Origin of the sequence: Nocardia sp. NPDC004568 (genome assembly GCF_040609955.1) — a bacterium.
In the GTDB taxonomy this organism is placed as follows: domain Bacteria; phylum Actinomycetota; class Actinomycetes; order Mycobacteriales; family Mycobacteriaceae; genus Nocardia.
The window spans coordinates 1-57,671 of the sequence record NZ_JBEXLL010000015.1 but is presented as its reverse complement, the minus strand read 5'-3'; the positions used below and the strand labels follow the sequence as shown (position 1 = coordinate 57,671).

Annotated in this window: 49 protein-coding genes and 1 pseudogene (1 of these 50 running past the window's edge); 27 read left to right on the top strand and 23 right to left on the bottom strand. The window is 70.1% G+C overall.

All coding sequences use genetic code 11. The features are described 5' to 3' along the window. From ABZV91_RS10260 to ABZV91_RS10240, 5 genes are all read left to right on the top strand, one after another. Positions 1 to 514, top strand: the 3' portion of a protein-coding gene (locus ABZV91_RS10260; RefSeq protein WP_355238386.1) for a hypothetical protein. 209 nt of this gene lie to the left of the window's left edge; only the last 514 of its 723 coding nucleotides appear in the window; its start codon lies beyond the left edge, outside the window; its stop codon occupies positions 512 to 514. 103 nt (positions 515 to 617) lie between these two features. After that, positions 618 to 1,301, top strand: a complete 684-nt coding sequence (locus tag ABZV91_RS10255) for an alpha/beta fold hydrolase (protein WP_355238383.1) — start codon at positions 618 to 620, stop codon at positions 1,299 to 1,301. A gap of 38 nt (positions 1,302 to 1,339) precedes the next feature. After that, the gene (locus ABZV91_RS10250) at positions 1,340 to 1,726 is read left to right on the top strand and encodes a hypothetical protein (protein WP_355238381.1); all 387 of its coding nucleotides are present in this window, start codon (positions 1,340 to 1,342) and stop codon (positions 1,724 to 1,726) included. Continuing rightward, entirely contained in the window at positions 1,719 to 2,978 is a 1,260-nt protein-coding gene (locus ABZV91_RS10245; protein ID WP_355238378.1) for a hypothetical protein, read from the top strand. Before ABZV91_RS10250 ends, ABZV91_RS10245 begins: the two co-directional genes overlap by 8 nt. Further along, positions 2,975 to 3,721 carry an ESX secretion-associated protein EspG gene (locus ABZV91_RS10240; RefSeq protein ID WP_355238375.1) on the top strand — a complete coding sequence of 249 codons (747 nt, stop codon included), beginning with the start codon at positions 2,975 to 2,977 and terminating at the stop codon, positions 3,719 to 3,721. Before ABZV91_RS10245 ends, ABZV91_RS10240 begins: the two co-directional genes overlap by 4 nt. 853 nt (positions 3,722 to 4,574) lie before the next feature. On the opposite strand, the gene ABZV91_RS10235 is transcribed toward ABZV91_RS10240, so the two are convergent. After that, entirely contained in the window at positions 4,575 to 4,955 is a 381-nt protein-coding gene (locus tag ABZV91_RS10235; protein ID WP_355238372.1) for a hypothetical protein, read from the bottom strand. A 300-nt stretch (positions 4,956 to 5,255) separates the two neighbouring features. Between ABZV91_RS10235 and ABZV91_RS10230 the strand changes: the two genes are divergently transcribed. The 3 genes from ABZV91_RS10230 (at position 5,256) to ABZV91_RS10220 (ending at position 7,768) form a co-directional block, all read left to right on the top strand. Further along, positions 5,256 to 5,549 carry a hypothetical protein gene (locus tag ABZV91_RS10230; protein ID WP_355238369.1) on the top strand — a complete coding sequence of 98 codons (294 nt, stop codon included), beginning with the start codon at positions 5,256 to 5,258 and terminating at the stop codon, positions 5,547 to 5,549. A 522-nt stretch (positions 5,550 to 6,071) separates the two neighbouring features. Next, complete coding sequence (locus tag ABZV91_RS10225; RefSeq protein WP_355238366.1) at positions 6,072 to 7,157, top strand: S-(hydroxymethyl)mycothiol dehydrogenase; 1,086 nt, start codon at positions 6,072 to 6,074, stop codon at positions 7,155 to 7,157. Continuing rightward, entirely contained in the window at positions 7,154 to 7,768 is a 615-nt protein-coding gene (locus tag ABZV91_RS10220; RefSeq protein ID WP_355238363.1) for an MBL fold metallo-hydrolase, read from the top strand. Before ABZV91_RS10225 ends, ABZV91_RS10220 begins: the two co-directional genes overlap by 4 nt. Before the next feature lie 417 nt (positions 7,769 to 8,185). On the opposite strand, the gene ABZV91_RS10215 is transcribed toward ABZV91_RS10220, so the two are convergent. From ABZV91_RS10215 to ABZV91_RS10190, 6 genes are all read right to left on the bottom strand, one after another. Further along, entirely contained in the window at positions 8,186 to 8,608 is a 423-nt protein-coding gene (locus tag ABZV91_RS10215) for a nitroreductase family deazaflavin-dependent oxidoreductase (protein ID WP_355238494.1), read from the bottom strand. Between the two features lie 75 nt (positions 8,609 to 8,683). Next, a complete protein-coding gene (locus ABZV91_RS10210; protein ID WP_030523303.1) occupies positions 8,684 to 9,262 on the bottom strand; it encodes a TetR family transcriptional regulator in 579 nt (192 codons plus the stop codon). Positions 9,263 to 9,280: 18 nt separating this feature from the next. After that, positions 9,281 to 10,747: an FAD-dependent oxidoreductase gene (locus ABZV91_RS10205; protein ID WP_355238360.1), complete on the bottom strand. Its 1,467-nt coding sequence runs from the start codon at positions 10,745 to 10,747 to the stop codon at positions 9,281 to 9,283. Further along, positions 10,747 to 11,781 (bottom strand): NAD(P)-dependent oxidoreductase, encoded by a 1,035-nt coding sequence (locus ABZV91_RS10200; protein ID WP_355238357.1) that lies wholly within the window; start codon positions 11,779 to 11,781, stop codon positions 10,747 to 10,749. Before ABZV91_RS10200 ends, ABZV91_RS10205 begins: the two co-directional genes overlap by 1 nt. Next, on the bottom strand, positions 11,781 to 12,530 hold the full coding sequence (locus tag ABZV91_RS10195) for an SDR family oxidoreductase (RefSeq protein ID WP_355238354.1): 750 nt from the start codon (positions 12,528 to 12,530) through the stop codon (positions 11,781 to 11,783). Before ABZV91_RS10195 ends, ABZV91_RS10200 begins: the two co-directional genes overlap by 1 nt. A gap of 71 nt (positions 12,531 to 12,601) precedes the next feature. Further along, the gene (locus tag ABZV91_RS10190; protein ID WP_355238351.1) at positions 12,602 to 14,071 is read right to left on the bottom strand and encodes an aldehyde dehydrogenase; all 1,470 of its coding nucleotides are present in this window, start codon (positions 14,069 to 14,071) and stop codon (positions 12,602 to 12,604) included. Positions 14,072 to 14,382: 311 nt separating this feature from the next. Here ABZV91_RS10190 and ABZV91_RS10185 point away from each other — a divergent pair, with 311 nt between their 5' ends. From ABZV91_RS10185 to ABZV91_RS10165, 5 genes are all read left to right on the top strand, one after another. Continuing rightward, on the top strand, positions 14,383 to 15,588 hold the full coding sequence (locus ABZV91_RS10185) for a cytochrome P450 (RefSeq protein ID WP_355238348.1): 1,206 nt from the start codon (positions 14,383 to 14,385) through the stop codon (positions 15,586 to 15,588). Next, complete coding sequence (locus ABZV91_RS10180) at positions 15,589 to 16,389, top strand: SDR family oxidoreductase (RefSeq protein ID WP_355238345.1); 801 nt, start codon at positions 15,589 to 15,591, stop codon at positions 16,387 to 16,389. It begins immediately after the preceding gene. Beyond that, positions 16,386 to 17,612 carry a cytochrome P450 gene (locus ABZV91_RS10175; protein ID WP_355238491.1) on the top strand — a complete coding sequence of 409 codons (1,227 nt, stop codon included), beginning with the start codon at positions 16,386 to 16,388 and terminating at the stop codon, positions 17,610 to 17,612. The genes ABZV91_RS10180 and ABZV91_RS10175 overlap by 4 nt, the downstream gene beginning before the upstream one ends. Further along, complete coding sequence (locus tag ABZV91_RS10170) at positions 17,609 to 18,094, top strand: glutathione peroxidase (RefSeq protein ID WP_355238342.1); 486 nt, start codon at positions 17,609 to 17,611, stop codon at positions 18,092 to 18,094. The genes ABZV91_RS10175 and ABZV91_RS10170 overlap by 4 nt, the downstream gene beginning before the upstream one ends. 284 nt (positions 18,095 to 18,378) lie before the next feature. Next, positions 18,379 to 19,530: an MCE family protein gene (locus ABZV91_RS10165; RefSeq protein WP_355238339.1), complete on the top strand. Its 1,152-nt coding sequence runs from the start codon at positions 18,379 to 18,381 to the stop codon at positions 19,528 to 19,530. A gap of 419 nt (positions 19,531 to 19,949) precedes the next feature. Here ABZV91_RS10165 and ABZV91_RS10160 read toward each other — a convergent pair whose 3' ends face one another. After that, complete coding sequence (locus ABZV91_RS10160; RefSeq protein WP_355238336.1) at positions 19,950 to 20,885, bottom strand: TauD/TfdA family dioxygenase; 936 nt, start codon at positions 20,883 to 20,885, stop codon at positions 19,950 to 19,952. A gap of 172 nt (positions 20,886 to 21,057) precedes the next feature. Beyond that, positions 21,058 to 21,828 (bottom strand): deoxyribonuclease IV, encoded by a 771-nt coding sequence (locus tag ABZV91_RS10155; protein WP_355238333.1) that lies wholly within the window; start codon positions 21,826 to 21,828, stop codon positions 21,058 to 21,060. Positions 21,829 to 21,937: 109 nt separating this feature from the next. Here ABZV91_RS10155 and ABZV91_RS10150 point away from each other — a divergent pair, with 109 nt between their 5' ends. Further along, positions 21,938 to 23,296, top strand: a complete 1,359-nt coding sequence (locus ABZV91_RS10150; RefSeq protein ID WP_355238331.1) for a protein kinase — start codon at positions 21,938 to 21,940, stop codon at positions 23,294 to 23,296. A gap of 8 nt (positions 23,297 to 23,304) precedes the next feature. On the opposite strand, the pseudogene ABZV91_RS10145 reads toward ABZV91_RS10150, so the two are convergent. Next, a pseudogene (locus ABZV91_RS10145) lies at positions 23,305 to 23,401 on the bottom strand (integrase core domain-containing protein); the annotation flags it as partial. Between the two features lie 212 nt (positions 23,402 to 23,613). Here ABZV91_RS10145 and ABZV91_RS10140 point away from each other — a divergent pair. From ABZV91_RS10140 to ABZV91_RS10130, 3 genes are all read left to right on the top strand, one after another. Continuing rightward, the gene (locus ABZV91_RS10140; RefSeq protein ID WP_355238328.1) at positions 23,614 to 25,458 is read left to right on the top strand and encodes a protein kinase; all 1,845 of its coding nucleotides are present in this window, start codon (positions 23,614 to 23,616) and stop codon (positions 25,456 to 25,458) included. Between the two features lie 164 nt (positions 25,459 to 25,622). Continuing rightward, positions 25,623 to 26,399 (top strand): ABC transporter ATP-binding protein, encoded by a 777-nt coding sequence (locus ABZV91_RS10135; protein ID WP_355238325.1) that lies wholly within the window; start codon positions 25,623 to 25,625, stop codon positions 26,397 to 26,399. 64 nt (positions 26,400 to 26,463) lie between these two features. Then, on the top strand, positions 26,464 to 28,977 hold the full coding sequence (locus tag ABZV91_RS10130; RefSeq protein WP_355238488.1) for an ABC transporter permease: 2,514 nt from the start codon (positions 26,464 to 26,466) through the stop codon (positions 28,975 to 28,977). A gap of 51 nt (positions 28,978 to 29,028) precedes the next feature. On the opposite strand, the gene ABZV91_RS10125 is transcribed toward ABZV91_RS10130, so the two are convergent. From ABZV91_RS10125 to ABZV91_RS10110, 4 genes are read right to left on the bottom strand one after another with little or no spacing between them, the layout of a single operon-like run. Next, positions 29,029 to 30,204 (bottom strand): VWA domain-containing protein, encoded by a 1,176-nt coding sequence (locus tag ABZV91_RS10125; protein ID WP_355238322.1) that lies wholly within the window; start codon positions 30,202 to 30,204, stop codon positions 29,029 to 29,031. Then, on the bottom strand, positions 30,201 to 32,624 hold the full coding sequence (locus tag ABZV91_RS10120; RefSeq protein WP_355238319.1) for a DUF5682 family protein: 2,424 nt from the start codon (positions 32,622 to 32,624) through the stop codon (positions 30,201 to 30,203). The genes ABZV91_RS10125 and ABZV91_RS10120 overlap by 4 nt, the downstream gene beginning before the upstream one ends. After that, complete coding sequence (locus tag ABZV91_RS10115) at positions 32,621 to 33,721, bottom strand: AAA family ATPase (protein WP_355238316.1); 1,101 nt, start codon at positions 33,719 to 33,721, stop codon at positions 32,621 to 32,623. The genes ABZV91_RS10120 and ABZV91_RS10115 overlap by 4 nt, the downstream gene beginning before the upstream one ends. Then, entirely contained in the window at positions 33,718 to 36,582 is a 2,865-nt protein-coding gene (locus ABZV91_RS10110; RefSeq protein WP_355238314.1) for an SWIM zinc finger family protein, read from the bottom strand. Before ABZV91_RS10110 ends, ABZV91_RS10115 begins: the two co-directional genes overlap by 4 nt. Positions 36,583 to 37,088: 506 nt before the next feature. Between ABZV91_RS10110 and ABZV91_RS10105 the strand changes: the two genes are divergently transcribed. From ABZV91_RS10105 to ABZV91_RS10090, 4 genes are all read left to right on the top strand, one after another. Beyond that, complete coding sequence (locus tag ABZV91_RS10105) at positions 37,089 to 39,596, top strand: AAA family ATPase (RefSeq protein WP_355238312.1); 2,508 nt, start codon at positions 37,089 to 37,091, stop codon at positions 39,594 to 39,596. Positions 39,597 to 39,727: 131 nt separating this feature from the next. Next, entirely contained in the window at positions 39,728 to 40,066 is a 339-nt protein-coding gene (locus ABZV91_RS10100) for a hypothetical protein (protein WP_355238309.1), read from the top strand. Positions 40,067 to 40,113: 47 nt separating this feature from the next. Then, complete coding sequence (locus ABZV91_RS10095; RefSeq protein WP_355238306.1) at positions 40,114 to 40,503, top strand: YchJ family metal-binding protein; 390 nt, start codon at positions 40,114 to 40,116, stop codon at positions 40,501 to 40,503. A gap of 54 nt (positions 40,504 to 40,557) precedes the next feature. Continuing rightward, positions 40,558 to 40,860, top strand: a complete 303-nt coding sequence (locus ABZV91_RS10090; protein ID WP_355238303.1) for a SelT/SelW/SelH family protein — start codon at positions 40,558 to 40,560, stop codon at positions 40,858 to 40,860. A gap of 75 nt (positions 40,861 to 40,935) precedes the next feature. Here ABZV91_RS10090 and ABZV91_RS10085 read toward each other — a convergent pair whose 3' ends face one another. Further along, positions 40,936 to 41,157: a zinc ribbon domain-containing protein gene (locus ABZV91_RS10085; protein WP_355238300.1), complete on the bottom strand. Its 222-nt coding sequence runs from the start codon at positions 41,155 to 41,157 to the stop codon at positions 40,936 to 40,938. Between the two features lie 116 nt (positions 41,158 to 41,273). On the opposite strand from ABZV91_RS10085, the gene ABZV91_RS10080 reads away from it, so the two are divergent. Further along, on the top strand, positions 41,274 to 42,845 hold the full coding sequence (locus ABZV91_RS10080; RefSeq protein ID WP_355238297.1) for a carboxylesterase/lipase family protein: 1,572 nt from the start codon (positions 41,274 to 41,276) through the stop codon (positions 42,843 to 42,845). A 41-nt stretch (positions 42,846 to 42,886) separates the two neighbouring features. On the opposite strand, the gene ABZV91_RS10075 is transcribed toward ABZV91_RS10080, so the two are convergent. The 3 genes from ABZV91_RS10075 to rfbD are packed head-to-tail and all read right to left on the bottom strand — an operon-like array spanning position 42,887 to position 45,804. Then, on the bottom strand, positions 42,887 to 43,966 hold the full coding sequence (locus tag ABZV91_RS10075; RefSeq protein ID WP_355238295.1) for an NDP-sugar synthase: 1,080 nt from the start codon (positions 43,964 to 43,966) through the stop codon (positions 42,887 to 42,889). Between the two features lie 54 nt (positions 43,967 to 44,020). Then, entirely contained in the window at positions 44,021 to 44,923 is a 903-nt protein-coding gene (locus ABZV91_RS10070) for a glycosyltransferase family 2 protein (protein WP_355238292.1), read from the bottom strand. Between the two features lie 11 nt (positions 44,924 to 44,934). Next, the gene (gene rfbD / locus ABZV91_RS10065) at positions 44,935 to 45,804 is read right to left on the bottom strand and encodes a dTDP-4-dehydrorhamnose reductase (protein WP_355238290.1); all 870 of its coding nucleotides are present in this window, start codon (positions 45,802 to 45,804) and stop codon (positions 44,935 to 44,937) included. Positions 45,805 to 46,018: 214 nt separating this feature from the next. On the opposite strand from rfbD, the gene ABZV91_RS10060 reads away from it, so the two are divergent. The 5 genes from ABZV91_RS10060 (at position 46,019) to ABZV91_RS10040 (ending at position 51,703) form a co-directional block, all read left to right on the top strand. After that, complete coding sequence (locus tag ABZV91_RS10060) at positions 46,019 to 47,425, top strand: LCP family protein (protein ID WP_355238485.1); 1,407 nt, start codon at positions 46,019 to 46,021, stop codon at positions 47,423 to 47,425. A gap of 16 nt (positions 47,426 to 47,441) precedes the next feature. Further along, positions 47,442 to 48,161: a TIGR03089 family protein gene (locus ABZV91_RS10055; RefSeq protein ID WP_355238287.1), complete on the top strand. Its 720-nt coding sequence runs from the start codon at positions 47,442 to 47,444 to the stop codon at positions 48,159 to 48,161. Between the two features lie 208 nt (positions 48,162 to 48,369). Further along, positions 48,370 to 49,674, top strand: coding sequence for a cytochrome P450 (locus tag ABZV91_RS10050; protein WP_355238284.1), 1,305 nt, complete (start codon positions 48,370 to 48,372; stop codon positions 49,672 to 49,674). 80 nt (positions 49,675 to 49,754) lie between these two features. Further along, a complete protein-coding gene (locus tag ABZV91_RS10045) occupies positions 49,755 to 50,150 on the top strand; it encodes a Rid family hydrolase (RefSeq protein ID WP_355238281.1) in 396 nt (131 codons plus the stop codon). Positions 50,151 to 50,176: 26 nt separating this feature from the next. Then, positions 50,177 to 51,703, top strand: a complete 1,527-nt coding sequence (locus ABZV91_RS10040; protein WP_355238278.1) for an NAD(P)/FAD-dependent oxidoreductase — start codon at positions 50,177 to 50,179, stop codon at positions 51,701 to 51,703. Here ABZV91_RS10040 and ABZV91_RS10035 read toward each other — a convergent pair. The 5 genes from ABZV91_RS10035 to ABZV91_RS10015 all read right to left on the bottom strand — a co-directional run bounded on the left by ABZV91_RS10035 (position 51,654) and on the right by ABZV91_RS10015 (position 57,479). Then, positions 51,654 to 52,580, bottom strand: coding sequence for a cation diffusion facilitator family transporter (locus ABZV91_RS10035; RefSeq protein ID WP_355238275.1), 927 nt, complete (start codon positions 52,578 to 52,580; stop codon positions 51,654 to 51,656). The genes ABZV91_RS10040 and ABZV91_RS10035 overlap by 50 nt on opposite strands. 359 nt (positions 52,581 to 52,939) lie before the next feature. Beyond that, complete coding sequence (gene manA / locus ABZV91_RS10030) at positions 52,940 to 54,154, bottom strand: mannose-6-phosphate isomerase, class I (RefSeq protein ID WP_355238272.1); 1,215 nt, start codon at positions 54,152 to 54,154, stop codon at positions 52,940 to 52,942. After that, positions 54,154 to 55,350: a tobH protein gene (locus ABZV91_RS10025; RefSeq protein ID WP_355238269.1), complete on the bottom strand. Its 1,197-nt coding sequence runs from the start codon at positions 55,348 to 55,350 to the stop codon at positions 54,154 to 54,156. Before ABZV91_RS10025 ends, manA begins: the two co-directional genes overlap by 1 nt. 114 nt (positions 55,351 to 55,464) lie before the next feature. Further along, positions 55,465 to 56,841, bottom strand: coding sequence for a phosphomannomutase/phosphoglucomutase (locus ABZV91_RS10020; RefSeq protein ID WP_355238266.1), 1,377 nt, complete (start codon positions 56,839 to 56,841; stop codon positions 55,465 to 55,467). Positions 56,842 to 57,095: 254 nt separating this feature from the next. After that, positions 57,096 to 57,479, bottom strand: coding sequence for a DUF3499 domain-containing protein (locus ABZV91_RS10015; protein ID WP_355238482.1), 384 nt, complete (start codon positions 57,477 to 57,479; stop codon positions 57,096 to 57,098). Between the last annotated feature and the right edge of the window lie 192 nt (positions 57,480 to 57,671).

The following is a 57,671-nucleotide window of genomic DNA, read 5'->3' as shown; positions in this document are numbered from 1 at the left end:
CCACATCAGCACCATCGGCCTCTACACCCCCTTCGTCTACGCCGCGCCCACCTTCGGCTGTGGCAGCAACGGGCCGATCACCACCATCATCGCGGCCGGCACCGCCAACGGGCCCAGCGCGAACATCGGCGGTACCCCCGGCACCCTGACCTTCCACGCCACTCCCGGACATCCCGGAATCCCCCAGGCCTCGGGTCTGGTGGTCGCCTGGATCAATATCAACAACGGGCGCAGCGGTCTCGACATGCTCGACGATCTGACCGAGTTCGGCACCCCGTCACTGTCCCGGACCGTGGACAGCGGTCCGGGCACCGTCCTCGCCTCCATGTGGGGCACCATCGACTACCCGGGCGCGCTCTGTGTGATGACGCCCACGGTGGGCATGTTCCCGGTGCCCGAGGCGCCCGCGCCGGCGCCGCAGTCCGCGCCCGCCGCACCGCCCGCCGAACCCGGTGCTCCGGCCCCCGCACCTGCGCCTGCGCCCGCTCCGGCCCCCGCGCCCGCTCCGGCCTGATCCGCCGGCACGGGCGAGACGGTCCGCGGTAGGCCGGAGGAGCCGGTGGCGGCCGCCGATCGTGGCACCCCACCGCCCGGCCGTTCTTTGCCAGAATCCGGCCATGGGTTTCTTCGACGGCGTGCGCGGCCGTCTGCATTATCGGCACCGGCCGGTCGACCGGGCCGCGACGGGTCTGGTGCTGCTGCCGGGTACCGGTCAGCACAGCGGGCACTATCACGAGTTCGCCCGGCAGCTGAACGCGGCGGATATCGCCGTCTGGACGCTGGACCCGGCAGGGCAGGGACTCAGTGAAGGTGATCCCGGGCGGCGGCCGGCTCTGTCCGAACTCGTCGCCGACGCGGCCGCGCTCTTCGAGTTGGTGCGCGAACAGGCTCCCGGACTCCCACTCACACTGATGGGGCATTCGCTCGGGGCGATCACGGCGCTGGCCGCGCTGGGCGCCACCCCGTCGGCCCTGGACCCCGCCGTCGCGGCGCGTCCGGCGATACCGGCGGGCCTGCCGACCGGGCTGGTGTTGTGCGGGACGCCGTCCCGCGCCTTCGACGATCGGGCCGATGCCGCCGAGCCGCGCCTCCCACCGGTCCTGGCGGTCCACGGGGTGGACGACCGCCGGGCGCCGATCGACCCGGTCCGAGTGTGGGCGCGGCGGCGCGAGGCGGTGGAGCTGCGGGAATACGCCGATGCCGGACACGATCTACTGCACGAGCGCGTGCGCGCCCGGGTGACGACCGATATCGTGCAGTGGACGCAGGAGATCGTCGCGGGGCCGGTGCGACGACCGTGAAATCCGCTGTGTGACAGCGGAGCAGGAAGGGGGAGACGATGCAGCCGAATGCGATCACCACGCTCGATTCCGCCGTCGAGGACGGGCAGCTGTGGATCGACGGCGTCCTGGTGGCCGAGGGCGCGCCGGAACAGTGCGCACTGCGTTACGAACAACTCGCCGACCAGGTGGACGCGCAGATCGACACGCTGTCCGCGGCGGTATCGCTGCCCGGTTTCGGGGGTTTCGACTCGGGTGCGGCACTGCGCTCCGGATTCGAGGGCAAGGCCACCGATGCGATCGCGGCGCTGCGCCGGTATTCCGACAGCGCCCGGCAGCTCGCGCACACCTTCCGGGCCGCCGCGGCGGCCTACCGGGATTCCGATGCCGATACCGCGGCGGCGCTCGGGGCCGCCGCCGAGCCGACGGGGGTCTCCGGTGCGTGAACTACCCCGTGCCGGGGCCCGCGGCGTGCATTACCGCGTCGATCCCGAGTACGCGCCCACCGTGGAGGTATTCGACAACCTCACGCACCGGCAGATCCATGCCGGGGTGGCCGCTATGAACCCGTCGGTGCTGCAGACCGGCGGGCAGACCTGGCAGGGCGCGGCGACCGGCCTCACCGACGCGGTGGCACAGGCGCATACCGAGATCCGCGGCGCCATCGCCGACGGCTGGCGCGGTCCGGCGGCCGGTCTGGCCGCGGCCGCGGTCCGCGATTTCGAGGCCGCCGGGCGGCACCTCGCCGATGTGCTCGCCACCGTCGGCCAGCGGCTCGGCCGAGCCGGGGACGCCGCGGAAACACTGCGCGCCGCGGTCCCCGAACCGTCCGGGGCCGAACCGGATCTCGCGGCGGCTCTGCTGGACCCGCATGCGGCCACCGGGAATATCGCCCTGCAACGGACGGCCGACGACGATCGGGCCGAGGTGGTGCGCGTGATGGACAGCGTGTACACCGGTGCCTTCATCCCGACCGGTGCCCAGGTCCCCGCGTTTCCGGACCTCCCGGACACGATGCCCGGCGCACAGCCGCCCACCGCGGCCGACCCGGCCGCGCCCGCGGTCCCGGGCCCGGACACCGCGGTGGGACAGCGGCCCTCGTCCGTAGCGGCGGGAACATCCACGACCGACCGGCAGCCGGGCCCCGCTCCGTCCGACGCCGCGGTCCCGGAGGAACCGGCCTCGTCGGTGGTCGCGGTCCCCGGTGACCGGTCCGATACCCCGGACCCCGCGTCCGGTTCCGGCCCCGAGCGCACGACCGCGGCAGCCACCCGGCCGGGCGCCGTGCCCGCCACCGCGCCCCCGGCGGCGCCGGCCATCGCCGGAGCCACGCCGGCGACCCCGGGCGCGGCGACGGGTTTTCCGTTGTTCGCCGCGCCGGTCCGCCCGGCGGGTTCAACCGGCGACCAGGAACGTTCCCGGGACGAACAGCAGCGGTCCGCGGGCGGCGAAGCGGTCACCGGGATGGGCGCGGGCGCGATCGGCGGTCTGATGGGCGGCGCCATGGCGGCCGATACGGCCCGGGCCGGGACCCCGGTGGCGCCGCGCCCCGAGCGCACCGCCCCGGCCGAGGACGACCTGCACTTCGGCGACGAGGAACTCACCTATCTGGAGCCGGGCGAACCGGCCGGGCAGCTGATCGGCGCCCTGGAGCCCACCACTCCGCCGGTGCTGGGTGAGTGGACGGAAGAGGAGTGAACTGGATCCTCACCCCGGACCAGTTCGCGCTGGCATGGGCACGGACCGTCGGCGACCGTATTCCCTACCCGCTGGCAGTGCGCCTGTCGGCGCGTGATTCCGTCGAGCGCACCGCCCAGCTGCCCGCCCTGCAGCAGTGGTGCGACGGCACCCTCGACGCCGACCTGGAGGCCGCGCTCCGGGTACTGGCCGGTCCCGAGGTGAGCGTGGAGGCGTTCGGTCAGGACGGGGACCGCGTCCCGACCGTCCGGGTACTCGGCGCGTCGGCGGGCCGGATCGGGGTGGTCGTCACCCAGCGTCCGGGCCCGCACCGGGATCGGGGCGGCGAACTCCGGATCACCGCCGGTACGGCCACCTCGCTGCCGGTCCGGGTGATCGCGGTCCTGCCGGCCGTGGCCGCCGGTACCGGCGGCCGGTTGCGCGCAGCGCGTGACGAAGTCGTGCGGGACGGCCGGGACCGGGTCACCGTCCCGGTGTCCGGGCCCACCGTGGCGACCCGGATCCGGAAACGGCTCGCTCTGCCTCGGGACGGCCTCGGTCAGATCGTGGTTTCGGTACACCGGCGCACCGGGCCGGCGCCGTTCGGCGTGCTCTGCTGGGTGGATATCACCGACGACGGTCGCTACGCGGTCCACACCGGTAAGGACGTCGAGATCGCCCCGGTGGGCGCCGAAGGTTTCACCAATGCCCTGCGGCCCATGGTCGCCGCCGCCCAGCGGTCGGTTTCCTACGCCGAACGCTGAGTATCGAACCGGTTCTCAGGCGACAACCGATCAACGACCACTCGCCGCGGTGGCGGCGGGACAGGGACAGGCGATGGGTCCGTGCCGTGTGGCGCTTCCGCAGCGGGCGGCTGCCGAGCGCCTGTCGCAGGGAGCGCGGCTGTCGCACCGAGCGCGGCTGTCGCACCGAGCGCGGCCGTCGCACCGAGCGCGGCTGTTGCACGGAGCGCGGCCGTCGCACGGAGTCGGGGGCCTTCACCGCCCGAGCCGCAATGGGCACCGGCTGCTGTCGGGGCATCATCCGACCGACTGTGTGAACCCCAGGAACCCGCGTCCGAGATCGTCTCCTGGTCGGTGGCCTACGGTTCCGGGTCCGGGCCGGGAGCAGTTGCCGTGGATTCGGCACGATGCCACACCGTCGTGGCGGGCGGGCAGTGGTCGAGGACCGCGTGATCGGCATTCGCGGCGGCGGGACGCCGCTGCCTGTCGACGTCCGATGCGTCGGTCACCGGGGTGCGACGGTGACGGGCGGGGTGGGAAAGGGTGGCTCTCCGGCGGAGTCCGGCGTGGTCGCCGCGCCGGTCGTGGGTGCGGCGATCCGGGGTGCGACGGGGACCCGCGTGGGCTTCGATTCCACCGGGACGCTTTCCGCCGTACCCGTTCCCGGGGACCCCGGCTCGCCTGCTGCGGCCGGAGGTTCGGCGGGCGGGGCCGGCGGTTCGGTGGGGGAGGTGACCGGGGGGTCGGTGGGTGGCTGCCCCTCAGCGTCGGGCGGAACCGGTGCGACCACCACGGTCATGCCCGGAGACGAAGCGGGAAGCGGGGATTCGGTGTGAGCCGGTTCCAGTGGCGGGCTCGGCAGCGAGGCGGTGGTTCAGCCGGGCTCGGCCGGGCCGGCCGGGTCCGGGGTGGCGGACAGGGTGACCCGGCGCGTGGTCTCGTCGGCAGTGGGTTCGGCGCCGGGACCCGCGGACGCGGTGACGGAGATCTGATACTCCGGCGGGAGGGTGCGCCGCGGTGGCGGCTCCGGGGCCATCCGCCACGAGGGAGACGGTGGTATCAGTACTTTCGCGACGGTGGTGGAGGGCTCGCCGGTGAACCCCGCCGGTTCCGCGGCCTGCGGCCCGGAGCGGATCGGGGGCGGCGGTATGTAGGTGTCCTCTTGACCGATTCCGCACGCGCCGATGAGCACCAGCCCGAGGGAAACCGCCCCGGCGGCCGCCAGGGGTCCGGCGACCTTCGTTTTGCTCTCCATCGGTGACGCTCCTGTGATATGTCAGTGGCCCAACCTTAATTCAGCGCGCCGGGGAGAACTAGACCCCCATCTGCCGATCCCCTGGTTACCGCGTGTAGAACGGTCGAGAAAGGGTACGGTTCAGGTATCGAATTGATATCAGCCGCGTGTCGCGGGCTTGTGTCGCGTAACAATCTTCGGGTTGTGGTCGTAGCGTATGTTGCTGAAGTGACGCATGAGACAACCGGGGTTCTCGGTGACCATGCACTGAAGTGGTAGGCGCGCAGCGATTTCCGGATCGGCGCCATCGAGGAGTAGATGATGGGAGACCAGACCGCCACCGACCTGCCGGGCGCGGGAGAGGAGTCGGCCGCAGCGGCGGCTCCGGAACCGGCGGCGGATCCTGTATCGGGTGGCGCGGGTGCGACAGTGGGCAGAGTGCTGGGCTGGCTGGTCTTCGCCGGTGGGCTGGGCGCGGCGGCTTTCGGTATCGGGACCCTGCACGTGATCATCACCGTGGTGGGTCTCATCCTGGCCTGCACCGCGGGGTTGACCCTGTTGAAGCTGCGGGCCGACGGCCCCGGCCCCGAACCCGAGGCGGGTATCGCCGGCTGAGTCGGCCGTCGCGGTCCGGCGCACCCCTCATGCTCTGATCCGAGCGGTCGAACGGGCTCGGCGCTTGTGGCTGCGCACTGAGTGGGACAGGTGTCCGATCGCTTTTTCGGACAGATGATCACCCGGGTCGCTCGGTGCGTGGCGGCGTGCCGTCCCGATAATCGGCCGTTTGCCCGGCTTCGGCTTCCTCGGTAGTTTGGGCTCCGGTCGGGTCGGATCAGAAAGAAGAGAAGAACATGATCGAAGCTGGGTCCGCGGCCCTGAATCTGGCGAATCTCGTGACGTCCATCGCCGCCAATGTGACCTATCTGCTGCAGGCCTGGGGAGTTCTCTGAGCGTTTGCCGACGGTGTGGCGGTGCGCCCGTAGGGTGCGCCGCCACACCGCGTCCGGGCCGCTGGTTCGTTGCTGATCGCCCCCGGAGACGGCCTGTCGGGCGCGGTGGGCACTGCCCGTGCGGCGCGCCGGCGGATAACGTATGCGCTGTCGCGCATCGTCGCATAACCGCCCGAGAGGAGATGCTGTGCCACAGCAGGTTCGAGGTGTCATCGCCCGCAGTTCCGGGGCGCCGGTCGAGCTGGTACCGATCGTCGTACCCGACCCCGGCCCCCGGGATGTGGTGGTGAAGATCCAGGCGTGCGGGGTCTGCCACACCGACCTCACCTACCGCGAGGGCGGGATCAACGACGAGTTCCCGTTCCTGCTCGGCCACGAGGCCGCGGGGGTGGTGGAAACGGTGGGGTCGGCGGTCACCCATGTGGAACCGGGTGATTTCGTCGTCCTGAACTGGCGGGCGGTCTGCGGTCGGTGCCGCGCCTGTAAGCGTGGCCGGCCCTGGTACTGCTTCGACACCTTCAACGCCAGTGTGCCGATGACCCTGGAGGACGGCACCGAACTCACCCCGGCGCTCGGTATCGGCGCGTTCGCCGACAAGACACTCGTTCACGAGGGCCAGTGCACCAAGGTCGATCCGGCGACCGATCCGGCGGTCGCCGGCCTGCTGGGCTGTGGCGTGATGGCGGGCCTGGGCGCGGCGATGAACACCGGCGATGTCGGTCGCGGCGACTCGGTGGCGGTGCTCGGCTGCGGCGGAGTCGGTGACGCGGCGATCGCCGGCGCCCGGCTGGCCGGGGCGGGCACCATCATCGCGGTGGACACCGACGCCCGGAAACTCGACTGGGCGCGCGAACTCGGCGCGACCCACACCATCGACGCGTCCACCACCGACGCGGTCGCCGGAATCCAGGACCTCACCGGCGGTTTCGGTGCCGATGTGGTGATCGACGCGGTCGGCCGCCCGGAGACCTGGAAGCAAGCCTTCTACGCGCGCGACCTGGCCGGCACCGTGGTGCTGGTCGGCGTGCCGACCCCCGATATGACGCTGGAGATGCCGCTCATCGATTTCTTCAGTCGCGGTGGCGCGCTGAAATCGTCCTGGTACGGGGACTGCCTGCCGGAACGGGATTTCCCGATGTTGATCGACCTGTACCGGCAGGGCCGGTTGCCGCTGGACAAGTTCGTGACCGAGCGGATCGGGCTGGACGCGGTGGAGCAGGCCTTCCACACCATGCACGGTGGGCAGGTCCTGCGCTCGGTGGTGGTCCTGTGACGGCCCGGGTCGAACGCATCGTCACCGAGGGGCAGTTCTGCCTCGACGGCGGCTGCTGGGATGTGGCGAACAATATCTGGCTCGTCGGCGACGACGACGAAGTACTGATCATCGACGCCGCGCACGACGCGCAGCCGATTCTCGGCGCCGTGGCCGGGCGCCGGGTGACCGCCGTCGTGTGCACGCACGCGCACAACGATCACGTCACCGTGGCGCCCACGCTGTCGGCGGCCACCGGTGCGCCGATCTTCCTGCATCCCGACGACGATGTGCTCTGGCAGCAGACCCATCCCGGCGTGGAGTACCGGCCGCTGGCCGACGGCGAGGTGTTCCGGGTCGCCGGCGCGGAACTGCGGGTCCTGCACACGCCGGGACATTCGCCGGGGTCGTGCTGCCTGTACCTCGCCGAGAGCGGCGAGGTGTTCAGCGGCGATACGTTGTTCGAAGGCGGCCCGGGCGCGACCGGCCGGTCCTATTCCGACTATCCGACCATCCTCGCCTCCATCAACGAGCGGCTGTTCGCCCTACCCGAGCAGACGGTGGTCCACACCGGGCACGGACCGGACACCACCCTCGGCGCCGAGCGGGCCACTGTGCCCGCGCAGGCCTGAGAAGTCGCACGCCGATTCGGCGATGCCCGCACGGGTGCCGCCGAGTCGGCGCGTTTCGCACCTCCGCGAGGTGATGGCCGAGGGTCCGGGCCCCAGGGCTGCCGCGGCGGTCCGATTGCCCGAACCTGCGCGCAACGCACTCCACCGTGAAGCGTGCCGCCGAAATCCGGTCGGTGAGCCCTGGCGCCGGTACGAGCAGCCGCCGTCCGCACCGCGATTCCGTGGTGGCACGGACGGCGGCCTGCTGCCGGATGGGAGGTAGGTGCGGGCGATCTCGATGTGTGCGCGGAGTCCGGCGGAACTTCCCAGAGCGTTGCCGGCCCACGGGCGATACCGGCCCGGAGCCGGCCTCGGTGCGGTGCTCACCACGGCGACCGAGTGAACGGTGGCCGGCACCGGACGGGACCCTCTGAACCGTCAGGTAGTGCGGGGCTCCAGCACGAACACCGGGATACGGCGTTCGGTCCACGACTGGTAGTTGTCGAAATCCGCGTACAGTTCGAGCAGTTTCGGCCACAGCCGGTCGCGTTCGGCATCGTCGGCGAGGCGGGCCCTGACCGGGATACGGTCCTTGCCGATCTGCACGGTGGTATCCGGCTGCGCGACCAGGTTGTAGTACCACTGCGGGTTCTTCGGCAGCCCGCCCTGCGAGGCGACCACGATGATGTTCGCGTCGTCGCGCAGGAACAGCAGCGGCACCGTGAACCGCTTACCGGATTTGCGGCCGGTGTGTTCCAGCAGCAGCGTGGGCACCGGTTTGCGGAAACCCGCCCCGACGCGCCAGGTGCCCCCGATCCGGCCGCCGGTTTTCCGGTAGGCCCAGGTGTTCACCTTGGACATGTACTTGATGACAGTCGGCACGAAGGACGAGTCGAGCTGTTTGGGCCGGTTGTTCACTTCTCGAAGCTCCGATGCTCAGCGCAGGATCAACAGCGCGGATTTCTCGATGAGGTCGGCGATATCGGCGTAGGAGGCGTAGCCCATACCGGCCCGGACGAGTGCGCCCGCGTAGACCAGTTCCAGCGAGACGACCACCTCGGGGTCCGGGTCGGGCCCCAGCGCGCGCTCGATACGGGTGCGGATCTCCAGGCCGATGCGGGCGCGCAGATGGGCGACGTCGGGGTCGCGGCCGAGCATGGCACTGGTGACCGCGCCGGAGACCTCCTGGTCGTCGGCGACCAGCATGGCGATGGCACGCAGCTCGGCCACCACCCGGACCGTGGGATCGGGGTCCTCGCTGACCGGTGAAGGCGCCGCCACCAGCCGCCGCCAGAAGATCTCGGCGACCAGATGTTCCTTCGACGAGAAATAGGTGTACGCGGTGGCGGTGCCGACCCCGGCCGCGGCGGCGACCATGCGGATGGTCATTCCCGCGAACCCCTCGCGGGTCAGCACCTCCACCGCGGCCTTCGTCAGTTTGTCGACCGTATCGGCTTGTTTCGCGGACAGCCGCCGACGGGTCGCCTCCACGACGACGGGTTCACCTTCGGACATGTGTCTAAAGGTACCGTTTCAGTTCTTCGCGGCCGTAATCCCGGCCCGGCGGCCGTAGAAACTGCCGTCACCCAGCGAGGTCCCGCTGGCGTATCCGCCCGCGCAGACGCCGGAGGTGCAGCGACCGGCGGCGAACAATCCGGGAATGGGTTCACCGTTCACGTGCAGGACCCGGGAATCCAGATCGGTACGCAGACCGCCCAGGGTGAATCCCGCGGTGAAGCCGCGCATATCGAACGCGGCGAAGGGGCCCTCCAGCGGTTTCGTCCACTCCGCTTTCTTGCCCAGCAGCGGGTCCTGACCGTTCGCGGCGTGCTTGTTGTACAGCTCGACCGTGGTCTGCAGGGCCAGCTCGGGGAGGCCGATATCGGATTCGAGTTCGGCGATCGTCTCCGCCGCCCAGGTCGGCGGCTGGCGGAAGAACGGAGTGGAGGTCTCGGTGGTCAGCGATTCCTCGTAGGCGGCCTCGCCGATGATCAGGAACGCCTGGTTCTCCTGGTGGAACAGGGTCATCTGCCCGATCCGGCCGGGATAGGTGTCCTCCGGGACGTAGCGCTGGCCGCGGCCGTTCACCAGGATGCCGCGCGCCATCATCTGTGGATCACCGAAGAACGCGACCTCGGTGGCGTCCATATGGGCGAGATCGGCGCCGAGTGCCTGCGCGATCCGGATGGCGATCCCGTCGTGTTCCTCGATGGCGGCGCCCGGGCGGCCGATGAGCCGCGGCGCGAAACCTTCGATCATCTGGTCGTGATAGGCGAAACTGCCGGTGGCCAGGACGACCCCACGCTCGGCCCGGATGGTCAGTTCCTTGCCGTACTGTTTGGCGACCACGCCGACGACCCGATCACCGTCGACGATCAGGCGCTGGATCCGGGTGTCGTATTCGGCGGCGACACCGAGCTTCTCGGCGGTTTCGGCCAGCGGTTTCATCAGCATGTAGCCGCCGCCTTTGGACCCGGTCCGCTTATTGCTCATCTGCGGGACGTGGCCGCGCGGGGCGGGGTCGGCGACGGTGTTGAACGGGGCCGCGTTCTCCCCGCCGGAATACATCAGTCCCTCGTCGTGCGGGGGTTCCCAGCCGGGTTCGCCCCAGAACTCCTCTTTGAAGGGCACCCCGTTGGCGACCAGCCATTCATAGTGTTCGACACTGCCGCGGCAGTAGTCGGCGATCTTCGCGCGGTCCGCCCCCGGCCCCAGCGCGGCGACCATGAACTTCTCCATGTTCTCCGGGCTGTCCGCGAAACCGAGTGCCTTCTGCAACGGCGTGCCGCCGCCGAGGTAGATGAAACCGCCGGCCAGTGCCGCCGCACCGCCCCAGCCGCTGGTGCGCTCCAGGATCAGCACGTTCGACCCGGCCCGGGCCGCCTCGATCGCGGCGCAGACACCGGCGATCCCGTAGCCGGCCACGACCACATCGGCGGTGCGGTCCCACTCGGTGACCTCGGCGGCGGGTAACGGTCGGAGAGAGGTGGGATCGGCCATTATTCGGATTCCTTACTGTCGTTCTGCGCGCCGGCTGCCGGGGTTCCCGGGGCGGCCTGCTGTGCGGCGATGGTGGCACGTCCCGATGCGGGGGTGGAGTGGTCGTCCCGCTCAGCGGTGGGGGCGTCTTGCGGCGTGGCGGCTCCGTCTCGCGTGGTGGCGATCTCACCCCGCCCGACGCCCAGCCCCTCGCCGAGGCGGGTCAGCGCCAGCGCGGCCAAGGGGAGTTCGGCGCCGACCCGGCCGCCCAGGTCGAGAGCCAGGGACAGGTCCTTCTCCCCGAGCTCCCGGACATGGGTCAGGATCGGCAACCAGAAATCGCCCTCTTCGATGGGGGCGGTGGTGTCACGCAGCATGATCGAACCCGCCCCGCCGGTCACCGCGTCGGAGTGGCGGACCACCTTGCCCAGCGCGGTGATATCGAGCCCGGCCGCCTCGGCCAGCCGCTGTGCCTCGGTGGCGGCGGTGAACGAGATGAAATGCAGCATATTGCGGGCCAGTTTCATGCGGGTGCCGGCCCCGACCTCGCCGGCGTGCACCACCATATCGGCGAAGCAGCCGAACGGTTCGCGTACCACCGCGACCGCCTCGGCGCTGCCGCCGATCATCACGGCCAGTCGGCCGCTGTTCGCGCCCGCGGCTCCGCCGCTGATCGGGGCGTCGACCAGGTGCACGCCGCGCTCGGCGCAAAGCCGGGCAAATTCCACCGCGGACTCGTCGCCGATGGTGGAGTGCACGGCCACCACGGTGCCCGGCGCGGCGGTGCTCAAAATCCCGTTCTCGCCGGTGAGCACGGCGCGGACTTGCCGGTCGTTCACCACCGCGATACTGATGACCCCGCATTTCGCGGCCAGTTCGGCCGCGGTGGCGGCGGCCTCGGCGCCCGCGGCGGTGAACGGCTCCACTGCCTCGGGCCGGGTATCGCAGACGGTGAGACCGCCGGACCAGTCCAGTAGTTTCTTCGCCATCGGCCCGCCCATATCACCCAGGCCGATGAAACCGACCCGGGTGCTGCCGGCGGAGTCCGCGCTCACTAGCGGATCACCTGGCCGCCGTCGACGCAGAAGATCTGCCCGGTGACCCAGGAGGCGTCGTCGGAAAGCAGGTAGAGCAGGGCGCCGGCCATATCGTCGGGCGTGCCCATCCGCTTGAGCGGCAGCCGGTTCACCATATCCTCGACCATGCTCGCGGGCGTGGTGGTCTTGGTGGCCTCGGTATCGGTGGGGCCGGGGGCGATCGCGTTGACCCGGATATTCGAGCCGCCGAGTTCGGTGGCCAGCTGCTGGGTGAGACCGTTGATCCCGACCTTCGCCAGACCGTAGAAGCCGGAGTACACCCAGGCCGCGGTGGAGGACTGGTTGACGATCGAACCGCCGCCGTTCGCGGCCATGTTCTCCCAGACGGCGCGCGTCATCACCAGGGCGCCGTCGAGATTCACCGACATGAACTTCTTGTAGTAGTCCCACGGCACGGTGAGCAGCAGATCGAGTTTCATCCCGCCGTAGATGGCGGCGTTGTTCACCAGATGGTCGATCCTGCCGTACTTCTCGACGGTGAAGTCGGCCAGTGCCTTCGCCGAGTCCGGGTCCGAGACGTCGACGGTGTGGAACGACGCGGTACCGCCGTCGGCCACGATCTTCTCGGCGACGGCGGTACCGCCCTCTTCGTTCAGATCCGCGACGACGACCGACGCGCCCTCGGCGGCCAGCGCCTGCGCGTAGACCTCGCCGATACCGCGGGCGGCGCCGGTGACGATGGCGGTCCTACCGGTGAAACGAGCCATGGGATGAGCTCCTCGTTGATCGGGAAAGCTTGGTCGGAAAAGGTTCCGCTGCTGTGGGGCCGGCCGCGCGACTACTGCGCGGTGGCGACGAGTTTGGTCTCCAGGTACTCCTCGAACCCGGCGACGCCCATCTCGCGGCCGATACCGGACTGTTTGTAGCCGCCGAAGGGCGCGTCGGCGCTGTACCACATCCCGCCGTTGACGCCGAGCGTGCCGGTGCGCACCCGGTCGGTGACCCGGCGGATCCGCTCGGGGTCCTTCCCCCACACCGCGCCGGACAGGCCGTAGGGGGAGTCGTTGGCGATCCGGATCGCGTCGTCGTCGCCGTCGTAGGGGAGTACCACCAGGACCGGGCCGAAGATCTCCTCCTGGGCGGCCTTGGCGCTGTTGTCCAGGTCGGCGATGACGGTGGGCTCGACGTAGAAACCACGCTCGTGTTCGGCCGGGCGGCCGCCACCGGCCACGATCCGCCCGCCGTCGGCGCGGGCGGAGTCGATATAGCCGAGGACCCGGGTGCGCTGCCGGTCGGAGATCACCGGACCGCAGACGGTGCCGGGGTTCGTCGGGTCGCCGGGGCGGATACCGCGCATGGTTCTCGCGGCGGCCTCGAGCGCCTCCTCGTATTTGTGCCGCGGTACGAGCAGGCGGGTGGACAGGGCGCAGCCCTGGCCGGCGTGGACGCACAGCGAGAATCCGGCGTAGCTCACCGCGGTGGCGAGGTCGGCGTCGTCGAGCACGATGAACGCCGATTTGCCGCCGAGTTCGAGGAAGGTCTTCTTGAGATTGGCCGCGGCCGCGGCCATCACGGCCCGCCCGGTGTTGGTGGACCCGGTGAAACTGATGAGGTCGACCCGCGGATCACCGGAGAGCTGAGCACCCAGGCCGTGATCGGCCGAGGTGACGATATTGACCACCCCGGGCGGAATCTCGGTCTCCTCGGTGATGATCGAGGCCAGCGCCGCCGCGCACCACGGGGTGTCGGGGGCGGGCTTGAGGACGATGGTGTTGCCTGCCGCCAGCGCCGGGCCCAGTTTCGCGAAGTTGATCTGGTGCGGGAAGTTCCACGGGGTGATCGCGCCGACCACACCGACCGCTTCGCGGCGCAACGCCCGATGGGTGCTGATTCCCATCGGCGCGGCCACGCCCAGTTCGGTTTCCCATTCGTAGTTCGCGGCCAGTCGCGTGGCGAAGCTCAGGTCCTCGACGGGGCCCTCGAGCTGGGGTCCGCTGGTGAACATGATCGGCGCGCCCACCTCGGCCACGGTGATCTCGCGCAGTTCCTCCGCGTGCGCCTTCAGGCCGGCCTGCAACTGCTCCAGGCAGCGCACCCGGAACGCGTGGTCACGGGACCACTCGGTGTCGTCGAAGGCGGTGCGTGCGGCGGCGATGGCGGCGTTCATATCGGCGGCGTCCGCGTCGGCCGCGGTGCCGATGACCTCCTCGGTCGCCGGGTTCACATTCTCGAACACGCCGTTGCCGCCGGGCACGAGGCTGCCGCCGATCAGCAGTCGAGAACTGTCGCCGGGCAGAAGACTGTTCATGAAAGACCCCAATACTGTCTGGACAGGTGTATGGAATATAGTCCGGACTCTTTCGCGAGTGCAAGAACGGGTTCTATCGTTCGGTGCTCAGTGCTGATCGTGCCGCACACTCGGTGAAGTGGGGAGTGGTGGGCCGGATTGCTATCGATCGCGGCTGTGTCGATGCTTCTGAGCAGTCGATTCCCGTACGATCATTGTCGCGGGGGCGCGCCGCTGGTACCGTCCAGACACATGTCCAGCTATGTGTCTCCCCCAGGCGGCCGATCGGTCGCGCCCGGCGAGAACTCGTTATCGAAACAGAGGTGGGTCCGATGACGGCCGCATCGTTGGAGCCGGTGACGTTCGATCCCTACGACTACGTCTTCCACGAAGACCCGTACCCGGTCTACGCCCGGCTGCGCGCGGAGGCGCCGCTCTACTACAACGCCGAACTCGACTTCTACGCGCTGTCGCGGCACGCGGATGTCACCGCGGGATTCCGCAATGCCGCCGCGCTGTCGAATGCCAACGGGGTCTCGCTCGACCCCGCGGCCTGGGGGCCGCACGCGCACAAGACCATGTCGTTCCTCGCCATGGACGATCCCCGGCATATGCGGATGCGCAAGCTGGTGTTCAAAGGTTTCACCCCCAAGCGGGTGGCCGATATGGAGACCCGCATCCGGGAACTGACGCTCGAATATCTGGAACCGGCGCTCGAGCGCGGTGACTTCGACTGGATCCAGGACTTCGCGGGCAAACTGCCGATGGACGTCATCTCCGAGCTGCTGGGTGTCCCGGCCGCCGACCGCGACGAGATCCGCCATATGGCCGATATGGTCATGCACCGCGAGGACGGGGTGACCGATGTCCCGGATTCGGCGATCGAGGCCTCGCTGAACCTGGTGGTCTACTACTCGGAGATGGTCGCGCAGCGCCGGGAGAACCCCACCGACGACCTCACTTCCGCGCTGCTCGGGGCCGAGATCGACGGCGACCGGCTCACCGACGACGAGATCATCGGCTTCATGTTCCTGATGGTGGTGGCCGGGAACGAGACCACCACCAAACTGCTGGGCAACGCCCTGTACTGGGCCGGCCGCAACCCGGCGGAATACGCCAAGGTCGCCGCCGACCCGGACCGGGTCCCGGACTGGGTCGAGGAGACCCTGCGCTACGACACCTCCAGCCAGATCGTCGCGCGGACGGCCACCGAGGATCTGGAGTACCACGGCCGGGTCGTCCCGGCGGGGTCCAAGGTGCTGCTGCTGATCGGTTCGGCCAACCGGGACGGCGAAGTGTTCGACAATGCCGACGCCTACGATCTCGATCGCGCCGAGAAGGGCAATCTGGCCAGCTTCGGTGCCGGTGTGCATTTCTGCCTGGGCGCGCATCTGGCCCGCCTGGAAGCAACGGTCGCGCTGCGCGAATTCGCCGCGCGGGTGCAGTCCTACCGGGTGCGCGAGGACGACTTCGTCCGCGTGCACTCGTCCAATGTGCGGGGCTTCGCCAAGCTCCCGATCACCGTGGAGGTGCGGTAGATGCCCAGGTTCGAACCTCATCCCGAGAAGCGGCCGACCATTGTGGCCGGTGCCTCGTCGGGTATCGGTGCCGCCACCGCGGTGGAGCTCGCCGCGCAGGGCCATCCGGTGGCGCTCGGCGCGCGCCGGGTGGAGATCCTGGAAGATCTGGCCGGGAAGATCCGGGCCGACGGCGGTACCGCGTTCGCCCACCGCCTCGATGTGACCGACCAGGCGTCGGTGGACGAATTCGTCGCCGCGGCCGAGGCGGCCATCGGGCCCACCGAGATCCTGGTCTCCGGGGCGGGTGATATCGAATTCGCCCTCATCCAGGACATGGACCCGGCCGATTTCGCCCATCAGGTGCAGATCCATCTGATCGGCGCGCACCGGATGGCCCACGCGGTGCTGTCCGGCATGCTGGCCCGCCGGCGTGGCGATGTGGTGCTGATCAGTTCCGACTGCGCGCCGCTGCCACGGCCGTGGAACGGGGCCTACAGCGCCGCCAAGGCCGGAGTCGAGGCGATGGTGCAGCAGCTGCGGATGGAACTCGAGGGCACCGGTATCCGGGCCTCGCTGGTCCGGCCCGGCCCGACCGTCACCGGGATGGGCATGAATGCCTCACCCGAGGTGGTGGGACCGCTGCTGGAGTCCTGGCAGGCCTGGGGGCTGGCGCGGCATCCGTACATGCTGCGGGCCTCCGATCTGGCCCGGGCGGTGTCCGCGGTTGTGGGTACCCCGCGGGGTGCCCATCTCGTGCTGGTCGAGGTGCAGCCGGAAGCGCCGCTGCGACCGCTCCCGGAAGAAGGAAAGGACGCCTGATGACAACCGCACTGCCCCCGGGTTTCGATTTCACCGACCCCGCACTGTGGGCCGATCGCAGTCCGGTCGAGGAATTCGCCCTGCTGCGCCGAACGGCGCCGGTGTGGTGGAACGCCCAATCCGACGAAACCTCGGGTGGTTTCAACGACGGCGGCTACTGGGTGGTCAGCACGCTGGAGGACGTCAAGGAACTGTCCCGCAATCCGGAGCTGTACTCCTCGCAGCAGAAGGGGTCCATCGTCCGGCTGCCCGGTGATATCACCCCCGACCAGATGCAACTCACCGAAGCGCTGCTGGTGAACATGGACCCTCCGAAGCATTCCAAGGTGCGGCGGATCATCTCCAAGGGGTTCACTCCGCGGGCGGTGGAGGGTCTGCGCGCGGCGCTCACCGAGCGCGCGCACCGCATCGTGCACGAGGCGAAGAAGAGCGGCGGCGGCGATTTCGTCACCCAGGTCGCCTGCGAACTGCCCCTGCAGGCGATCGCCGAACTGCTCGGGGTCCCGCAGGAGGACCGGCGCAAGGTGTTCGACTGGTCGAACCAGATGCTCAACTACGACGATCCCGAATACGGCGACCCGACGGTCGCCTCGGCGGAAATCCTCGGCTACGCCTGGAACATGGCCGAACAGCGGCGATCGTGTCCGGCCGACGATATCGTCACCCAGCTGGTCAACGCCGATGTCGACGGGGAGGGGCTGGCCTCCGACGAGTTCGGTTTCTTCGTCATCCTGCTCGCGGTGGCCGGTAACGAGACCACCCGCAATGCCATCACCCACGGAATGAAGGCGTTCGTGGACAACCCGGAGCAGTGGGCGTTGTACCGGGAGCAGCGGCCGCGGACCGCGCCGGACGAGATCGTGCGCTGGGCCACGCCGGTGACCGCGTTCCAGCGCACCGCCACCGCCGACCACGTCCTGGGCGGGCAGGAGATCAAGAAGGGACAGCGCCTCGGACTGTTCTACAGCTCGGCCAATTTCGACGAAAGGGGATTCGACGAACCGTTCACGTTCGATATCCTGCGCGATCCGAATCCGCATGTCGGGTTCGGCGGTACCGGCACCCATTACTGTGTGGGCGCCAATCTGGCCCGGCTGGAAATCGACCTGATGTTCAACGCGATCGCCGACGCCATGCCCGACCTTGAATCCGTTTCCGATCCGGTACGGTTGCGATCGGGGTGGATCAACGGAATCAAGAGTTGGCAGGTGCGGTACGAATGAACATTCGAGATATTCCGGTGAACACGCTGTCGGGTTCGGCGTCCACGCTCGGCGAGCTGGTCGGCGACCGGGTGGTGCTGCTGGTCAACGTCGCGTCGAAATGCGGTCTCACACCGCAGTACACCGGGTTGGTCGAACTGCAGAAGAACTACGGTGATCGCGGTTTCAGCGTGGTCGGTGTGCCGTGCAACCAGTTCATGGGGCAGGAACCGGGCAGCGCCGAGGAGATCCAGCAGTTCTGTTCCACCACCTACGGTGTGGACTTCCCCCTGCTGGAGAAGGTCGAGGTGAACGGCGACGGCCGGCATCCGCTGTACCGGGAGATCATCGAAACCCCCGACGCCGACGGCGCGGCCGGTGATGTGCAGTGGAACTTCGAGAAGTTCCTGATCGACCGGGACGGGAGTGTCGTGGGGCGTTTCCGGCCCACCACCACACCGGACGCGGACACGCTGGTCGCGGCGATCGAGAAAGCGCTGTAACCGACGCCGTAACGGCTTATGATCGAGGCCCGCTCACCCAGTGGTGAGCGGGCCTTTTTCACTTTCTACCTGCGAAAACGGTGTGATACGGCGGAATCCGGACGTGATCGGTGAAAACCGCCCGCCCGGCTTGAATCGGCCATAACATGGACAACTGTCTGGACATAAATCCGGCTCAGTTCGGCACGCCGGGGTGCCGAACGGTTCGAGGCAGGTGAGTGGTGGTACCGATACACAATCGGTCCGATCGGCCGACAACGACACGGCACAAGCTCTGGGCCGCCGTGCAGTACAAGCTCGCGGCGCTGGGGATGGTGCTGGTCATCGCCTCGGCCGTGGTCTTCTCGCTGGTCATGTTCTTCGGCGGGTTCACGCCGAAGGAACCGGTGACGGTCGTGGTCCCGCGCAGCGGGCTCGTGATGGATCCCGGCGCCAAGGTGAAATTCCGGGGCGCGGAGGTCGGCCGGGTCGGAAAGATCGAATCCGGTAACGGGGAGGTCCGCCTCGAACTCGATATAAACCCCGACCTCATGCGCCTGGTCCCCGGCAACGCTCAGGTCGATATTCGCTCCACCACGGTGTTCGGTGCCAAATACGTGAACTTCCTGGAACCGGCCGACCCCGCCGGCCGCCTGCGACCCGGCCAGGTGCTGCGCGGCGAATCGGTGACCGTCGAATTCAACACCCTGTTCGAGCGGCTCACCGAAGTCCTGAACATGGTCGAACCGACGAAACTGAATGCCACGCTCACCGCGCTGGGGACCGCGCTCCAGGGGCGCGGCGAGCGACTCGGCGACCTGCTGGTGAACGCCGACCGGTTGTTACGCGAGATCAATCCGAGCATCCCCGCGCTCCAGCATGATTTCCAGGCGGCCGCCGCGGTGACGAACCTCTACGCCGATACCGCGCCGGATCTACTGCGCACGGTGGACAATGCCACCGCCCTCGGCCACACACTCACCGACAACGAGCAGAGCTTCGACGCGTTGCTGCTGGATACGATCGGCCTGTCCGACACCACCGGCGCGGTCCTGACCGAGAACGAACAGAACCTGGCCACCGCGCTCGATCTGCTGCGACCCACCACCGAACTGCTCGACGCCTACAGACCCTCCCTGGACTGCGTCATACGTGGTCTGGCCAAGGCGATGCCGCTGGCCGACGACCTGATGGGCGGCCGCAACCCGGGCGCCTCGTTCAACGCGAGCTTCATGTACGGCGCCGAGGCCTATCAGTACCCCAACGACCTACCCAAGGTGAACGCCACCGGCGGGCCGCGCTGTGCGGGCGTCCTGGACCGGGTGCCCGGCAGCCACGCCGACTATGTGGTCACCGACACCTCGGAGGTCAATCCGTTCATCCCGTCCACCCGGATATACCAGAACCACCCGACCGTGTTCGAGTTCCTCTTCGCCGGGATGCCGGGTATGCGCTGAGCAGGGGCAGCGGTACTAGGACCCGGCCTCGGGCTGCCCCGGCCCGGGACGAACACACATCACGCCGCCACAGGGTTTGTCGCTGAGCCCCGCGGGGTTCGGGTGGACGGTCGGCCGCCGGTGCGCGGGGGCCCGCAGTTCGTGACGGTTGCGGCCGCGGGGGCCGCGGGCAGTACGACGTCGTTTCACCGGGCGACCCCCGCCCCACCGCCGCGGAGGCGGCGCGTGGTGATCCGGACCCAACCCGCCGCTCGGGAATCGGCCGGGAAGGCCCCGGGAGCGCCCGGTGCCGCCTGGGGCGAACCTGTCGGTGGCCAGTAGTTCATGGCCACCAGTCTGGCGGATGCCCCCGCGGCCGGTCGCACCCGGGTTTACCCGGGGGACCTCGGCGCACAGCCCGGCCGTGGGAGCCGGCCGGCTCAGGAGGCCAGCGCGCGCGGTGCCTCGATCACCGAGTAGTGACCGGCGTCACCGGTGACGACCGTGCTCGGCCGGCCGTCGACACCCACCGGGACATCACCGGCAAGGGTGATCCGGGTCAGTCGGCGCGGCTGTCCGTCGTAGTCGTTGACCGCGTAGTGCTGGGTAGCGCGGTTGTCCCAGATCGCGACATCGCCGAGCTGCCAATCCCAGCGCACCGTGTTCTCCAGCCGGATCACCCGGTCCTGGAGGATCCGGAACAGCGCCTGCGACTCCGTGGTCGAGAAGCCGACGAAGTTGCGCACGAAATGGCCGAGCAGCAGCGCGCGCTCGCCGCTCTCCGGATGAACCCGCACCACCGGGTGCTCGGTTTCGTAGAGGGAGGACTCGAACTCGGCGCGGTGCTCCTTGGTCTTCTCGTCCGGATGCTCACCGTGGCGGCCCACATAGTCGTAGACATTCGTGTGCACCGCCCGCAGGTTCTCCGCCAGCAGCCGCAGCGGCTCGGGCAGCGAATCGTAGGCGGCCACGGTAGAGGCCCAGGTGGTGGAGCCGCCGTAGGGCGGCAGGGTCACCGCTCGCAGAATCGACGCCTTCGGGATCCGGTCCACGAAGGTCACATCGGTGTGCCAGCTGTTGGCGCTGCCGTACTCGGAGTCGATGGCCAGGGTCTTCTCGCCGTGCGAGGTGACCGTCGGATGCGGGGTGGTCGGGCTGCCGAGCAGTTCGGCGAACTCGTACTGGCCGTCCTCGGTGAGCCGGTCCTGGCCGCGGAAGAAGATCACCTTGTGTTCCACCAGCGCTTTGCGGAGGGTTTCGACGGCCGCCGGACCGAGGTCACCGCCCAGCCGCACCCCGTCGATCCGCGCTCCGATCCTGGACCCGAGCTTGACCACGGTGGGGAGGGTGGTGGGGGTGGCGTTGTCGGATGTCATGAGCACCTCACGGATCGAGAGCGGAATCGTTCGCCTCTCGAGCACACCACCGGGCCCCGGCACCGAACAGGATTGCGGTCGCGCTGATCACAACGCTGCCGCCACCCGTGCGCGGGCGACCGTCGTGATCTGGTCCCGTCCGGCCGCGGCGTCGGCCGGGAGCCCCGTGCCGCTAGCCCAGATGTTCGCGCAGGTAGGCCAGATCGTCGGCGATACCCTCGGCCGGGGTCTCCAGCACAACCGGTGCGTCGGCGGTCCGGCACACCTCGGTGAGCAGATCCGGATCGATGGTGCCCTCGGCGAAATTGGCATGCCGGTCGGCGCCCGAATCGAACGCGTCCCGGGAGGAATTGAGATGCACCAGATCGATCCGGCCGGTGATGCCGCGGATCCGCTCGACCACGCCCACCAGGTCCTCCCCGCCCGCCCAGGCATGACAGGTATCGAGGCAGAACCCGGCCCCGTATTCGCCGACCGCGTCCCACAGCCGCGCGATATTGTCGAAATGCCGGGCCATGGCGTGGTTGCCGCCGGCGGTGTTCTCGATCAGGATCGGGACCGCGAATCCGCCCTTGTCCTGCTGGCGCTCGAACAATTTGCGCCAGTTGACGAAACCGGCCTCCATCTCGTCGTCGGTGCGCACATGACCGCCGTGCACCACCAGCCCGAACGCGCCCAGATCGGCCGCCGCCCGCGCCTGCTGGGCCACCGCGTTGCGCGACGGCATGCGCAGCCGGTTGTTGGTGCTGGCCACATTGATCTGATAGGAGGAATGGACCACGACATCGATCGGGCTGGCACGGATCTGCTCGGTCGCCGGATGCGGCGTGGGTTTGTCCCAGCTCTGTGGATCCACCACGAACAATTGGACGACATCGGCGCCGAGTCGCTCGCCGTACCCGATCGGGTCGCTGTCCGTGCGGACATGTGCTCCAATGCGCATGGCGCCAGACTATCGGCCCGAACCGACAACCGGCTCTCGTGTTGCGCCCGGGCGGTGCGGGAAGATACACCGGAAGACACGCGTACGACCCGACGAGGGGGAATCGGCCATGCTCGAGCCCGGTGACGACTTTGCGGGCTATGCCATCCGGCGGCGGCTGGGCGTCGGCGGTATGGGAATGGTGTTCCTCGCCCGGCACCCGCGGCTCCCGCGGCTGGTCGCGCTGAAACTGCTCAACCCGGATCTTTACTCCGACAGGGAGATCCGCCTGCGTTTCGAACGAGAATCCGAACTCGCGGGCCGGCTCGAGCACCCCAATATCGTCACCGTCTACGACCGCGGCGCGGAGGGCAAACAGCTGTGGATCTCGATGCAGTACGTGCCGGGTTCGGACGCCTCACTGGTGGATCTGCACGTTCTCGATCCCCGGCGGGCGGTTCAGATCGTCGCCGATACCGGGATAGCCCTGGACTTCGCGCACGCCAACGGGGTGCTGCACCGGGATGTGAAACCCGGCAACATCCTGCTCGCGAAACCGCCCATCGGGCAGCCGGAACGGGTTCTGCTCACCGATTTCGGTATCGCGGGCGTGCGCGACGCCGAAACCACCATCGCCGCGGCGGACACCATCACCGCGACCCTGGCCTATGCCGCACCCGAACAGCTGACCGGTGCGAAACTCGACCACCGCGGCGACCAGTACTCACTGGCCTGCACCCTGTTCTGGCTGCTCACCGGCTCGGGACCGTATCGCGGCAACAATCCGGCCGAACTCATCCAGGCTCATCTGACCGCGCCGGTGCCCCGGCTCACCCGGATCAGGCCCGGGCTGCCCCCGGGGCTCGACGAGGTCCTCGCGCGGGCGCTGGCCAAGAATCCCGCCGACCGGTTCCTCAGCTGTACCGAATTCGCGACCGCCGCCGCGCGCGCACTGCGCCCGCCGGGACCGCGTGGCGGGCCGCCGGGAGTCAGATTGCGGCCCGCCCAGCGGTATCCGGCACCGACCGGACCCGCTCCGACGTACGGCTCGGGGGACTTCCGGCAGCAGCCCGGGACGCGGGGCCTGCCGGCGTATCCCTCCACCGAGCACCGCCGCCTCGGTCCGCCGACGCCGCGGTATCCGTCCACCGAGTACCCGCATCCGGGCGCGGCCCCGCCCTACCGGTCCGTGGAATACCGGCAGCCCGGACCGCCTCCGGGTCCCGGTGACCACCGGCCTCCCGCCACCGCCGGGCCGCAACCGGGTTCGGCCGAGTTCCGGCAGCCGGGTCCCGATGGCCGGCATGCGCCCGACATCGTGCCCCCGGCGGATGAACGGGCCACCCGCCCGGCCCGGCCGCACCGTTCGAGTCCGGCCGAACCGGCGGTGATCGATCTGCCCGGCTTCCGCAACCGCCCCGGGGTGACCCCGCCGGTGGCACAACCCCATCGGCCGCCCCGAGACCCCGGCGCTGCGCCCCAGCTGTAGTTCCCCGGGAGGTTGTGAACGCGGGTGCGGGGTTCGGCCGCCGAGGCTTGTGTGTGGGCGGTGGTGGTTGTAGTGAGGCAGCCAGTCGTTGTCGGTCGCTGCGGCAGGGGGTCCCCCGTGCGCGCGGTAGCGCGGTATCCGGGTAGCGACCGTGTTGCGGCTGCGTATGCGGACCGGTGAGAGCCCTCGGCGCTCCATGGACTGCTGCTATGGTTTCGATGATTTCGCGTGCCCGGACCGCGGCGGTCCGGACACGCTTTTCGTCTACGCCTGCGTACCGGTGGGTCCCGGTCCCGCAGGCGGGAATTGGAGCAACCATGCTGGCCAACGGCGATGTTTTCGCCGGCTATGTCATCGACCGGCAACTCGGCCGGGGTGGGATGGGCTCGGTCTACCTCGCAAAACATCCGCGGCTGCCGCGGATGACAGCGCTCAAGCTGCTGAACCGGGAGATGTTCTTCGACAAGGAGGTGCGCGCCAGGTTCGAACGGGAGGCCGATCTGGTCGCCCGCCTGGATCACCCCAATATCGTCACGGTCTACGACCGGGGGCTCGAAGACGAACAGTTGTGGATCTCGATGCAGTTCATCGACGGTATCGACGCCGCGTCGGTGGATCCACAGAAGTTGCCGCCCGAACGTGCCGTCCAGATCATCGCCGAAACCGCGTCCGCGCTCGACTACGCGCACGGTATGGGCGTGATGCACCGGGATGTGAAACCGGCCAATATCCTGCTGGCCCGCTCGACCGGCGGCCGCGGCGAACGGGTCTACCTGACCGACTTCGGTATCGCGCGCCTGCGCGACGACACCGGACACCTCACCCAGACGGGTACGTTCACCGCCACCCTGGCCTACGCCTCACCCGAACAGCTCACCGGCGCGGACCTCGATCACCGCTCGGACCAGTATTCGCTGGCCTGTTCGCTGTACTGGCTGCTCACCGGCAGTGGGCCGTTCACCTCCACGAACCCGGCGGGGGTCATCCAGGGGCATCTGCAGTCGCCGCCGCCGTCGCTGAGCGCGGCCCGACCGGAACTGCCGCCGTCGCTCGACGCGGTCCTGGCCAAGGCGATGGCGAAGCGTCCCGACGACCGGTTCACCTCGTGCACCGAATTCGCCGACGCCGCCAAACAGGCACTCACCTCGCCGAGCTCTCCGGCGATCCCGCCGGCCGGACCGGCGCCCACCATGGTGAACCCGTCCTATCAGTCCGGGCCGTACAACAGCGGGGCGAATCAGTACCCCAGCACCGCGGCGCCCCAGCCCTATGCCGGGGGCGCGCCGGCGCAGCCCTATGCGAGCAATGTGCAGGGACAGCCCTATGCCAGTGGTGTCCAGGGCCAGCCCTATGCCGGCGGGGCGCCGGGCCAGCAGTACGCGAGCGGATTCCAGCAGGGTCCCGGCGACGGGCAGCAGCCCTACGGCGGCACGCTCGGGTACACCACCCCGGTCGGTCAGCCCTACGGTGGCGGAACGCCGGGCGGGTACACCCAGCCCACGAGCTATCCGCAGCCGATGCCGCAGGTCCAGCAGGCGCCGCGCCCGCCCAAGTCGAACACCGGGCTCATCGTCGCCATCTGCGTCGGGCTGGTGGTGCTGATCGGTGTCGTCATCGGAGTGGTGGCGCTCGCCGGGAGCGACGGCGGCGGCGGAACCGATCCCACGGCCGCCGGCACCAGCACCCAGACCAGCGTGGCCCCGGTACCCGCGACCGCGGACTCCATCAGCAAGGAATTCCCGCGGCTGGTCCCCGCGACGACGGCCGAAGAGACCGGGTACCACGACGCGAAATGCTGGGAGACCGACAGCAGCTACACCCCCAGCCCCGACGACGGCGAACCCGATTTCGGTAAATGGGCCTGGCAGTGGCGCTGCTACGGCGGTAACAACAACGACGACCCGTTCTACCGGATCTACGCCTACGCCTCCGCCGCCGATGTGGAATCGGTCGTCAAGGGACTGCCCGCGACCTCGGAGAAGTCCACCGCCGCCAACGGCGGCCAGACCTACACCAACTACACATGGGACAGCGACGGCCCGAAGATGGTCACGGTGTTCACCAACCATCCCGAACGAGCCCAGTACCTGATGTACACCGACGGTATCGTCGGCACCATCGACGAGATGCTGACCTGGTGGAAGTCGGCGCCGCTGAACTGAGCGACGCAATGACAACGGCGGATCCCACGGCAGGTGGGTCCGCCGTTCCGTTTCCCACCGGCGGGGGTGTCATCCCAGCCGCGTACCCGGCGACCCCTCAGGGGTACGAGCGGTCAGGGGGATCCCGGATGGCGCGGCTCGCGGCGGCCCGACACACTGGACCCATGACTGCTCACGCTGTCGACGTGGACCCGGCCGAGCCGGGCACCCCGTCCACCGTCGCCGCCGGCGCCATCGAACTGACCAAGGTCTACGGGTCCGGGGATACACGGGTCACCGCGCTGGACGCGGTAACGGTCGATTTCGCGCGGGGCGAGTTCACCGCGATCATGGGCCCGTCCGGTTCCGGGAAATCGACACTCATGCACTGTCTGGCGGGTTTGGACGAGGCCAGTTCGGGCCGCGTGCGGATCGGCGACACCGAGCTCACCGACCTGTCCGACAAACAGATGACCGCGCTGCGCCGGGACCGCGTCGGCTTCGTGTTCCAGGCGTTCAACCTGGTCCCGACGCTGACCGCGCTGGAGAACATCACCCTGCCGCTCGATATCGCCGGCCGCGCCCCGGACTCGGAATGGATCGACACGGTCCTGAAGCGGCTCGGTCTCGAGGACCGGCTCGGCCACCGGCCCAGCGAACTGTCCGGCGGCCAGCAACAGCGCGTCGCGTGTGCGCGGGCGCTGGCGGGTAAACCGCAGATCATCTTCGGCGACGAACCGACCGGCAACCTGGACTCCCATTCGTCCGGCGAGGTGCTGTCGATCCTGCGGGCGGCGGTGGACGAATTCGGTCAGACGGTGGTCATCGTCACCCACGAACCCACCGCCGCGGCCTACGCGGACCGCGTGATCTTCCTGGCCGACGGCCGGATCGTGGACGAGATGCGCGATCCGACCGCCGACTCGGTGCTGGACCGGATGAAAGCCCTGGAGGCCCGGTGACGCACTCCGGTACGTGCGAGCGTCCCCGGCCGGCGCGGGCGGTCCGGTAGTGGCCGCCGACCCCATGCGCAGGGTGGCGCTGCGCAATCTCGCCGCGCACAAGGTGCGGCTGGTGCTGACCCTGCTGTCGGTGGTTCTGGGGACCGCGTTCATCGCGGGATCGTTCGTCTTCACCGATACGCTGCAGCGCACCTTCGACGGGATCTTCGCGAACGAGGCCAAGGGCGTCGATGTGCGGGTGAGCCCGGAGGAGCGGCAGTCCGCGGGCATCCCCCAGGACGTGGTCGACCGGATCGCCGCCATGGACGGGGTGCGCACCGTGGCTCCCGGTATCGAGGGATCGGTGGTGCTGCTCGATCCGTCCGGGAAGAAGGCGGTGCAGACCGGCGGCGCGCCCAGCTCGGGGCAGGCCTATCTCCCGCCGCAGCAGGCTGTCGCCGAACCCGATCCGTTCGTCGCCGGTGCGCCCCCTGCCGAGCCCGGCCAGATCGCCCTCAACACCGGCGCCGCCGAACGGGCCGGCCTGAAGGTCGGGGACCGCACCAAGGTGCTCATACCCTCCCACGGCGGACCGATCGACGTCACGCTCACCGGCATCTACGCGCCGCCATCGGATACCGGCGGCTTCATCGGGCTACAGTTCACCGAGCCGCAGGCGCGGGAACTGTTCACCGACGGCACCCATGTCGCCTACGTCGATATCGCGGCCGAGGGCATACCCGGGGACACCCTGCGCGACCGGCTGTCCATGCTGTACCCGGACTACAAAGTGCAGAACGGTGACCAGGTACGCGCCGATATGCGGGCCCAGCTCTCCGAGGCGCTGAACTTCCTGAACTACTTCCTGCTGGCCTTCGGCGCCATCGCGTTGATCGTCGGCACCTTCATCATCTACAACACCTTCTCGATGCTGGTGGCGCAGCGGTTGCGCGAACTCGCGCTGCTGCGGGCCGTCGGCGCGAGCCGCGGTCAGGTGGGCCGCTCGGTGGTCGGTGAGGCGCTGGTCGTCGGGGTCCTCGGCAGTGTGCTCGGCCTGCTGGCCGGTATCGGGCTCGCCTACGGGCTCGCCGGGCTGCTGAACGCGTTCGACCTCGGGCTGCCGACGGGCCGGATGGCCGTCCTGCCCCGCACCGTGGCGGTCGCTTTCGCGGTCGGCCTGCTGGTGACGGTGGTGAGCGCGTACGCACCGGCCCGCCGCGCCTCCCGGATCCCGCCGGTCCAGGCCATGCGCGAGGAGTTCGCCTCCGCCGGTGACACGCTGCGGGCGCGTACGGTGACCGGCGCGGTGCTGGCGGTCGCCGGAATCGCGCTGGTGGTACTCGGCGCCCGCCAGACCGGCGGCGGGGCGGCCGCCGTGGTGGGCGTCGGGGCGCTCGGCCTGATCCTGGCGGTGCTGTTCGCCTCGCCCGCGCTGTCGCGCCCGGTGCTGACCGGACTGGGGCTGCTCATCCGGCCGTTCGGGGCGATCGGGCAGATGGCGCGTAACAACGCGATCCGCAATCCCCGCCGGACCGCTGCCACCGCCTTCGCGCTGACCCTGGGACTCATGCTGGTCACCGCCATCGGCATGCTCGGCGAATCGGCGAAGGTCAGCATCTCCCGGGTGGTGGACCAGGGCATCGAAGCCGACTACGTCCTCACCGGGCCGCAGATGATGGGGGTACCGACCGGCGCCGTCGACGCGGTACGGGCGAAAGTGCCGGAGGCGGCGCAGACCGTGGGCCTGCGCGGGCTCGCGCTGAAGATCGGTGACGACGACGAATTCGGCACCTCACCCGACGGCCCCCTGGACCAGGTCGTGAACCTCGACATGCTCAGCGGTTCGGCGACCCTGGGGGATTCCGAAATCCTGCTCGGCCAGGACGAGGCGACCGAGCACGGCGTGACCACCGGTGACCGGCTGCCGGTGAAAACTCTCGACGGTACCGAGATTCCGTTGACGGTCGCCGGGGTCTACGCGGATTCGCAGGTGCTGGGGCCGCTGATGGTGCCGACGACGGTCTACGAGCGGGCGGTTCCGGTATCCCTGCGCGCCGACGTCGCGGTACTGATCAAGGCCCGGTCGGGGACCGACCTCGCGTCCATGCGCACCGATCTCGAGCGCGCCACCGAGGAAATCGTGATCGTGCAGGTCATGGATCGCGAGGAGTTCAAGGGTGAGAACGCCAAGCAGATCAACAATCTGCTGGCCATCCTGTACGGTCTGCTCGCGCTGGCGGTGGTGATCGCGGTACTGGGCATCGTGAACACCCTGGCGTTGTCGGTGGTGGAGCGCCGCCGGGAGATCGGCATGCTGCGCGCGGTGGGTACCCAGCGGGCACAGGTGCGCCGCACGATCTACCTGGAATCCATGCTGATCGCGGTGTTCGGTGCCCTCGTCGGTGCGATCCTGGGCCTGGGGCTGGGCGTCGGATTCCTGCGCACCCTGCGCGACCTCGGACTGGACCAGATCGCGGTGCCATGGGATCAGCTGGTGTACATGCTGGTCGGTTCGGCGATCGTGGGAGTGCTGGCCGCGCTCTGGCCGGCGATCCGGGCGGCCCGGACACCACCGCTGGCCGCCATCGCCGACCTGTGAACCCGCACTCCGTGGTCCGGCTCCGAGCCGGACCACGGAGTGCGCGCGGGCTCAGCGGTTCTCGGTCCCCCAGTGCATGAGGTCTCCCCGGTTCAGTGCCTGGGCCAACAGGTCCGGGAACCGGTCCGGGGTGCAGGCGAACGCCGGTACGCCGAGTGCGGCCAGCGCCGCGGCGTTCTCGCGATCGTAGGAAGGCGCGCCGTCGTCGGAGAGCGCCAGCAGTACCACGACCTGCACACCGGATTCCTTCATGGCGTGGACGCGGCGCAGCATCTCCTCCCGGACCCCGCCCTCGTACAGGTCGGAGATCAGGAAGAACAGACTGTCGGCGGGACGGGTGATGAGCGACTGGCAGTAGGCGATGGCCCGGTTGATGTAGGTCCCGCCGCCGAGCTGGGTACCGAACAGCACATCGACCGGGTCGGACAGCTTGTCGGTGAGGTCCACGACCTCGGTGTCGAAAACCACCAGCGAGGTGTGCAGCGACCGCATCGACGCCAGGACCGCCCCGAACACCGAGGAGTAGACCACGCTGGACGCCATGGAACCGGATTGGTCGATCGCCAGGATCACATCGCGGTGCACCGCTTGGGCGCGCCGGCCGTAGCCCACCAGGCGCTCGGCGATGATGGTGCGCTGCTCGGGTAGGTAATTGGCGAGGTTCTTGCGGATGGTGCGGTCGAAGTCGATATCGCGCGGTTTGGGGCGGGAAATGCGGGCCGATCGGTTGAGCGCCCCGCTCACCGCGGCCACGGTACGGGTCGCGATGCGTTGCTCGATCTCCTTGACCACCTTCGACACCACCATCCGGGCGGTGGCCTTGGTGGTCTCGGGGATGACCCGGTTCAGGCTCAGCAGCGTGCCGACCAGATGCACATCCGGTTCGACCGCCTCCATCAGCTCCGGCTCCAAGAGCAGCTGGGTGAGATTCAACCGCTCCACCGCGTCGCGTTGCACCACCTCCACCACGGTCGACGGGAAGTAGGTGCGGATATCACCGAGCCACCGGGCGACCCGCGGCGCCGAACCACCCAGGCCGCCGGCCCGGTCACCGCCGGAGCGACCCGCGCCACCGCTGTCGTAGACCGCGCCGAGGGCTTTGTCGATGGCCTTGTCGTCGGCGGTGCCGAGCCCGCCGAGCGCCGGTTCGGCGGCCGCACCGAGCACCAGGCGCCAGCGGCGCAGCCGGACCTCGTCGGTGAGTCCGTCCGGTGCGGTGCTGTTCATGCGGGAACCCCCAGGATGTCGGCGACGGTGCGCAGGGCGAGCAGGCCGCGCGCCGGGTCGGTTTCGGTCGCCGCGGCGGTCGCGGCGGGGCGGCCGTCGCGCACGGCTTCGCCGATCGCGCGGCGCTCCCCGGATTCGAAGGCGCCGAACGTCCGGCGCAGCAGCGGTACGACTTCGACGAACTGCTCCTCGGACAGACCGGCGAGCCAGCCGTCGATGAGTTGCAGCAGGGCGCGGTCGTGGACCAGTACCAGCCCGCGGCCGCCGACGAAACCGTCGACCCAGGCGGCCTTGGCGGGTGCGGTGTTGCCGACCGACAGGGCCGCCGACAGCCGCCGGGCCGCCTCCTCGGTATCGATCCGGTCGGCGTCGCAGAGCAGCCGCACGGTCCGGCCGACCAGCAGGCCGTGCACATCGGGCCGGTCGGCCAGCCGGGCCAGCACCGACAGCCATCGTTCGGTGGATTCGGCGTGGTCCCGGGTATGGATCGCGGTGGTGGCGGTATCGAGCTGATCGCGCAGCGCCGCGGCGGTGTCGTCGCCGAGGCCGGTGACCGCGGCGGGCAGGCCGGCGCAGATTCGGACCAGCATGCTGTCCGCGACATGGGTGAGCGCCGAGGTGTCGGTACCGCGGACGTCGCCGTAGCGCAGTGTGCGCAGCAGACCCGGCAGCGCCGCCAGCAGATGGGTCATATCGTGGTCCACCGCGGCCGCCGAACCGAGCCGGGCGATCAGTCCGTCCAGCGCGCCCGGCAGTTCGGCGAGCAGCGCGAATTCCAGCGCCTCGGTGAGCTCGGTGACCCCGCTGCCGGACCGCGCGGCCGTATCGAGGATCTTCGCCTCGGCCGCCGCCTGCACCGTGGTACCCCACCGGGAGGCCTCGATGACCCGGACCGCGAACTCCGGTTCCCAGCGCAGCTCCCAGGTCTCCCGGAATGTCCCCTTCGACTGCACGGTTCCGGCACCGGGCGTGCCCCAGTGCACGCCGAGCAGCCGCAGCCGGTGCAGCAGCCGCGACCGGCCGATATCGCGTTCCTTGCGCAGATCGAGATCCAGCGTGCGGACCAGCGCTTCCTGTTTCAGGCGCAGGGTGCGGGCCGCGGCGCGCAGATCGGCTTCCAGTGGGACGGTCGGCGCCTCGGGCGGCACCGCGCCGAGTGCCTCACCCACCACCAGTTCCGTGCCGACCAGGCGCAGCGCCGTATCGTCGCCCTCGCACAGCACCGCGCGAGTCGCTTCGGTGACCTCGGAGAGCCCGGCCAGCGGCCGGGCCCGCAGGGCCGCCAGGGCTTCCGCCAGCCGCACCGCCTCGATGATGTGCGCACTGGAAACCGGTAGATCATGGCCGCGCAGTACGCCCGCGACCTTGGTGAGCCAGGAGGCGATCGGCCGCTCGGTCTCGGTGAAGAGATGGTGGTACCAGCCGGGCGAGGTGACGCCCGCGCCGTAACCGGAGGCGGCGGCGAGCCGGGAATGCGTCCACGGCACCCACGTCAGTGTGGCCTTGACCTTGGGCAACCCCTTCAGGAGGCGGGAATCCGCGGCGGCGGGCCCGAGCGGTTCCTGGAGCGCGGGGGCGTGCCAGGCGCCGCAGACCACGGCGATCCGCCGGGCGCCGTCCTTGCGCGCCTTGCGCAGGACCTGCCGCATATGGGCTTCCCGGATAAGGGTGTGCCGGTCGAGGATCAGCGGCTCGGGGTGCGGGGGCTCCGGATCGCCTGCCTTTTCGGCGGAGGGGCGCGGGAGCTCACCGGGGAGTTCGGCGGCCGGCAGGACGCCGGGATCGTCGTTGCCCGCCCTCTCGGCGGAGGCCGCCGGGAATTCGCCGGCCGGTGGGTTCCCCGCGGTGGCGGTGCCGTCCCCCGTTTCGGGCGTACCGGTCGGGCCGGCGCCCGGTCCGGTCTCCGGTTCGACGATCGCTGATTCGCGGAGCGCGGCCATGGCCTCGGCGATGGCCTCGAACGTGCCGACGTCGGTGGTGGATTCGACCACCGCGTCCCACCAGCGTTCGGCGTCGTCGTAGCCGCCCGCGGCCGCCAGCTCGGCCAGCGCGTCGCGGCCGCCCGTGCGGTCGTCGACGGCCAGGACCTGGGCGGCGGGCAGATCGCAGAACCGGACGGGTACATCGTTGTCGACCGCGTAGCGCAGTGCCTGCCATTCCGGGGAGAACACCGCGTAGGGCCAGAAGGCGGCCCGGGCCGGTTCGTCGGAGACATAACCGAGCAGAGCGACCGGCGGCGCCATCGACGCCGCGGCGGTATGGATCACCAGGGGATCGGCGTCCGCCGGGCCCTCGATCAGAATGGTGTCGGGCCGGAACTCCTCCAGCGCCAGACGCAACGACCGCGCCGATCCGGGACCGTGGTGCCGGATCCCGAAGACCCTGGTCTCCCCGGGTGCGCCCGCCTGCGTGGGGCTCATCCGTCGATCTCCCGGCAGGCGCGGTAGAAATCGGCCCATTCGCGGCGTTCGCGCACCACGGCCTCGAGGTATTCGGTCCACACCACCGAATCGGCCACCGGATCCTTGACGACCGAACCGATCACGGCGCCCGCGATATCGGCGGCCCGCAGCACACCGTCGCCGAAATGCGCCGACAGCGCCATTCCGTTGGTGATCACCGAGATGGCCTCGGCCGTCGAGAGCGTGCCCGACGGAGACTTCAGCTTGGTGCGGCCGTCGGCGGTCAGGCCCGCGCGCAGTTCCCGGAAGATACGCACCACCCGGCGCACCTCCTCGGCGGCGGCCGGCACCTCGGGCAGTTCCAGCGCCGAACCCAACTGCTCGACCCGGCGGGTCACGATATCGATCTCCTCGGCTTCACTGCCGGGCAGCGGGAGGACGACGGTGTTGAAGCGGCGGCGCAGCGCCGAGGACAGTTCGTTCACGCCGCGGTCGCGGTCGTTGGCTGTCGCGATGATGTTGAATCCTTTGGCGGCCTGCACTTCCCTCCCGAGTTCGGGAACCGGCAGGGTCTTCTCCGACAGGATGGTGATCAGCGCGTCCTGGACATCCGACGGGATGCGGGTGAGTTCCTCGAGCCGGGCGATCGCCCCCGTACGCATCGCGTTCAGGATCGGCGAGGGCACCAGCGCGGCATCGCTGGGGCCCTCGGCGAGCAGCCGGGCGTAGTTCCAGCCGTAGCGGATCGCTTCCTCGGCGGTCCCCGAGGTGCCCTGGACCAGCAGGGTGGACGACCCGCTGATGGCGGCCGAAAGATGCTCGGAGACCCAGGTCTTGGCGGTACCGGGGACGCCGAGCAGCAGCAAGGCGCGATCGGTGGCCAGGGTCGCCACGGCGACCTCCATCAGCCGGCGCGGTCCCACGTATTTGGGACTGATCACGGTGCCGTCGGAGAGGGCACCGCCCAGTAGATAGGTGACCACCGCCCACGGCGACATGGTCCACGACGGCGGGCGCGGCCGATCGTCCACGGCGATCAGGGCGCGCAGTTCGCCGGCGAAGGCCTGTTCGGCGTGCGGGCGCAGCAGCGCGGGGGCGGGTTCGGTGGTGGTCATTTCAGCTCCTCGAGCATTGCGGATCGTCGGTGGAGGTCGTGGCCGAGGAATCCGAGGACCGAGGCCCAGTCGTCGGATTCGCAGCGTCCCGCCAGCGCGGTGACCTCGCCCGCGTATTCGGGTGGTAGATGCAGTGTGGCGGTGTTCAACAGCGAACGGTGTGCGCTGGGGGAGGTGCCCGGCGCGCCCGGCCGGGCCGCGGCGGTCCGCGCCCGTTCCTCGAACAGGCGCAGGAGGTGGCGGACCAACTCCGGCGGCCAGGGACGAGCCACCGCGGGCAGCAGGGATTCCAGTTCGGACAGCCACGGGGTACCGAGCCGCAGCAGATGACGCAGCTGGTCTCCGGTCGGGAGCAGCGCGAACAGTTCACGCCGGCGCAGGATCGCCAGGTTCGACGGCATCCCGGCGGTGAACAGCGCCTCCGCCCAGCGGATATCGCGCTGGGCGAGAGCGGCATCCATCCAGCCGTCGAACAGCGGCTGCCGGAAACGGTCGTCCACCTGCGTCACCACGGCGCGGGCCGGGGCGCCCAGGGGGCCGGTCCAGTAGCTCAGCGGTAGTGCGGCCACCAGTTTCCGCAGCCGGGTCGCCGCGAGATCGGGCTGCCCGTTCCAGCGGTAACCGAATTCCGTGGTGCCGTCGGTGAAACCGTCGCGATGGGCCGATTCGTCCAGCGTCTCCGGAATGCCGACGAACAGCTCGGATCCCTGTCCCGCAGCGGTATCGCCGTATTCGATCCAGTCGGCGGCGCGCGCCGCCATCCGTCCGGCGAAAGCGGAGGCGGGCAGCCGGGCCAGCAACTCGGCCGCGGTACGGCGCACATCACCGCGCCGATCGCCCAGCGCCCGCTCGAGCAGTTCCTCGTCCGCGGGGCCCAGCCCATCGGCGAGTACCCGGAGCAGCTCCGCCTTCGGCGCGCCCGATTCCCGCGGCCACGCCTCGGTGAGGGTCGCGCGGGCGGCGGCCGGATCCCGGTGCCGCAGCGCGGTCAGCCAGGCGAGCCGTTCCGGCGGCCGGCCCAGGTGCCAGGCCTCCTCGGTGGGTTCGGGCTCGGCGGTGTCCCGCCGGACCAGATCGTGCCAGCGCGGAATCCATCCGGCCAGCCAACGGCCGCGGGCGCCGGCCAGCCGCAGGGCCGCCTCGCGCGTTCCGCTGTCGCCCGCGGCGAATTCGAGCAGTGTTCCCACCAGCCGGTGCGGGGCGCGGTATTCGTGCGGTGCGGCGGCGGCGAACCATTCGGGGAGGAACTCGGGCCGGGATTCGATCAACAGGGCCAGCCGGTCGGCGGCCGCGCGGGGGAGTTCCGGGCGTGGGTCGTCGGCGGCCGGCGCACCGGATACCTCGACCCGGCGGGGCAGATAGCCGCCGCGCGCCCAGGCCGTCTCCAGCGCTGTGGTCGCGAGCAGGCGCTGCGCGGCATCGCGCTCCGGAAGCGCCGCGACGGCCACGGCGACCTGTTCACCGATCCCCGACGGAGTGCCCGCCCCACGCGCGGTACCCAGCAGGGCGATCGATGCCGCCTCCGGTGTGGCGGTGACGGCGGAGCCGGCGGTGTCCATGGCGGGCCCCGCGTCGTGGAGATCCCCGTCGGCCAGGACGGAGATCAGCTCCAGCCGGCGGCCCGTCCAGAGACCGAAGACGGTCACCGGCCGGCCGCCGGACAGCGCGAGCAGCCGCCACGGTTCGGCGGGCTCGGCCAGCGGCAACGCGGTACCGTCGGATTCGCCGACCAGCCACTCCCCGCCCTCCCGGACCGGTATCACCCCGCGCAGCAGCACGGGCCAGGACTCCAGCCACGGATCGGCGGCCACCGCCGTCGCGAAATCCGCCAGGGCCGCGGCGATGGTCCCCGGCGCGGTGGTCTCCGGCGGTTCGGCGGCGGTCGGCGCCGCTGCGTCCCGGGCCGATCCGGCCAGCGCGCGCAGTGGCGCCGCGACCGGATAGAAATGCACCGCGTATTCGGCCGCGAGACCGATCGGCGGGGTGCTCGCGGCGAAGACGGGGGAGCCGAAGGAATGTTCCACCAGGAGAGCCCACCGGCCGGTGCGCAGGCCCAGGAGCCAGGTGCGGCGGGTGTGCAGCCGGTCTTCTTCCTCGGTGCGCATGCCGAGGGTCAACCACCGGTCGGTCACCGCGGGTTCGGCCTGCACCGTTTCCGCCGGGATCGGATAGCCGAGATGACCGCGGGCGGCGGCCGTCAGGGGCGCGGGCAGCGCGTCCGGTCGCGTATGGGCGGCGATGAGCAGGTACAACCAGGCGAACCGGCCCAGCAGCACTTCCGGCCAATTCGCCCGGCGCACCACGGCGTCGGGCAGTCGGCGCACCGCGGCGGCCGCGCCGGGCGCCTGGGCGTCCACCAGCCGCGCCGCCACCGCTTCGAACGCCGCATGGGAACGATCTGTCTGGGCCAGTCCGGTGCGGATCTGGTCCGTGAGCCAGGTATCGAGTTCGGCCAGGCCCGCTCGCACCCGTTCCTGCCGCTGCTGTGCGGTGGCCGGATCGGCGCCGCGGGGCTGTTTCGGCGGTGCGGCCGCCTTCGCTGCGCGCCGGCCGATCCACTCGGCGGCGAAGTCGGTTGTTTCGGCGGCCTCCGCCACCGCGCCCGCCGACCAGACCAGCAACAGCGACAGGGCGTGTTTGCACGGGAATTTGCGGCTCGGGCAGGAGCATCGGAAAGCGGGCCCGGCCAGATCGACGATCGTCTGGTACGGGGTTTGCCCGCTGCCCTTGCACAATCCCCACAGGGTGGCCCCGGTCCAGCCGGTGCCGGACCATTTCCCGGCCAGTTTGCGGGCGGCGGTGAGCGAACTCGTATCGGGCGCGAGTGCTGTCACCTGGTTCTCGCTCCACCGTTGTGTCATCCGGCGGACTCGTTTCGGTCGGTCATGATGCCCCCGTCTCTCGGTCGGGAGATTTCTATCGCACCGCACCGACAGATTCTCGCCGTGGCATGGTCGCCGATGGAAAAGCTTGGCGCCGAGCCGGATTCGGAGTACCGGGCATTCCCGTAAATGTTGCGTGATCTGGTCGGGTCTGTCATTCTGTTCTGTTCGGCCAGACCGAGCCACCCCCCTGAAGGGTGACACACCGACGAGCTGCCCGACGGGGTTGGCGAGGGGTGGCCATCGGCAGCCGGTCGGGTCGGCCGATGACCAGATCCCATCCCCGCGGGCACGTTCGAGCCGCCGGCCGTGCGTACTTCCCCACGCTCGGTTCCGGCGGGGTGTACCGCAACCGTCCGGGACGGAGCCGGGAACCGGCTCTGTCCGGAACGGCCGCTATCGGGTAGCGTTTCGCACAGCTTTCGACCGTACGACCACACACGGGGGCTCGACAGGCGTGTGGCCCGAGGGGGTGGAGAACTTCCGTGAACTCTGTGCGTGAGGAATCCGGGGCGACGTTCGTCCGGCCCGCCGAGGTGATCACCCGCCGGATCGACGGGGACCCGGACATACCCGCCGCGGTGGCCGCGCTGGTGCGGGCGTCCCTCGATCCGCCGCCCGGCTCCGCGGAATCCGGTTCGGGCACGCCGAGTTCCGGCCTCGACGGGGTCTTCCTGAGCGCCATCCGGGTGCGGGGGTTTCGCGGTATCGGTCCGGAGACCACGCTCGATCTGCCGACCGGCCCGGGCCTGACACTGGTGACCGGCCGCAACGGTAGCGGGAAATCGAGTTTCGCCGAGGCCGCGGAACTCGCGTTGACCGGCGGCAACCGCCGCTGGGACGGCCGTTCGACCGCCTGGCGCGAGGGCTGGCGCAATCTGCACCGGTCCGGGCCGGTGCGGGTGGAACTGGAAATGCGTACCGACGGCCCGGAGCCCGCGCTGACCGTCGCCCGGGAATGGGACGCCGAGGAACAGCTGCCCGGCGGCAGCTGGACCCAGCGGCGCGGCGACGGACCCGAGCGAGTGTTCGCGAGCGGTGACTGGGCGCTGCCCATGGAGTTGTACCGGCCGTTCCTGTCCTACAGCGAGCTCGGCGCGCTGGTGGACGGAAAGCCCAGCGAACTGTTCGACGCGCTGCACCAGCTGCTCGGCCTGGACGAACTGATCGTCGCGCACGAGCGGATCCGCGTCCGCCGCCTGGACCTGGAGCGCGCCGCCCGGACCGCGCGCCGGGACCGGCAGACCCTGCTGGCCGAACTCGCCGAGGTCACCGATCATCGCGCGCGGCGCGCTGTCGCGTTGTTGCGCGAGCCGGCCCCCGATCTCGGCGTGCTCGAGCGTCTGGTGGGCGATACCGCCGGCGGGCCGGAACCGGCCGCGTTGCGCGGGGTACTCGCGCTGGAGTTGCCGTCGGGCGAGCGGATCACGGCGCTGGCGGACCGGATCTCCACCGCGGTCGCCGCGGTCGCCGCGGCCACTGTGCCCGAGGTGGCCGCGGATCTGCGCGTCCTCGACGTGCTGCGCGCCGCGTACGCGCACGTCACGGCACACGGGCAGGGCGCGCCGCGGGCTCACGTTCCGGCGTCGTCCTCGGACCGGGCCCGCCCGGGCTCCGGTATCGAGGATCACGCCACCGCGCCGTGTCCTGTGTGCGGTGGCGGCACCCTCGACCGGCAGTGGTTGCTCGATACCGCGGCCGCGATCGAGGGACTGTCGGTCCGGACGGCGGATCTCGTCCGGGCCCGCGCGGATCTCGCCCGGGCGCTGGCGGAACTGCGGGTGCTCACGGGTGAGCTCCCGCCGGCACTGGCCGCCGCGGATATCGCAGGCCTGGACACCGTGGCCTTGGCCGAAGCCTGGGCGCGCTGGGTCGGGCTGCCCGACGCCGGAGAACCGCACGAGCTGCCCGACCGGTTACGCGCCGAACACGAGCACCTCCGCGCGGAACTGGGTTTCGCCCAGCAGCGCGCCGGTAAGGAGCTGGACCGGCTCGACGAGGCGTGGGCGCCGTTCGCGCCGCGCCTGCGGGCCTGGCTCGATCTCACCCGCACGGTCACCGCGCAGGCCGCCGAACGACAGACCGCACGCGCGGCCGAGGAGTGGCTGAAAGCGGCCACCGCGCGGGTACGTGACGAGCGGCTGGCCCCGCTGGCCGGGACCGCCCGGTGGGTGTGGCAGACCCTGCGTCAGCAGAGCAGCGTCGAACTGGGTGGAATCCATCTGCAGGGCAACGCGAACAGTGCGCGCCGGGTACAGCTGGAAGTCACCGTGGACGATGTGGACGGCGCCGCCCTCGGGGTGATGAGCCAGGGTGAGTTGCACGCGCTCGGATTGGCCCTGTTCCTGCCGCGGGCGACCGTCGCGGCGAGCCCGTTCCGGTTCGTGGTGATCGACGATCCGGTCCAGGCGATGGACCCCGCCAAGGTGGACGGGCTGGCCCGGGTCCTGGCCACTGTCGCCTGGGAACGGCAGGTGGTGGTGTTCACCCATGACGACCGGCTCGCCGAGGCGGTGCGCCGGATGCAGATCGACGCCCGGATCGTCGAGGTGCAGCGGCGGGAACGTTCGGTGGTGGAGGTCCGGCTCGCCAGCGACCCCGTCCACCGCTATCTCGACGACGCCCGCGCGCTGCTGCGCACCCCGCAGTTGCCGCGGACGATCGCCGACGAACTCGTCGCGACCTGCTGCCGTTCCGCGCTGGAGGCGGCGAGCCTGGCCCGGGCCAAGCGGGTGCTGCTGGCCGGCGGTATGGATCACCGCGAGGTCCAGCGGCGCATCGACCGGGCCCAATCGACCCGGGCGATGGTCACCCTCGCGGTACTGGGCCCCGGTCACCGGATCGAGGACCTGAACAAACACCTGGCCAAGGAGGGCCGGTGGGCGGTCGAGGTCGTCCGCGATGCCACCGCCGGCGCCCATGTCCCGATCGACCGCGATCTCGCCGAGCTGATCGCCGATACCGAGCGTTTCGCCGAGTGGCTGGCGCGATGAGCGGGCGCCCGGACCGGGGCCCGGGCTGGCGCGGCGGCCGGGGCCGGGCGCCGCGGACCGACGGCCGGCCGGTGCGCCTTCGCTCCGCCGGGGACTCCGCACCGCGGCCCACCATCGGGGAGAGGTTGGCGGTGGTGGATCGGCTGCTGGACGGCTCGGTACCCGCCGCCGGCGGTGTCTGGTCGCGGGCCACGGCGTGGATCCTGCGGATCGCGCTCGAACAGTCGGTCGACGATCTGTGGTCGCGGACCGAACCCGATCTCGCGCGGTGCCCGATGCGGGCCCAGCTCGTGGCGCTGCGGACGGTGACCGACCCGCTCACCGCCGCCCGGATCGCCGCCCTGTGGACCGCGCTGTCGCATGCCACTCATCACCACGACTACGAGCTCGCACCCGGTGTCATCGAGCTGCGTCGCTGGCGGGAGGACACCGCCCGGATCGCCACCGAGCTGGCCGCCGTACCGGGATGAGCGGGTGGTCGCGAAGGTGGCCGGCGCCCGCCGGGCACAATCGGAAGGTGGACGATACGACACCGTGCCCGTGCCGCCGCGGCGATATTCTCGGTGCGTGCTGCGGGCCGCTGCTGGCCGGTCGCCCGGCGCCCACCGCCGAAGCGCTGATGCGTTCCCGGTTCACCGCCTTCGCGGTGGGTGATACCGGGTATCTGCTGCGTACGTGGCACGCCGATACGCGGCCCGCCGAACTCGAACTCGATCCCGCCCGGCGCTGGCTCTTCGTGGAGATCGGGCATACGGCCGGGGGTGGTCCGTTCGACGACACCGGGACCGTCGAGTTCACCGCGCACTATCGGGATCCGGGTGGCCGTGGCCGGTTGCACGAGATCAGCCGGTTCCGGCGGGTCGACGGCTGCTGGCAGTACCTCGACGGGGAGGTCGACCGATGGTGACCGGCCGGGCCGGCCACCGGGCCACCGGGCCCGTCCGGCGGTAATCTGCCAGTCGTGTCGCGTATCGCCATCGAATACTGCACCCAGTGCCGCTGGCTGCTGCGTGCGAGCTGGATGGCCCAGGAACTGCTGACCACGTTCACCACCGATATCGGGGAGGTCGCGCTGATCCCCGGTGAGGGCGGCGTCTTCCGTATCACGGTCGACGACACTCAGGTGTGGGAGCGCAAGGCCGACGGGGGATTTCCGGATATCGCGGTCCTCAAACAGCGGGTGCGTGACCGGATCGCCCCGGAGCGCGACCTCGGCCATATCGACCGTGACCGCGACAGCGCGGGCCCCGACGCCGCGGGTTGACGCGTGCGCAGGGCCGCAGCAGTCGAGAGGGGCCGCCGCCGAGCGGCCCCGCCGGGCCGGGGCCCAGGACGCGGATCAGGCGCAGCAGCCGCCGCCGCAGCAGCCACCGCCGGTGGGCGCGGCGGGCGCGGAAACGGCCGGCGCGGCCGCGCGGCCGGTGGTCGCGAAGGTGGTCAGCAATTTCACCGTGTCGTCGTGGCCGTGCGGGCAACGCGCCGGATCCGACGCCTGCGCCATCGGGCGGTTGATCTGGAAGGTGTCGCCGCAGCTGCGGCAGCGGAACTCGTAACTCGGCATGGCCGAATTCTAGGGCCGCCCGGCGTACCTTTTTCGCGGTGCAACGCGACATTTCCGAAACCGAAGTGTAACCACTTCGGTCGTACCCTCGAATGCACAGGTAGAGGAGGTCTGTGATGAACGTCCAGTGCTTCGAGGTGACGCCTGCGGTGGGCGACGAGGGCGGCCCACTGGCGCGGACCGAGTTCGGTGCGGTCCGCGGTAGCCGGGAGGGCGCGGTAGCGGTCTGGCGGGGTGTTCCCTACGCCGCCGCAGCCGCCGGACCTCGCCGGTTCCGGCCGCCGAGGGCGCCGGAGCGCTGGGGCGGGGTGCGCGACTGCCTGGTCGCCGGCCAGATCGCACCGCAGGATATGAACAACACCGTGCCCATGGACCGCTCGCTGGAGATGGGCGAGGACTGTCTGTGGCTCAACATCTGGGCGCCTGCCACCGCGTCCGAGGAGCCGCGGCCGGTGATGGTGTGGCTGCACGGCGGCGCGTACTGCCTCGGCTCCGCGGCGCAGGGCGTCTACGACGGCCGCCACCTGGCCGAGACGGGTGACGTCGTGGTGGTGACGGTGAACTACCGGGTGGGCGCGTTCGGGTTCCTGGACCTGTCGTCGCTGTCCGACGAGTTCGTACCCAATCTGGGCCTCCTCGACCAGCTCGCGGCCCTGGAATGGGTGCGTGACAATATCGGGGGCTTCGGCGGCGACCCGGGAAACGTGACCCTCTTCGGGGAATCGTCGGGGGCCGGCTGTGTCACCGCGTTGCTCACCGCGCCGCGCGCCGCCGGGCTGTTCCAGCGCGCCATCGCACAGAGCCCGCCCGCCACGACCGTGTACGGGCAGGAACGCGCGGCCGGGGTGGCCGAACGTTTTCGTGAACTGATCGACCTGCCCCGGGCTCGGATCGGCGAACTGCTCGAATGTCCGCTCGCGCGGATCGTGCGGGCCGCCGCGGTCCTGATCGACGAGGTCCCGCTGCAAGCGCCGGGCACTCTGGCCGCGGCCCCGGTGGTCGACGAGGACCTGCTCCCGGGCTATCCCACCGACCGTTTCCGGGACGGGCGCTCGCATCGCGTGCCCCTCATCATCGGCACCAACAAAGACGAGGCGTCGCTGTTCCGGCTGTTCCGGTCGCCGATCATGCCGGTGACCCCGCAAGCGGTGAACACGATGCTCGAACAGGTAGAGGCGGGGCACCCGGGGCTGTCGGCGGAACGGCTCGCGGAGATCACCGCGGTGTATCCCGACCTGGCGAAGCCACGGGGTGCGCTGGCGATGTCCACCGACGCGGCGTTCCGGATGCCGGCCCTGTGGGTGGCCGACGGCCACGCCCAGCATTCACGAACCTGGATGTACCGTTTCGACCACGCCACGCCCATGCTGCGGGCGGCCCGCGTCGGCGCCGGTCACGCCACCGAACTGCCGTACGTGTTCGGCAACTTCGGCACCTTCGACCACGACCCCACCTTCTGGCTCGGCGGCCGTAAACAGGCCGCCGAGGTGTCGGGCCGGATGATGCGCCGCTGGCTGGCCTTCGCCGCCCACGGTGTCCCGGCCGCCCTGGACGGGTCGAAACACTGGCCGCCCTACCATCCGGAGTCACGGGACACGCTGCTGATCGACTCGATCGACCGGGTGGTCCCGGACCCCGAGGGCGACCTGCTCACCGCCTGGGGAGAACGCGCGGTGGGTTTCGCGTGAGCCCCGGACGGCCGGTGTAGGCCGGCCCGCCGGGAACACTTCTACACGTCGGTGGAGAACCTGATCCCGCCGTCGGGGATCTGCACCCCCGGCCACACCCGGGCACCGCGCAGCAGTTCGCAGCGGGCGCCCACGCTGGCGCCGTCGCCGATCACTCCGTCGCGGACCAGGGCGCGTGGCCCGATGCGGGCGCCGAAACCGATGATGGAACGTTCCACCGTGGCCCCGGCCTCCACCTTGGCGCCGTCGAACAGGACGGCGCCGTCGAGGCGGGCGCCGGCGCCCACTTCCGCGCCGCGCCCCACTACGGTGCCGCCGATGAGCAGGGCGCCCGGGGCGATCCCGGCGCCCTCGTGCACGAGGGATTCACCGCGCTGACCAGGTAGGGCGGGGGAGGGGGCGATACCGCGGACGAGGTCCGCGGAACCCCGGACGAAGTCCTCCGGAGTGCCCATATCCCGCCAGTACGAGGTGTCGACATGGCCCTGGACCCGGGCGCCTTCGGTGAGTAGCGCGGGGAAAACTTCGCGCTCCACCGAGACCGGGCGCCCGGCCGGGATCTTCTCGATGTATTCGCGCCGGAAGACGTAGCAGCCGGCGTTGATCTGGTCGGTCGGCGGGTCCTGGGTCTTCTCCAGGAAGGCCGTGACCCGGCCGTCGGCGTCGGTCGGGACGCAGCCGAAGGCACGCGGATCGCTGACCCGTACCAAGTGCAGGGTGACGTCGGCCTCGGTCTTCTCGTGCGTCTCCAGAATGGACGTCAGGTCGGTGCCGCCGAGGACGTCACCGTTGAAGACCATGACATTGTCCGCGGTGAGCCGGGACAGCACATTGCGGATGCCGCCGCCGGTCCCCAGCGGTTCGGTCTCGGTGACGTATTCGAGCTCGAGGCCGAACTCGGCGCCGTCGCCGAAGTACTCCTCGAAGACCTCGGCCTTGTAGGAGGTGCTGAGCACCACATGGGTGATGCCCGCGGCCGCGATCCGGGTCAGCAGATGGGTCAGGAACGGCAGCCCGGCCGTCGGGAGCATCGGCTTGGGCGCCGACAGGGTCAGCGGCCGGAGCCGTGTCCCCTTTCCGCCGACCAGAATCACCGCGTCAGCGCCTGCTTGTGATGCCATGGAGCTCCCTTGTTCCCATCCGATCATCGACCCGGCACGGTAACGGTCGGTTGTCTATCCGGCCTGCTCCCGATCCCGTGCACGCAGAGCGGATCGAACCGCAATCCGGCAGCGCACCGCAAGTCCGGCCTTCAGTGCCCAGCGCAGCGGGGCCTGCCACCAGTGCGGATGCCGGTCGGCCTGGAAGCGGTAGGCGCTGGCGTGGTGGGCGGGCAGCATCTTCTCGGGGTGCCGGCCGGCCGCGTGCCCCTTGGCGTGGGTGACCTCGGCGTCGGGCACGAAGACGTTGTGCCACCCGGCCCGGCCCATCCGGTCGCCGAAGTCGACGTCCTCCATGTACATGAAGTACCGGGAATCGAAACCCTCGATCGAGTCGAATGCCGCGCGCCGCACCAGCAGGCACGATCCGGACAGCCAGCCGACGGTGCGCTCGGAGATCTCCTCGTTCTCCTGGCGGTAGCGTCGGGTCCACGGGTTGGTCTTCCAGACGGCGCCGAGGATCGCGTGACCCGCGCCGTCCAGGATCCCGGGCACCGAGCGGGCCGAGGGGTAGACGCTGCCGTCGGGTTCGCGGACCATGGGCCCGATGGCGCCGGCCCGGGGCCAGCGCTGGGCCGCCTCGAGCATGATGTCGATGGAATCGTTGCCCCATCGGATATCCGGGTTGGCGATCAGCACGTATTCGAGGTCCGGGTCGAGTTCGGCGACGGCCCGGTTGATGGCGCCGCCGTAACCGATGTTGCCGCCGGTCGGTAGGAAACGCACATGGGCGTTGGCCTCGGCCACGAGTTCGGGCACGCCGTCGGTGGAGCCGTTGTCGGCCAGGATCACCTGCGGCTTCTCCGCGGTGGCGGTGGCCAGGGTGCTGATGAAATGCTCGAGGTGTTCGCCCGGCGAATAGGTGACCGTGACCACGGCCAGACGTGGGCGGTCGTGCGGGTTATCGGAAGCGCTCACAGCGCACTACCCTAACGGTCGGCCCGGGCGAGTGCCTCGGTCAGCGCGGATTCCCATGGACGCAAAGGTGTCAGTCCGGCCTCCCGCCAGGCGGTCCCGGACAGCACCGAGAAGGCGGGCCGGGGGGCGGGCCGGGGAAATTCCGCGGTGGTGCACGGCCGGACCCGCTCGGGGTCGGCGCCGATACCGGCGAATACGGCGCGGGCCAGGTCGTACCAGCTGGCCCGGCCGGAGTTCGTGGCGTGTAGCACAGCGGGTGCGGTGGGGGTGGCCGCGAGTTCGAGTAGTCCGGCGGCGAGGTCGGCGGCGAAGGTCGGGGAGCCGATCTGATCGTCGACCACGGAGACGGTGTCGCGTTCCCTTTCCAGCCGGCGCATGGTGGCCACGAAATCGGAGCCGGTCCCGGCGTATACCCAGGCCGTCCGCACGATATGGGCCCGCGGGCACAGTTCGCGCACCGCGCGTTCCCCGGCGAGTTTCGAACGGCCGTACACCGTGGTGGGTCCGGTGGGATCGGACGGTTCGTAGGGGCTGTCGGCGGTGCCGGGGAAGACGTAGTCGGTGGAGAGGTGGATGAGCCGGGCGCCGGCGCGCGCGCAGGCCGCGGCCAGTACCGCCGGGCCGGTCTCGTTACCGGCGAAGGCGGCACCGGGTTCCGATTCCGCCCGGTCCACCGCGGTGAACGCGGCACAATTGAGGACGATATCGCCGGGACGGACCACTGATTCCACCGTCGCTCGATCGGTGATGTCGAGCCGGGACCGGGTGAAGGCCCGGAGACCGGGTATCAGCCGGAGTAGTTCACCACCCACCTGACCACCCGCCCCGGTGACGAGGAGACGGTCGGCGATTTCGGTTGCGGGCGGTCGAGCGGCGTTCACCGGCCCAGTCTGGCACGCCGTCGGTCGCCGAATCGGGGTCACCGGGGCTGCTGTTGGTTAGCCTGCGTGGTGCGGAAGGTGTTTCGACGGCATACGCGAAGTGGGTCGGGGTCCTCGACCGATCCGTAAGGGGAGAGGAAGTCCAAAGGTGGCGCAGCGTGGGGAGCCGACGTTGTGGAGCCCGGTGCGGGTACTGGTCGCATCGGTTGCTCTGATGGTGCTGGTGGCGACCGGGTTCGCCTGGCGCGGGGTGGATTCCCTGGTCTCGAATATCGAGCGGATCAGCGATCTGGGCCTGGGCGGGCATACCGACGGCGCGGTCGACATCCTGCTCGTCGGCGTGGATTCGCGCACCGACGCCAAGGGCAACCCGCTCAGCGACGCCGAACGGGCCATGCTGCACGCCGGGGACGAGATAGGCACCAATACCGACACCATCGTGCTGGTGCGCGTGCCCAACGACGGCCGCTCGGCCACCGCCATCTCGATTCCCCGCGACGCCTACGTCGATATACCGGGTCTGGGCAAGGGGAAGATCAATTCCGCCTACGGGGTCACCAAACAGACCGTGCAGGACGATCTGCTCGCCGAGGGGGTTTCGGCGGACGACGCCGAGGACCGGTCGACCCAGCGCGGGCGGCAGGCGCTCATCGAATCGGTGGCCGGGCTCACCGGAATCACCGTCGATCACTACGCCGAGGTCTCCCTGCTGGGTTTCGTGCTGCTCACCGACGCGGTCGGCGGGGTGGATGTCTGTCTGCGTCACGCGGTCGACGAGCCGCTCTCGGGAGCGTATTTCCCGGGCGGCCGGCAGAAGCTCGACGGCCCGCAGGCACTGAGCTTCGTACGGCAGCGCCACAATCTCGAACGCGGCGACCTGGACCGCATCGTGCGACAGCAGGTGTTCATGGCCCAGCTGGTCCATCAGGTCGTGAGCGCCGACACGCTGAGCAATCCGAGCAGGTTGCGCGAACTCAGCGACGCGGTGGGCCGCACCGTCGTACTCGACGAGGGCTGGGATCTGATCGGGTTCCTGAACCAGCTGCAGGACCTCACCGCCGGGGAGGTCACCTTCGAGACCATCCCGGTCGCCGATCTGAACGGCACCACCACGAACGGGGAGTCGGTGGTGCGGGTCGATCCCGACGAGGTACACGACTATGTCGCCGCACTGGTCGGGGAGGAACCCACCAGCCGCCCCGCGACCGAGACCACCGCCCCCGCGGTGAATCCGGAGAACGTCCAGGTCTCGGTGTACAACTCCAGCACGGTCTCGGGCCTGGCGAACGCGGTCGCCCAGGAACTCCTCGGTCTCGGTTACACCCAGGGGGCCGTGGGTAACTATTCCGGTGGGTCGGTGTCGCAGAGTCAGGTGCGCGCTCCCTCGGCGTCGGATCCGGGCGCGAAGGCGGTCGCGGCCGCGCTGGGCGGGATTCCCGTCGTCTCGGATCCGTCGATAGCGACGGGAGCGGTGAGCGTGGTGCTGACGAGCGACTACGCTGGCCCCGGATCCGGTAGCGGAGATGTGATCGATTTCGGCTCTACGTCGACCTCGGCCACTCCGGTGCCGCCCGCGCCGCCGATCGCGGCGGCCGAAGACGGACCCACCTGTGTGAATTGAGCGCCGAAAGCAGACGATGCGTGACATAGACCAGGCAACGACCCTTCCCGAAGCGGTGCTCGAGCCGATTCTGGACCGCGAACCGGCCGCCCCCCGCGTCACCTGGTACGACGACGCGACCGGCGCCCGGATCGAGCTGTCCGGGCTCACCCTCGCCAACTGGGCGGCCAAAACCGGCAATCTGATCCGCGACGAGTTCGGGCTCACCCCGGGCGCGCGGGTCGCGGTGCTGCTACCCGCGCACTGGCAGACCGCGGCCGTCCTGCTCGGCTGCTGGTGGGCGGGAACCGAAGTGGTGCTGCACTCCGACCCCGACGCGGACCTGGTGTTCGCCGCCGCGGACCGGTTGGCCGACACCGAGGACGCACCCGAGGTGGCGGCGTTGTCGCTGGACCCGATGGGCGGGCCGGTCCGTGACCTGCCGATCGGGGTCACCGACTACGCGACCGCGGTGCGCGTGCACGGGGATCAGTTCCTGCCCGGCGGCACCGGCGCGGCACTTGACGGGATGCCGGTGTCGGAGGTGCTCACCGAGGCCCGTAAATCCGCCGCCCGGCAGGGTTTCGCCGAAGGCGACCGGGTGCTGTCCAGCGCCTCCTGGGATACGCCCGCCGAATTGATCGACGGCTACCTCGCGGTGCTCACCGCGGGCGCCTCCCTGGTCCAGGTCGCCAATCCCGACCCGGCGCTGCGGGAGCGGCGGGTGGAAAGCGAACGGGTCACCTGCATCCTGTGATGGGTCGTCTCCTACCACGGTAGGGCCGGAGTTCCGACTCCGGCAGGTTCCCCGGCCGCCGCGCGTTCCGTAGCGTTCGTAGCGGTGGTCCTCCGGTGCCGGTGGCCGTCGAACGCGACCGGGCCGACCGGCCGCCGGTCGTGCCTACCCGGGCCCGCCGGGCGGGCGGGGCGCAGGGAAGCCGTCGGCCCGACAGGAGTGGGTGGGAATGAAACCGCAGTACGTGTTCCGCTGGGTGAATCAGCACGGGCTGATCCGCGTCGCGAAGAAGGCGCAGCTGCGCCGGGGGGATCTGTTCGCCCGCCTCAACGGCGGACCCGAGGGGATCGCGAACCCGTACCCGTTGCTCGAGGAACTACGCGGGGAGGGCGGAATACACCGTGCCGGGCCGCTCTGGATCACCCTGGATCACGCGGTGGTCCGGGAAGTGCTCCGGGACAACCGTTTCGGGGTGGGTATGCCCGCCCTCGTCCGGCTGCCCGGATTCGCCCGCCGTGCCCTGGAGCGGCGCCCGATCCCGGCCAATCCCGTCGATCCGCCCTCCATGTTGATGATCGATCAGCCCGAACACACCCGGATGCGCAAACCGGTCGCGGCGGCCTTCACCCCGCGGGCCATCGGCCGCCTGCGGGATCGGGTCGTCACGGTCACCGACGAACTGCTCGCCGACCTGCCCGACGACGCTCCGGCCGATCTGGTCGGCCGGTTCGCCGCGCAGGTGCCGATCGCCATCATCTCCGAGATGCTCGGGTTCCCCGACCGTGATCGGCAGATGTTCCTGCGCTGGGGCGATGCCATCAGCCCGCTGCTGGATATCGGGATCTCCTGGAGCGCCCACGAGCGCGCCATGCGTTCCTCGGAAGCGGTTCAGGAGTATCTGCTCGACCATATCGACCGGCTGCGCGCCGAACCCGGTGACGATATCCTCAGCAGCCTGGTCCGCCAGGGCGACCTGTCCACCTACGAACTCTGCGCCTCGGCGACCCTGCTGATGGGCGCGGGTTTCGAGACCACGGTCAACCTCATCTCCAAGGGCATCGTGCTGTTGCTCGAGCATCCCGATCAGCTCGCCCGCCTGCGGGCCGAGCCGGAGCTGTGGCCCGGCGCGGTGGAGGAGATCCTGCGTTTCGATCCCCCGGTCCAGACCACCGCGCGGCTGGCGCACACCGACGTGGACATCGCGGGTAAGCGATTGCGCAGGGGTGCCACCCTGGTGCTGTCGCTGGCCGGCGCCAATCGCGATCCGGCGATGTTCCCCGATCCCGCCCGCTTCGACATCACCCGCCCCAACGCCAAGGAACATCTCGGCTTCAGCAGCGGTATCCACGCCTGCCTCGGCGCCAGTCTTGCCCGGATGGAGGCGGCCCACGCATTGCGCGCGCTCTTCGAACAGTTCCCCGAACTCCGGATCGACGGCACCCCGCGGCGACGGCAGCTGTACACGCTGCACGGCTACGAGACCCTGCCGGTCCACACCGGTCCCCGGGTTCGGGCCGGGCAGTCCATCGCCTGACCCGCGACGGTGATGTCACACTCGGCGGGCGAGAATCGTCGGATCCTTGTCGAACAGTCAGCACATCGAGGAGATCCGGTATGTCCATCGAGATCAGCAATCCGGCCGCCCTGCACGATCCGGTCCCGTTCGGCTACAGCCATGTGGCCGTCACCCGCGGGGAACTGGTGTTCGTAGCCGGGCAATACGATTCCGACGCGCAGGGTGCCACCACGACCGATGATTTCGCCGGTCAGGTGGAGCGGGCGTTCGCCAATCTGGGCACCGCGCTGCGTTCGGTGGGCCTGGATTTCGCCGATATCGCCCAGCTGCGCACCCATATCGTCGACCACGGTCCGGAGAAACTGGCCGTGGTCGGCGCGAAGATCGCCGAGATCTGGGGTGCCCGGCCGCCGGTCCAGACACTGACAGGCGTCGCGGCCCTCGCGCTCCCGACAATGCAGTTCGAGGTGGACGCGGTGGCTGTCCGACCCTGAACCGTCCGAGAAGGCAGAATCGGGGGATGGCGGATGTCGTAGTGGTAGGTTCCGGCCCCAACGGCCTCGCGGCGGCGGTGACCATGGCCGCCGCGGGCCTCGAGGTCGAGGTGTACGAGGCCGCGGACACCCTGGGCGGCGGTTGCCGGACCGCGGAGACGACCCTGCCCGGGTTCCGGCACGACGAATGCGCGGGTGCCCATCCCATGGCCCTGGCCTCCCCCTTCTTCCAGGCGTTCGATCTCGCCGCGCACGGGGTCGAACTGCTCACGCCGGAGGCCTCCTACGCCCATCCACTCGACGGCGGCCTCGCCGGGATCGCGTGGCGGGACCTGGAACGGACAGCCGACGAGCTGGGACCCGACGGTAAGGCCTGGCGATCGCTGTTCGCACCTCTGGTCCGGGACTGGCAGCACGTCGTCCGCACCGCCATGTCGGATATGCGGCGCATCCCCTTCAGTCCCGCGACCGTCCGGTTCGGTCTGCGCATGCTCGAACAGGGCTCCTCGCTGTGGAACACCCGCTTCCGTGACGGGGTCGCGCCCGCGTTGTTCACCGGAGTCGCCGAACACGTCATCGTCCCGCCCCGGCAGCTACCCGCGGTGGGCGCCGGCCTGCTGCTGGCCACCCTCGCCCACGCGGTGGGCTGGCCCGTACCGCGCGGCGGCAGCCAGGCGATCATGGACGCGCTGGCCGCCGACCTGCGCCGGCGCGGCGGCCGGCTGCACACCGGCCACCGGGTGGACTCCCTGGCGGAATTCCCGGCCGCTCGCGCGGTCCTCTGCGATATCGCGCCCGCCGAACTGACAAGGATCGCCGGCGACCGGCTGCCCGCCGGATATCGCCGCCGGCTCGACCACTATCGCTACGGCGGCGGCTCCTGCAAAGTGGACTTCGCGCTATCGGGTCCGGTGCCGTGGCAGGCGCCCGGATGCGCCGAGGCCGGCACCCTGCACCTGGTCGGCAGCCGGGCCGAGGCGATGGCCGCCGAACACGCGGTAGCCGCCGGAATCCACACCAACCGTCCCTTCACCCTGGTCATCCAGCCGGGCGTCGTCGACCCGACCCGGGCCCCCGCCGGCCGGCACACCCTCTACGCCTACGCGCACGTACCGCACGGCTCCGACCGGGACGTCAGCGAACTCGTCGCCGACCAGATCGAACGATTCGCCCCCGGATTCCGCGACCTCGTCCTCGCGAAACATGTGCGGACGGCCGCCGAAATGCCCGCCTACAACGCCAACTATGTCGGCGGCGATATCAACGCGGGCGCGATGACCCTGGCCCAGACCGTTTTCCGCCCGGTACCGCGCTGGAACCCGTACAGCACCGGGATACCCGGGGTCTACCTGTGCTCCTCGGCCACCCCGCCCGGCGGTGGCGTCCACGGAATGAGCGGCGTCCACGCCGCCCGGCACGCGCTGCGCACGGTGTTCGGCAATCGCGCCGACCCGTACCGGCTGCTCACCGCGGACACCGCGCCGAATCCGGCGTCCCAGGAACCTAGGCCTCGCCCGCGGTCGCGCGATACAGGTCCGGCTCCAGATAGATGATCCGCGCGGCCGGGACCGCCGCCCGCACCCGGCTCTCCGCCGCATCGATACCGGCCGCGATCTGGGCGATATCCAATCCCGGCGCCACCGCGACCTTCGCCGCCACCAGCATCTCCTCCGGGCCCAGATACTGCGTCTTGATATGGATCAGGCGGTCGATCGTGGTGCCGTCCACCAGGTTCTCGCGAATCGCCCGGTCCTCCGCGGCGGTCGCGCCCTCACCGATCAGCAGACTCTGCATCTCGATGATCAGCACGATCGCGATCACACCGAGCAGGCCGCCGATCGCCAGCGTGCCCACGCCGTCCCACACCGGGTCCCCGGTCACCATCGTCAGCCCCACGCCGCCGAGCGCGAACACCAGACCGATCAACGCGCCGGTATCCTCCAGCAGCACCACCGGCAACTCCGGGCTCCGCGAATTGCGAATGAACTGCCACCAGGTCGCCTGCCCCTTCAGCGGCGCCGACTCCTTCACCGCGGTGCGGAAACTGTAGGTTTCCAGGGCGATAGCGATCACCAGGATCACCACGGCGACGATCGGCGAACTCAACTCCTCGGGATGCTGGATCTTGTGCACACCCTCGTACAGGGCATATACCGAACCCAACGTGAACAGCACCAGCGCCACCACGAACGAATAGAAGTAACGGCTGCGCCCGTACCCGAACGGATGCAGTTCGTCGGCCTGCTGCGCGGCCCGGTTCTGCCCGAACAACAACAAACCCTGATTGGCGGTATCGGCGACCGAGTGCACACCCTCCGCCAGCATCGACGCCGACCCGGTGATCGCGGCACCCACGAACTTGGCCACCGCGATCCCGGCGTTCGCCGACAACGCGGCAAGAATCGCCCTCTTACTTCCACCAGCCGACATCCGCCACCCTCCTGCTAATACGACTACGACAGCCGCGCAACAGCCTATGCTGTGTCCGATTGCGGCGCCTCCGGCGGCGCGGGGTCGAGGCCCCCTCGGGACGCGCTTCGACCCTTTCAGGGCCTCGTAAGACTCGGCACCGCGAGGGTCCAGGTATTCGTAGAGGCGATCAGATGCCGGGCCGGCCGGACGGTCGATTCGGCATTCGACCCGGACATCGAATGCCGACGCAACCGCATGTGTCGAGTGTTGCGAGACAAGGGGGCCTCGACCCCGCGACGCCACAGGCGGTGCCGATTACACAGCGACGCCGCAGGCGGTGTGCCGATTACACAGCGCCGACGCAGGCGGTGTGCCGATTACACAGCGCCGACGCAGGCGCAGAACAAGGTGGCGGGTTCGTCCGTGGCCTGGGCGCGAATGTCCTTGTCCGTCGCCGAGACCCACGCGGCCGAGCCGCGGGCCAGGGTGACCTTCGAATCGCCGTCCAGCAAGCGGGCCGAGCCGGATGTGCACAGCACGATGCCCGGGCCCGCGTCCGTCAGGGGTACCAGGGCCGATCCGGCTGTGAGGTCGAAGCGGCGCAGCGCGAATTCGGGGGCCGGGGTGTCGTAGCGGACGGAACCGTCGCCGGCGGGCCGGGGGAGGACCAGGGGCAGGTCGATCGGTTCGAAATCCAGCACTTTCAGCAGTTCCGGCACATCGACGTGTTTGGGCGTGAGACCGCCGCGCAATACATTGTCGGAGTTGGCCATGATCTCCACCGCCACGCCGTGCAGGTAGGCGTGCAGATTGCCGGCGGCGAGGAACAGGCCCTGACCTGGTTGCAGGGTGATCCGGTTCAGCAGCATCGCGGCCAGCACGCCGGCGTCGCCGGGATAGGCTTCGGCCAGTTCCAGGGTGGTGCGGGCCTCGGCGGCGAATTCGCGTTCGGCATTGGACAGATACCGCACGCAGCCGTCCAGCACGGTCGGCAGCAGGGTGTCCAGTACGGTCGGCGGGAGGGTGATCCAGCTGGTGAACAGGGTCCGCAGGCCGTCGGAATCGGGTTGGGCGGCAAGCAGGTCGGCGTACTGGGCCAGTTCGGCGACCCGCAGCGCCCGGAACAGGTCCACGGTGCGCAGCGGGTCGCGGAAACCGGCGAGCGCCTCGAAGCGCTCCAGCGCGACCACCAGTTCGGGTTTGTGGCTGTCGTCGCGGTAGTTGCGCATCGGGGAATCGAGCGGCACCTGGGTGCGGTTCTCCCGGGCGAATCCGGACCGTGCCTGTTCGGCGCTCGGATGTGCCTGCAACGACAGCGGCTCCTCGGCGGCGAGGATCTTCAGCAGGAACGGCAGCCGGTCGCCGAAGCGGGCAGCGGCCGCGCCGAGCTCCTCGCCGGGATTCTCCGACACCACCTCCAGCAGCGATCGGGTGCCGTCGTCGGTGTGCAGGTAGGCGGGATCGGCGGGATGGGCACCGAACCACAGTTCCGCTTCCGGATGTGCCGACGGGACCTGGCGCCCGCAGAGTTCGGCGAGCGCGGTGCGTGAGCCCCAGGCGTACGAGCGCAGCGCACCCACGAGTTCGTGCACTAGTAGCGTCCCCCGTCGTAGCTGTCCGGATCGCTCGCCGCGATCGCCCGGCCACCGATGAGCCGCAGATAGGCCGCCGTCATCTCCCAGCGCAGCGCGAGCACGGCGAGACGTTCCAGTTCGCCGCCGATCGGAGCGGGCACCGGCTGGGGGTCCGCCGATCCGGCGCGGGCGGGATCGGCGGGGATCGCTTCGAGCTCCGCGGTGACCAGGTCGGCGTCCACGGTGCCGCCGCCCGCCCCACCGAATACCGCGATCCGGCGGCGTGCCGCGACGATATCGGAGTCGGTGCTGCACACGAAGATCCGCTTCTTCTCCACCGGCGGCGGGCCGTCGAGCTGCTCGTCGTGGAACAGCGGGTCGTAGTCGGGAGCGGCCGCGGTGGCGGCGTTCACCAGGCGGGGCAGCGCGGTCACGGCGACGGCGAGGTCCACCGCGGTCGCCGTGCGGCCCGCCGATTGCAGTAGCACCTCGGCCGCGTGCACGGCCAGCCCAGTGGTGGCTTCGGTGTCACCGGCGAGGATGAGTCCGCGCTGCTGGGTGCGCGCGGCCAGATTCTTGGCGGGATTGTGGAAGACCTCGTGCTGCGGACCGTCGCGCAGGGCCTCGGTGTCGAGGACGTCGGCCAGCTCGGCCAGTTCCGGCAGGAAGCCGGCGCCGCGGTGCCCGTCGAGGGTCCGTAGTACCGCGATGCCGACGCCTAGGTAGCGCAGCAGCCGGTTCTCGTCGAGCACCGGGACCCGGGGCGCGAGCAGTGCGGCTCGCCCGGCCGCGGCGGCGCGCAGCGGCCCTTCGTCCGGTGCCGCCACGACCACTTCCGCGCCGCGGCGCAGCGCGCGATCGACCGCATCGATGAGCCGTGGATCGCCGGCGTCGTCACCGGCCACCAGCACCACATCCAAGGGGCCGGCCCACGCGGGGACGGTGGCCACCTGGACCAGGGGCAGACTCGTTCGGTCACCGAGGGCCGCGACCAGCAGCGCGGCGGCCCGGGCAGCCCGCCCGGGCCCGGAGACCAGCAGCAGACTCCGCGGGCGCAAACCGTCGAGCCGGGTGAGCGCGCCTTCTGCCACGGCTGCCGCGGTGGCACGTACCTGGGCGCCACCGGACGCGGCCGAACGGAGGGCGCCGCCGGTATCGGCGGCTTCGAGCATTGCGGCATCGTCCAGATCGAGTACCGGGGTATCAGCGATCATCGGGCGTGGCACCTCCCCTCATCGCGCTGTTGTCGGTCTCGGCCGCGACCGCCCGCGGTGTGGACACCGGGTCTGGAACGGGCGAATCCACGGTGTGTATTTCCACTATTCCAGTCAGGCGCGGACGATGCGCAGGATCTCGGTCACGAGTGCGTCTACTTCCTCCTGCGACCTGGCTTCGACGTTGAGTCGTAGCAGCGGTTCGGTATTGGAAGCGCGCAGGTTGAACCAGGCATGGTCCGGTAGTTGCACGGTGACGCCGTCGAGCCGGTCCACCGAGACCGCGCGTTCGGCGAAGGCGTCGAGTACGGCGTCGGTCCGCGCGGCCGCGTCGTCGACGGTCGAGTTGATCTCGCCGGAGGCGGCGTAGGCGGTGTAGGAGGACATCAGCTCCGATACGGGCCGCTTGTCCTCGCCGAGCGCCGCCAGTACGTGCAAGGCGGCCAGCATGCCGGAGTCGGCGCCCCAGAAATCCCGGAAGTAGTAGTGCGCCGAGTGCTCACCGCCGAACACCGCGCCCGAACCGGCCATGAGTTGTTTGATGAACGAATGGCCCACCCGCGACCGCACCGGATTACCGCCCAGCTCGGTCACCAGCTCCGGTACCGACCGCGAAGTGATCAGATTGTGGATGATGGTGGCCCCCGGCTCCTTGGCCAGCTCCCGTTCGGCGACCAACGCCGTGATGGCCGACGGTGAGACGGGGTCCCCCTGTTCGTCGACCACGAAACAGCGGTCGGCGTCACCGTCGAAGGCCAGGCCGATATCGGCCCCCGAGTCGCGGACCAGCGCCTGCAGATCCACCAGATTCTTCGGATCGAGCGGGTTGGCCTCGTGGTTGGGGAAGCTGCCGTCCAGCTCGAAGTACAGCGGTACGACCGTGACCTGCGGCAGCGCGCCGAGTACGGCGGGGACGGTATGTCCGCCCATCCCGTTTCCGGCGTCCACCGCCACGGTCAGCGGCCGGATACCGCCCAGATCCACCAGATCGCGCAGGAAAGCGGCGTAGTCGTCGAGCAGATCGGTCTCGGTGGCGGTACCGGGTTCGCCGTCGTACCCCGGCACCCCGGCCACCAGCTCCTCGGCGATGGTCGCCAGGCCGGTGTCCTGACCGACCGGCAGCGCCCGCGGCCGGCAGAGCTTGATGCCGTTGTAGCGGGCCGGGTTGTGGCTGGCGGTGAACATGGCGCCCGGGCAGTCGAGCCGGCCGGACGCGAAGTACAGCTGATCGGTGGACGCCAGCCCGATATGGACCACGTCCAGTCCCTGCGCGAGGACGCCCTCCGCGAAAGCCGCTACCAGCTCGGGAGACGAGGCACGCATATCGTGCCCGACGACGATGCGCCGTGCCTGCTCGCCCCGCATCAACCGGGCGAACGCGGCACCGGTGTCCCGCACGAAATCGGCGTCGAGCTGGTCGGCGACCACACCGCGAATGTCGTAGGCCTTGATCACCGCGTTCACGGACTCGGCAGAGCGGGCGACTGTCATGGCGACTACCCTAATGCTTGTGTTTTCGGCGCCGCCTACGGCATCGCGGGGTCGAGGCACCTGTCGAGCAACGCACCGGACCGAGCCGGGGTGCTCGGTCGGCGGCCCCGACCTCTTTCTGTTCGCCGAGGGCGTCCCCACCATTTCTCGCTATGCCCCGCTTCTCGGCTCTGTGTGGCAGGACCTCGCACGGGGAACAGCTTCGTGGACAGCCGCGTGTTCTCGGCGCCAGCGGCGCCACGAATAGACGCAGCTCAGCCGGGGGGATCGGGGAGTACCCGGAGATGACCGCGGCGGCCGGTGCGGGTGGGCTGGGGCGGCGGGGTGTGGTCGCGGTAACCGCGCTGATCGGGTTCCGGTGGGCGGCGGCGTAGCCCGGCCTCGCGCACGGCCTCGGCGAGGGCGGTCAGATCGTCGTCGTCGGGGCTGGTGGAGAAGCCGCCTTCGTGCCGGACCATATCCCAGCCCTTGGGGGCGGTGATCCGGGAGGCGTGGGTTCCGCAGAGATCCCAGGAGTGGGGTTCGGCCACCGTCGCCAACGGGCCCACCACGGCGGTGGAATCCGAGTAGACATAGGTGAGCGTCGCGACGGCCGGATTCTTGCAGCCGGGACGGCAGCAACGACGCATGGAGATCACGCCGATGAGCGTAACCCGCCACACCCACGCGAGTGGGGTAGACACGCTCATGGATCTGCTCGCCCACGGCGCGTCGCAGTGTGATTCGTGTCTAATTGCGGCGCCTTCGGCGCCGCGGGGTCGAGGCCCCCTCGGTCCCGCCGTTCAGGCCTCGAGACTTGCGCTTCGCGCGGGCGCTTTCGAGGCCTGAAC

Bases quoted from the DNA above. Each gene is read 5' to 3' on its own strand.
- ABZV91_RS10055 (WP_355238287.1), top strand. From the start codon at position 47,442: ATGCGTGACATAGACCAGGCAACGACCCTTCCCGAAGCGGTGCTCGAG.
- ABZV91_RS10180 (WP_355238345.1), top strand. From the start codon at position 15,589: ATGCCCAGGTTCGAACCTCATCCCGAGAAGCGGCCGACCATTGTGGCC.
- ABZV91_RS10135 (WP_355238325.1), top strand. From the start codon at position 25,623: ATGACTGCTCACGCTGTCGACGTGGACCCGGCCGAGCCGGGCACCCCG.
- ABZV91_RS10250 (WP_355238381.1), top strand. From the start codon at position 1,340: ATGCAGCCGAATGCGATCACCACGCTCGATTCCGCCGTCGAGGACGGG.
- ABZV91_RS10170 (WP_355238342.1), top strand. From the start codon at position 17,609: ATGAACATTCGAGATATTCCGGTGAACACGCTGTCGGGTTCGGCGTCC.
- ABZV91_RS10060 (WP_355238485.1), top strand. From the start codon at position 46,019: ATGGTGCTGGTGGCGACCGGGTTCGCCTGGCGCGGGGTGGATTCCCTG.
- ABZV91_RS10235 (WP_355238372.1), bottom strand. From the start codon at position 4,955: ATGGAGAGCAAAACGAAGGTCGCCGGACCCCTGGCGGCCGCCGGGGCG.
- ABZV91_RS10215 (WP_355238494.1), bottom strand. From the start codon at position 8,608: ATGTCCAAGGTGAACACCTGGGCCTACCGGAAAACCGGCGGCCGGATC.
- ABZV91_RS10130 (WP_355238488.1), top strand. From the start codon at position 26,464: ATGCGCAGGGTGGCGCTGCGCAATCTCGCCGCGCACAAGGTGCGGCTG.
- ABZV91_RS10040 (WP_355238278.1), top strand. From the start codon at position 50,177: ATGGCGGATGTCGTAGTGGTAGGTTCCGGCCCCAACGGCCTCGCGGCG.
- ABZV91_RS10120 (WP_355238319.1), bottom strand. From the start codon at position 32,624: ATGAGCCCCACGCAGGCGGGCGCACCCGGGGAGACCAGGGTCTTCGGG.
- ABZV91_RS10150 (WP_355238331.1), top strand. From the start codon at position 21,938: ATGCTCGAGCCCGGTGACGACTTTGCGGGCTATGCCATCCGGCGGCGG.
- ABZV91_RS10045 (WP_355238281.1), top strand. From the start codon at position 49,755: ATGTCCATCGAGATCAGCAATCCGGCCGCCCTGCACGATCCGGTCCCG.
- ABZV91_RS10190 (WP_355238351.1), bottom strand. From the start codon at position 14,071: ATGAACAGTCTTCTGCCCGGCGACAGTTCTCGACTGCTGATCGGCGGC.
- ABZV91_RS10110 (WP_355238314.1), bottom strand. From the start codon at position 36,582: ATGACACAACGGTGGAGCGAGAACCAGGTGACAGCACTCGCGCCCGAT.
- ABZV91_RS10230 (WP_355238369.1), top strand. From the start codon at position 5,256: ATGGGAGACCAGACCGCCACCGACCTGCCGGGCGCGGGAGAGGAGTCG.
- ABZV91_RS10155 (WP_355238333.1), bottom strand. From the start codon at position 21,828: ATGCGCATTGGAGCACATGTCCGCACGGACAGCGACCCGATCGGGTAC.
- ABZV91_RS10050 (WP_355238284.1), top strand. From the start codon at position 48,370: ATGAAACCGCAGTACGTGTTCCGCTGGGTGAATCAGCACGGGCTGATC.
- ABZV91_RS10035 (WP_355238275.1), bottom strand. From the start codon at position 52,580: ATGTCGGCTGGTGGAAGTAAGAGGGCGATTCTTGCCGCGTTGTCGGCG.
- ABZV91_RS10085 (WP_355238300.1), bottom strand. From the start codon at position 41,157: ATGCCGAGTTACGAGTTCCGCTGCCGCAGCTGCGGCGACACCTTCCAG.
- ABZV91_RS10075 (WP_355238295.1), bottom strand. From the start codon at position 43,966: ATGGCATCACAAGCAGGCGCTGACGCGGTGATTCTGGTCGGCGGAAAG.
- ABZV91_RS10210 (WP_030523303.1), bottom strand. From the start codon at position 9,262: ATGTCCGAAGGTGAACCCGTCGTCGTGGAGGCGACCCGTCGGCGGCTG.
- ABZV91_RS10020 (WP_355238266.1), bottom strand. From the start codon at position 56,841: ATGACAGTCGCCCGCTCTGCCGAGTCCGTGAACGCGGTGATCAAGGCC.
- ABZV91_RS10195 (WP_355238354.1), bottom strand. From the start codon at position 12,530: ATGGCTCGTTTCACCGGTAGGACCGCCATCGTCACCGGCGCCGCCCGC.
- ABZV91_RS10080 (WP_355238297.1), top strand. From the start codon at position 41,274: ATGAACGTCCAGTGCTTCGAGGTGACGCCTGCGGTGGGCGACGAGGGC.
- ABZV91_RS10125 (WP_355238322.1), bottom strand. From the start codon at position 30,204: ATGAACAGCACCGCACCGGACGGACTCACCGACGAGGTCCGGCTGCGC.
- ABZV91_RS10255 (WP_355238383.1), top strand. From the start codon at position 618: ATGGGTTTCTTCGACGGCGTGCGCGGCCGTCTGCATTATCGGCACCGG.
- ABZV91_RS10185 (WP_355238348.1), top strand. From the start codon at position 14,383: ATGACGGCCGCATCGTTGGAGCCGGTGACGTTCGATCCCTACGACTAC.
- ABZV91_RS10160 (WP_355238336.1), bottom strand. From the start codon at position 20,885: ATGACATCCGACAACGCCACCCCCACCACCCTCCCCACCGTGGTCAAG.
- ABZV91_RS10140 (WP_355238328.1), top strand. From the start codon at position 23,614: ATGCTGGCCAACGGCGATGTTTTCGCCGGCTATGTCATCGACCGGCAA.
- ABZV91_RS10025 (WP_355238269.1), bottom strand. From the start codon at position 55,350: ATGATCGCTGATACCCCGGTACTCGATCTGGACGATGCCGCAATGCTC.
- ABZV91_RS10115 (WP_355238316.1), bottom strand. From the start codon at position 33,721: ATGACCACCACCGAACCCGCCCCCGCGCTGCTGCGCCCGCACGCCGAA.
- ABZV91_RS10205 (WP_355238360.1), bottom strand. From the start codon at position 10,747: ATGGCCGATCCCACCTCTCTCCGACCGTTACCCGCCGCCGAGGTCACC.